Here is a 57671-nt window from a genome sequence, read left to right as displayed (position 1 = left end):
CGCAGTACGCCGAACAATAGCTCCATTTCCTGCTGCCCTTGTGGCGACATATCATTGGATAACAGCTGCTGTTCAATTTCCGAATATTTTTTCCAAACCGGCATATTCAATGAATTCATCAACGTTCCTTAATATCATTGCCATTCCATTTGAGTCTTTGCTAGCCGAATATTTTCCGTGATCCCAGAAAGTTTCCCGTTTTCTCATTTTTCATTAACAAGCCAAATATAGGCGTAATGGTTTTTTTGCATTACCAATACTATCCATATTATTCACATCTATTAAGTGAGTTTGAGAATATTATTATGACATAGATATCCATTGGAGAAACAATGCTTTGCATTCAATTTATTTAGTAATTATTTACGTAATTAATTGGTCTTTTTAGGGTGAAAATTATAATATGAAATATAGCCCTATACCAGAAATTACGTCATCGTAAAAAAATAACGCCGCAATAGCCGGTGTTAACAGAGCGATTTTTTCATATAAACCACAACGCCGCCGCTGAAAGGCTCTTCACGGTCCAATCGGTAGCCTAACCGCAAATAGAATCTCACATTTTCCCTGAAGAGCTGGTTTGTGTATAGCCTGATCTCCTTTACCCCGAGGGAGAGTGCTAATTTCTCTCCATGGCCCATAAGCTGGCGTCCATACCCTTTACCCTGCTGCTCCGGCGCGACGGCGATGTTTTCAATGAGCAGATGATCAGACGCCGGTATCGTTTCAATCAACGCGGCCAGGGTGGCGCCTGTATAGAACAAATCGATAAAATGTTCGCTGACGGCGGTGGCGTAGTCGGCCACCATGGGTTTGGGCTTGCGGCCAATCACCGGAATCCACTTGGCATAAGCGGCGCACGTCAATGCCAGGATGGCCGGTACATCCTGCGCCGTCGCCCGCCGCATTGTCATATGCCGCGACTCCTCTTGGTCAATGTCACCCGGTGGATGCGCGAAGCATCGGCACGTGCATTTGCAGGATCAAACAGCCCCGCCGGCTCTTTTGAGGCCGAGTCCATTATCTGCCTCCTGCTGTGTTGTTTTAGTCGGATCATAAACCTGGCACCAGGCTGCCGCTATGTTTTCTCCAGATTATACCATTCCAGCATAGGCTCTTAATGGGAAGCGCATTCGATATTGCAAATGTAAACATTAATGACTTTTGCTTGTAAACGCCGCGGGCCGTTTTACCGGGTCAGGCAGGTCATCCGATAGCGCCTCTGCCGGCGGATTGCCGGGTATTACAGCCTTGTGCAGCCTGGAAATTTGTTTTAAGTCCGTAAGGAGAGAAGCCGGCGTTCCCGGCGATAAATACGGGCAGCGGACGATCTGGCGGCAAAGAAAATAGTAAAGGCATGACATAAATAAGCATTTTAATAATTTGACCGCCTCAATGCATGCGGATAGTTTGAGAGCCGTTCCGGCGGTGGCCGAAGAGAGGAACAGCGCGGCGTTTTTTATCATTTCCCGGGAGAGGATATATGAGTACCAACGGCCCGACAGTAGGCAAACAGGGTCACAAAAGGCGCGGCGTGATAATAGCCGTGGTTGTCATTGTCGTGCTGGTCATCGTCATTTTGTACCATCACCTTAACGGCAAGAAACAAAGAACCGGTCTGCCGCCGCAGGTGGTGAGCGCCACCGCCGCGACATTGGGCAGCATGCCGGAAATGCTCAACGAACTGGGCACGGTGACGCCGGTTTCCACGGTAACCGTGCTGCCCCAGCTAAGCGGCTATCTTACCGAGGTGGGCTATAAGGAAGGCCAGGATGTCAAAAAAGGGCAATTTCTTGCTCAAATCGATCCGCGGCAATACCAGATTGACAAGCAGCAATCCCAGGCGCAGTTAGCCAAGGATCAGGCCAGTCTTGACCAGGCGCGTGCCGACATGGCGCTTTATACTCAGCTGCATGCCCAAAAGTCCATCGCCGAACAGACCTTTATCGATCAGAAATTCACCGTTGAACAGGACGCGGCGGCGGTAAAGGCCGATGAGGCCAGTATCGCCCAGTACGACCTTGATTTGGCCTATTGCCGTATTACCGCGCCCATTGACGGACGCGTCGGCCTACGGCTGGTGGACGTGGGCAATTATGTCACCGAATCCAGCTCCACGGGTATTGTGGTGATCACCAGCATGAAACCCACCACCGTGCAATTCACCGTACCGCAAAATGCCCTGGGTAAGGTGTTGGAACAGTTCGGCGCCGGCGCAAAACTGCCGGTAACGGTGTACAACAGCGATAACAGCAAACAGCTGGCCGTCGGCGCGCTGTATGCCATCGGCAACCAGATGGCTACCAGCACCGGCACGGTGACGCTGCGCGCCACGTTTCCCAACGACGACGAGCAACTGTATCCAAACGAGTTCGTGAATGTGCAGTTGCTGGTGGATACGCTGCAAAACGCGGTCCTGGTGCCGACGCCGGCGATACAGACCGGGGCGCCGGGCGATTTTGTCTATTTGGTGAATGCCGATAATACCGTCTCGGTGCATAAGGTCACGCCCGGGCCGAGCGACGGCCGGAATACCGTCATTCTTTCCGGCCTTCAGGCGGGTCAAACCGTGGTGATGGACGGCATGGACCGCCTGAGCGACGGCGCCAGGATCAAAGTAGCGCAGCCTGACGCGGCGGGAAGCGCGCAGGCTCCCGCCGCTGCAACGACGCAGCGCCATGGCGGGAAACGGGGCCATGGCTCTTCTCACGCGCAATCATAACGGACAGGTGCCTTTGCCATGAATATTTCCCGCCTGTTCATTATGAGGCCGGTGGCCACGTCGCTCATCATGATCGCTCTGGTGCTGTTAGGTCTGGTGGCGGTGCGCTTTTTGCCGGTCTCGTCCCTGCCCAGCGTGGATTATCCCACGATTCAGGTCAAAACCTTTTATCCCGGCGCCAGTCCGGATGTGATGAACACCACGGTGACCGCGCCGCTGGAAGTGCAGCTGGGTGAAATCCCGGGGCTGCAGCAGATGACCTCCAACAGCTCCGCCGGCGCCTCAATTATTACGCTGCAATTTGATCTCTCCTTGAATCTGGATGTGGCCGAGCAGGATGTGCAGGAAGCCATCAACGCCGCCAACAGCCTGTTGCCAAGCGGCCTGCCCTCGCCGCCGACCTACGCGAAAGTCAACCCGGCGGACCAGCCCATTATGACGCTGGCCATCACTTCCCGCTCCATGTCGCTGCCTCAATTACAAGACGTGGCCAACAACCGGTTGGGAACCAAAATTTCGGAAGTCCCCGGTGTCGGTCTGGTGACGCCGGCGGGGGGCAATGTTCCGGCGGTGAGGATCGAGGCCGATCCGCAGAAGCTGGCGGCCTATGGGCTCTCCATCGACAATCTCCGATCGCTTATCGCACAGGTGAATGTCAGCCAGCCCAAAGGCAATTTCGATGGGCCCAAGCTTGACTACACCATTAACGGCAACGACCAGATCCAGGATCCCAACGATTACCTTAATACGGTGGTTTCCTATAAAAACGGCGCGCCGGTCTATTTGCGCGACGTTGCCCGGGTGACCCTGGCCGCCCAGGATAACGAGCAGGGCGCCTGGTACAATCAAACCCCGGCCATTGTGCTGAATGTGCAGCGCCAGCCGGGGGCCAACGTCATCGCCACGGTGGCGCGCATCAAACAGGAACTGCCGCAGTTGGAATCCACCCTGCCGGCGGGGGTCAATGTCCGGATCGTGTCCGATTCCACCGGGGTGATCCGCGCTTCGGTCACCGATGCCGCCTTCGAGCTTATCCTGTCGGTGATACTGGTGGTGCTGGTGATATTTGTGTTTTTGCGCAATCTGCCGGCGACCATCATTCCCAGTATTTCGGTGCCGGTGTCCCTTATCGGCACGCTGGCCATCATGTATGAGCTGAACTACTCCATCGATAATCTCTCCTTGATGGCGTTAATCATTGCCACCGGCTTTGTGGTGGATGATTCCATTGTGATGATCGAGAATATCGTACGCTACCTGGAGGAGGGTGAGTCGCCCCTCAACGCCGCCCTGCACGGCGCCGGGCAGATTGGATTTACCATCCTGTCGCTGACGGTCTCCCTGATAGCGGTGCTGATCCCGTTGCTGTTCATGGGCGGCGTTATCGGCCGTTTGTTCAGCGAATTCGCCGTGACGCTGGCCATTACCATCGTGCTGTCGGGGGTGGTTTCGCTGACCCTGGTGCCGATGCTGTGCGCCCGCCTTCTGCGCGCCCGGGCCGATCGCCGCCCGAGCCGTTTCGAACGCGTCAGCGAGGGGATGTTCAACAAAATCCTCGCGGCCTACGAGCGCGGATTACGGGTAGTGATGGGCCACCAGACCCTCACCATGATTGTTTTCGCCGTTACCCTGGTCATTACCGTGGCCCTTTATATCACCATCCCCAAGGGACTGTTCCCGGTGCAGGATGTCGGGGTTATCCAGGCCATCAGCACCGCCGACAATTCCGTTTCCTACGGCACCATGGTTGACCGGCAGGCGGCGCTGGCCCAGGCGATTCTCAAGGACGCCGACGTGGATAATCTCACCTCATATGTCGGCATCGACGGCACCAATACCACGCTCAATAACGGCCGGTTCCTGATTAACCTCAAGCCCAACGCCCAGCGCTCCCTGAGCGCGGAAGCCATCGCCCGCCGGATTCAGACCGAGGCGGGCAACGTGCCGGGCATCAAGCTCTACCTGCAGCCGGAACAGGATCTGACCCTGGATACCACCGTGTCGCCGAACCAGTATCAGTTTGTGCTGCGCGGGCCCAGCCAGCAGGCGTTCCAGCAGTACGTACCGGCGCTTATCGATCGCATGAAGGCGATCGCGTCCATCCGCGACGTGACCAGCGACCTGAACAATGACGGCCTGAGCGTGAATGTCGAGGTGAACCGGCCGCTGGCGGCGCGCTTCGGTATCACCGCGGCCACTATCGATAATGCCCTTTACGACGCGCTGGGGCAGCGCATTGTCTCAACCATTTTCGATCAGTCCAGCCAGTACCGGGTGATCCTGGTGGCCAAACCGGAAAAGCTGCCGACCCTGCAATCCCTGGGTGAACTCTACCTGCCCAGTCAAACCAGCAGCACCGGCCAGGTGCCGCTGAGCGCCATTGCCAAAATCAACATCACCAGGTCGCCGCTGGTAATAAGCCACCTGTCGCAATTCCCTTCGGTGACCATCTCGTTCAATCTGGCGCAGGGAGCCTCCCTGAGCAAGGCGGTGGATCAAATCAACCAGGCCGAAAAGGCGGTGAATCTGCCCCCTTCCATCACGTCCTCATTCCAGGGGGCGGCACAGGCGTTCAAAGATTCCCTGTCCAGTGAAGTCTATCTGCTGATAGCGGCGCTGGTGGCGGTCTATATCGTGCTCGGCGTGCTTTACGAGAGCTTTATCCATCCGGTGACCATTCTGTCCACCCTGCCCTCCGCCGGCATCGGCGCGTTGCTGTCGCTGATGCTGGTGGGAGGGGATCTGGACGTTATCGGCATTATCGGCATCGTGCTGCTGATAGGCATCGTGAAGAAAAACGCCATCATGATCGTGGACTTCGCGCTGGAGGCGGAGCGGGAGCACGGCAAATCGCCGGCGGAGGCCATAGTGGAGGCTTCGCTGCTGCGCTTTCGGCCGATACTGATGACCACGCTGGCCGCCATGCTCGGCGCCCTGCCCATGCTGCTGGGGTCCGGCACCGGTTCGGAGCTGCGCCGTCCGCTGGGTCTGGCCATCATCGGCGGGCTGAGCTTAAGCCAGCTGTTGACCCTGTTTACCACGCCGGTAATTTATTTGTGCTTCGATCGCCTGGCAAAACGCTTTCGCCGCCAACCCGCGCAGTTAGCCGACGGCGGCCGGGGTGAGACCCGGTGAATATTTCCGCCCTGTTTATCCGCCGGCCGGTGGCCACCGCGCTGCTGGCCCTGGCCATCCTGCTGTCGGGAACGCTGGCGTTTTTTCACCTGCCGGTGTCGTCGCTGCCCAATGTCGCGTTTCCGGTTATCGTGGTGCAGGCGAACATGGCGGGGGCCAGTCCGGACATTATGGCCTCCACCGTGGCCGAGCCCCTTGAAAAGCGGCTGGGCACCATTGCCGACGTGACGGAAATGACCTCCACCAGCTATGTGGGTTCCGCCATGATCGTCATTCAGTTCGGGCTGAATCGCGATATCAACGGCGCCGCCCGTGATGTGCAGGCCGCCATCCAGGCGGCGCGCGCCGATTTGCCCACCACGCTGCGCAACAACCCGATTTATCGCGAGTACAATCCGGCCAGTACGCCGCTGATGGTCCTGGCGCTCACCTCCGACACCCTGACCCGCGCCCAGCTCTATGACTCGGCGGATTCGGTGATTTTACAGCAGTTGTCGCAGGTGAGCGGCGTGGGTGAAATTACCCTTGGCGGCAGCGCCCTGCCCGCGGTGCGCGTTGAGCTGCAGCCGGATCAATTGAACAGTTACGGCATCGGTCTGGAAGACGTGCGCGCCGCCATCAGCGCCGCCAACGCCGACAGCGCCAAAGGACATATCGACCAGAACGGCCAGCGTTACGAAGTCATGTCCAATGATCGGCTCAGCAAAGCGGAACCCTACCGCAATCTGGTGATTGCCTATCGCAATAACGCGCCGGTCATGCTGGGGGATGTGGCCAGCGTTCAGGATTCGGCGGAAAACCTTCGCAACGCCGGGCTGTACAACGGCAAGTCATCGGTGCTGGTCATCGTTTACCCGCTGCCCGGCGGCAATGTGGTGAATACCGTCGCGCAGATCCGCAAGGTACTGCCGTCGATCCAGGCGACCCTGCCGGGCAATATCCATCTCAATATCGCCATCGATCTGTCGCAATCGGTTAAAGCTGCGGTCGGCGATACGGGACGGACCCTGTTTATCGCCGTGCTGCTGGTTATCGGCGTGGTGTTCGTGTTCCTGCAGTCGCCCCGGGCGGTATTGGTGCCCACGGTGGCGCTGCCGCTCTCCATTATCGGCACCTTTGGGCCGATGTATCTGCTGGGCTATAACCTGGACAATCTTTCGCTGATGGCGCTGACCATCGGCACCGGATTTGTGGTGGACGACGCGGTGGTGGTGCTGGAGAATATCGTCCGCCATGTTGAATCGGGCATGAGCGTCCGCGAGGCCTCGCTGCGCGGCAGCGCCGAGGTGAGCTTCACCGTGATCTCCATGAGCCTGTCGCTTATCGCGGTATTCCTGCCGATCCTGCTGATGCCCGGCATCGTCGGACGGCTGTTTCACGAATTCGCCATGACGCTCTCCATCGCCATTCTGTTCTCGCTGCTCATCTCCCTCACCATTACCCCGACCCTGGCCGCCTGCGTGCTCAGGCGCAAACAGGCCGCGGGCGCCAAGGGCAAGGCGCGCTGGTCGCTGTGGTGCGAACGTCAGTTTGAGCGTTTCAAGCATGCCTACGCCCGTTCGCTGACGGTGGTGCTGGATCACGCGCTGCTGGTGGGACTGACGCTGGTGGGGCTTATCGTGCTTAATGTTTTTCTCATCAAGCTGGTGCCCTCGACCTTTTTCCCGGAGCAGGACAATGGCGTGATGATTGGCCAGATAGTCGCCGACCAGAGCATTTCGTTCCAGGCCATGAAGGAAAAGCTCACCCGGCTGGAGGCCATTGTGCAACGGGATCCGGCGGTGGCCTCGGTATCCGGGTTCACCGGCGGCCGCGCCCTTAACACCGCCAATGTGTTTATCGAGCTCAAACCGCTGGCGGAGCGTAAAATATCCGCCGCCGGGGTGGCGCAAAGGCTGCGGCCAAAACTCAACGGCGTATCCGGCGCGCGGCTGTTCCTGCAGGCGGCGCAGGATCTGCGCATCGGCGGACGCCAGTCCGCGGCGGAGTACCAGTATACCCTGACCAGCGACGACGCCCAGGCGCTCTATACCTGGGTACCGCGGCTGGTGACCGCGCTGGCTAAACACCGCGGCAGCTTGCTGGACGTGAACTCGAATTTGCAGCAAAACGGCCTGCAGGCCTATGTTCATTTCGACCGCGCTACCGCCGCCCGCTATAACTTCGCCCCCAATCAGCTGGACAGCGTGCTCTATGATGCGTTTGGCCAGCGTGCGGTTTCAACCATCTACAATGGCCTCAATCAGTATTATGTGGTGATGGAAGTGGCGCCGCAGTATTGGCAGTATCCGCAAATGCTCAATCGCATCCGTTTCAGCCCGGCGGCGGGAAATGCCAGCGGCACCGATCAAACCCAGATGTCGTCAAGCCTGGTGAGCGGCGCCACGCAAACCTCCGCGCAGGTTTCGTCTACCTCCACCAACGCCCTGAATGCCGATGCCGAAGCCAACCAGTTGACAAACGCCATTTCCAACTCCCGGGGCGGCAGCTCCAGCGGCAGCGCCGACAGCACCTCCGCCGAGAGCCTGGTGCCCTTCCCGGCGCTGGCCTCTTATACGCAAAACCATACCGCCACCCAGGTTAACCATCAGGACGGCCTGGTGGCCGCCACCATTTCCTTCAATTTGCCCCCCGACGGCTCGCTGAGCGCCGCCGGCGCCGCCATCGATCAGACCATGCGGGAACTCAAGGTGCCGGCCTCCATTCACGGTGGTTTCGCCGGCGCCGCGCAGGCATTCGGCCAATCCATGTCCACCATGCCGCTGCTGATCCTGGCGGCGCTGGCGGCGGTCTATATCGTGCTGGGCATACTGTATGAGAATACGATACATCCCGTCACTATACTTTCCACCCTGCCGTCCGCCGGCATCGGGGCTACGCTGGCGCTACTGCTGTTCGGTACGCCGTTCTCGGTTATCGCCCTTATCGGCATTATTTTGCTGATTGGCATCGTAAAAAAGAATGCCATTATGATGATTGACGTTGCCATTACATTGCAGCGGGATCAGGGCTATACCCCGAGGGAAGCCATTCACGGGGCGGCGGTGATGCGCTTGCGGCCCATCATGATGACCACCGCCGCCGCCGTGCTGGGGGCGGTGCCGCTGGCCATCGGCATCGGCCAGGGGGCATCCCTGCGGCAGCCCCTGGGCATTACCGTGATGGGCGGCCTGATTTTCAGCCAGGTCTTTACGCTGTATACAACACCGGTTATTTATCTCTATCTCGACCGTTTGCGCGCCAGACTCGCCAAGTGGTCGGCCGGCCTGCCGTGGAATAAAACGAACGCGAGCCTATGAATATGAAAATGTCCCACATCGCCCTGATGACCTCCCTTGCGCTGTTGCTCGGCGGCTGTATGGTGGGCCCCGACTACCATCGCACGCAGGTGCCGGTACCGGCCCGATTCAAACCGCTGCCCGGCTGGACCGTGGCGGCGCCCTCCGCCGAGGCCCCCAAGGGCGACTGGTGGACGGTGTTTAACGACCCGCTGATAAACCGGCTGGAACCGGCGGTGTCGGTCTCCAACCAGACCGTGCGCCAGGATTACGCCAACTACCGGGAAGCCCTGGCCGACGTGGAAACCGCCCGCAGCAGCCTGTTTCCCACGATAGGCGTCACCGGTTCCTCAACCCGGCAGCGCACCGCCGGCGCCAGCAGCCTGGGCGGCTCCGGCGCCGTGAGCAATTCGGGCGCGCTGGAAGGCAGCGCCAGCTGGTCAATCGATCTGTGGGGCAAGGTTCGCCGCACCATCGAAGAGAACAAGGCCACCGCCCAGGCCAGCGAAGCCACGCTGGCCAATGCCACCCTGTCCGAGCAGACCGCCCTGGCCAGCGCCATCATTGAACTGCGCACCAGCGATGCCAATATTGCCCTGCTGCAAAAAACGGTGGCGGCCTATCAAGAGTACCTGCGGGTGTTGACCAATCAGGGCGCCCTCGGCACCGCGAAGCCGTCCGATGTCATCACCGCGAAAACCCAGTTGGAGAACGCCCAGTCCAGTCTCATCGCCCTCGGCGTGGCGCGCGCCCAATACGCCCACGCCATTGCGGTATTGGTGGGCAAGAACCCGGAAGACCTGACCATCGAATCCGCCCCCATGCCTACGCTGCCCACCGTTCCGCTGGTGGTGCCCTCAACCTTGCTGCAGCGGCGGCCGGACATCGCCGTGGCCGAACGCGAGATGGCGGCGCAAAACGCCGCGGTGGGGGTTGCCGAGGCGGCTTATTATCCTACGCTCTCCCTGTCCGCCGCCGATGGGTTTTCCCAAACGCCGCTCAGCGGCCTGCTGCATGCCGCCAACCATATCTGGTCTCTGGGCGCCGAGGTGGATGATACGGTGTTCGATTTTGGCGCCCGTGAAGGCCAGGTCGCCGCCGCCAAGGCCGCTTATGACGGCGCGGTGGCCAATTACCGCGGCACCGTGCTGACGGCGTTCCAGAACGTGGAAGACGATCTGTCCGGTTTGCATATTCTCGCCCAGCAGGCGGCGGTGCTGGACAGCGCAGTTACCGATGCCACCCGCGGCGCCCAGATCGCCTTCAATGAGTATCAGGTGGGCACGGTGGATTACACCACCGCCGCCACCGCCCAGGTGACGCAGCTGAGCGCAGAGCAAAACGCGCTGAGCGTACAGGAACAGCGTCTGCTGGATTCGGTGTCGCTGATAGGGGATATGGGGGGCGGCTGGTCGGCCGATGCCCTTAACGATACGGCCCATGCCCTGGCGAAACGCTGAGTTGATCCGATGCCGCCTTTGCATCGGCGGCGTCCCCCATTCGCTGCAACAAGCGATGGCCGATGGTATTTGTCCAGTTAAAGCTGTTTTGCAGCACCACCACCGCGGTCTTATGCCGGGTATCAAGGCCGATATAGCTGGAGTAGCCGCCGATAAATCCCACCTGGTAAGTAATGCGCTGCCGGCCCACGTTATCGACAACCCAGGCAATGGCCGCCGCCTGTTGGCTGCGATGGAAACGCACATTCAGCGAATCCCGCAACGCCGCATCCAGCGCCGGATTGCCCGTGGCCCGCATATGCGCCTGGGCATAGGACAGCAGGTCGTTCGCATTGGTGTAAAGGCCCGCGGCGCCCACCATGGAGGAGGAAAAGCACCAATCGGGCACCGGCTGTCCGCGGCGGATAAATTTGGGCTGGTCGCCGGCATGGCCGATGGCGCGCCGGGAATACCCCGGCAGCAGCCGCGGGTCGTAGCCGGTATGGGTCAACCCCAGCGGCCCGGTAATATTCTCCGCCAGTAGCTGATTGACATTTTTACCGGTACGTTTTTGCAGGATATAATCCAACAAAGCATATCCCAGATTGGAATAGCGCGGCTCAGCTTTCCCCGGCTTGTGGAAATCCGCCAGATAATCCAGCATGCTGTCATTATCCAAGGAATGGTAGAAATTTTCACCGGTAAACAGATAGTCAATAAAGGCGGTTAATATTGCCATCGAGGGCATTTGCCTCGGCAGGCCGGAAGTATGGGTCGCCAGCTGCAGCAGGGTAATCTTGCTCGCATCGGCGCTGAGGCGCACGGTGGAAGGCAGCAGGGTCTGCAACGTCTCATCCCAGCGAAACACGCCTTTGCGCACCAGGATCTCCGTGATTTCGGCAATAAAACCCTTGCTGACCGAACCGACGGCAAACAGCGTGTCGCCGGTGATAGGATAACCGCGTTCCGCGTCAGTGACACCGTAACTAAAAGTCGTTTTTGTGCCGTCCCCCCGCAGCACCCCCACCACCAGCCCCGGCATCTGTTTTGCGGCCAGTAAAGGCCGGGCCAGGCTGTCCACCTGTGCCCGCAGGTTTCCGTTGGCGGCGAAATCCCGGCCGGCGGCGCTGGAGGTATCCACGGGCATGCGGGATAAGGTACCGCAGGCAGAGAGCAATAAAGCGCCGCAAAACATCGATGCAAATAATATTATTTTTATCATTATTTCCGAGCAATCAAATACGCCAACGTAAACGCCATCGGCCAAATGAGCCGGAACAGGAGAACGGGAATCGGCAGCATGATAATCCAATGCCGGTCCCTTATAAACAGCAATAGTTATCCGCAAACGACTCACGCCGCTCCACTGGCCTTTAACAAAGGGAAACAGCGATCATTGCTACACTTTTAGCAGCATAACGCCGGTAATGATCACCACCAACCCTACTCCCTGCAATCGGCTAAGGCGCTCCCCTCGTATAAAAAAACCTAATAGCGCAGTCACTCCACTGGCCAGGGAGCTTAAAACAGTCACTATTGCCACATGCCCTGATTTTGCGCCATAGGCCAATGAGAAGAACCCTACCAAGCTAAAAAAGCTGATTGAGAAAAGCAAAGACAACAGAGACACAGGCGGTGCGGCGAAGTCTCTTTTCACGGATAAATAAATGAATAACAGGATCACCGCAGTACAATAATAAATCCATAAGGCGTTTATCACGCCAAAAGCGTGCACCGCAAACTCGCCCTGTAGCCAAAATCCCGCGCCAAACAGTACTGCGGAAAGAAATGCAAAAATAATGGATGCCGGCGTTTCACGCTTGCCATCCCCAGATTTCGGGATGCTGGTCAGGCAGGCCCCCAGCACGCATAAAATCAGGCTGAACAGCGTCAAGGAAGAAAGGGAATTTCCGGAAAATAGGGAAAGCAGCGTGGTTATGGCGCCATAAAGCGACGCTATTGGAGCAACAACAGCGGCTTTACCAATAGATAGGGCCTTCAGGAGAAAGACCATGGCGGCAAGATTACAAAGGGATGCGGCGATACATATTGACAGACTTGCTACGCTGGCGCTAACCGGCTTATACGAACACAGCACAATGATGGAAAGCAGCAGCAGACCAAAAATCTGACTGAAAAAAAGCGATTTATAAACACCTATTTTTCGAGCGGCGGAGCCCGCCAAAAAATCCGTACCGCCCCAGCACAGTGCTGAAAGCAATCCCATTAATATTGCCATCATAAATCCTGATTGACCGTATCGGCAAAAAAAATTTCAACAACGGCATATAAGATAACGTTTTGTTACGGACGCAGCCATAGGAATACATCATCGAGACGTCTCACTGTAGTAATGGGTCTGATGGGGCTGATTTACCGCCCGAAGCATCGCTGGCCCACGTTCGCCATTCCATGGCGCATAGTCCGAAATGGTTATCACCCCACGCGTTTTACTTCGCCCACCAGGCAAATATAGGACAGCGCCCCCAGCAGGGCCACCACGGCGATATAGATCAGCGCCGGCGAAAAGCCATAATCCTGCGCCAGGTATCCCACCACCAGGGGTACGGTGATGCCCCCCAGCCCGCCGACAAAATTGAACACGCCGCCGGTAAGGCCGATTAGCCGCAGCGGCGCCAGCGACGACACCAGCGACCAGGTGATGGAGGCAAAGCCGTTGCCGAAGAAGGCCAGCGCCATCAGCACCATAATCCAGACGGGATCGTTGGTATAGTTGGCCCCCATAATACAGGTAGAGAGCAGCAGTCCGCAGATAATCGGCGTTTTACGGGCAAAACCGATGGATTTTCCGCTCTTTACCATGCGATCGGCGAAGATACCCGACAGCAGCACGCCGAAAAAAGCCGCCAGAAAGGGCACGGTGGTCATGAAACCGGCGGTAAGCGCCCCGATATGCTTTTCCTGCGTCAGATAGTTGGGAAACCAGGTTAAAAAGAACCACAGCGTGGAGGTCACGGCGAACTGTCCGAGATAGACCCCCACCAGCTTGCGGTTGAATACCAGCTTCCAGTCAGCGGCGGACAGGGCTACGCGCATTTTCTTTTCAACGGGCGCGTCGCCGTCAATCATGCCGCCGCCGGCGGCGATATAATCCAGCTCCGCGGCGTTGATGCCTTTGCTCTTTCTTGGCGACTGGTACACAAAGTGCCAGATAATCGACCAGATAAGACCGACGGCGCCGGTAATGATAAAGACCCAATGCCAACTGAGCATTTCCTGGATCCAAATCAGCAGCGGCGTCAGAAACGCCAGGCCGACGAACTGCCCCGAAGTGAAAAAGCCGACGGCGGAAGCCCGCTCCTGCTCCGGAAACCAGCTGGTGACCATACGGTTATTGGTGGGGAAAGCCGGGGCTTCAAACATACCGGTAATGGCGCGCAGCCCGAGCAGGGTGGTTAAACCATTGGCGAACCCCTGCCCCAGGGTGGCCAGCGACCAGCCGAAGATGGCGATAAAGTAGGTCATCTTTGAGCCGACCCGGTCGAGAAACCAGCCGCCGGGTATTTGGAAAATGGTATAGGTCCAGGCAAAGGCTGAAAATATATATCCCATGCGGGCTTTATCAATGCCGAATTCCTGTTGGATATGCACCGATGCCACCGCCAGATTTGCCCGGTCGACATAACAGATAACCACCGTGATAAAGATCATCAGCAGCGTCAGATAGCGTCTTTTTGTCGGCGCCGCGGAAACTGAAATATCCATCTTTTGCGTCCTGTTTATACAACTGAAAAAGGTAGGGTAACGGCGGTAAATACACCGCCAACTTTCTCAGGGCAAAAGCATCCTCTGCGTCTGTGACGCATCATTATTACATCAGGATCACCCTGTATATATTACGGTTATTCGAGATCGATATTATCGGTGCGAATAACCTTGCCGCCCATAAAGAGCGGAGAGTATGGCAGCAAGGATTGTAGCGCTATATTTACTTATTGTACTACAATGCCGATCACAGTTTAGCTATTCCGCTGCCGTATCAATAAGGCGCCACCGGCGAGAGCAGCGGCCGGTCGGCAAAATAGGCGGCAACATTGTCAAACACCAAATCCGACATCGCTTTGCGGGTGGCGTGGGTTGCGCTGGACATATGGGGCGTTATAACCACATTGGCGCGGTTGTACAGCGCCGCGGGCACATGGGGTTCGTCGGAAAAGACGTCCAGTCCGGCGCCGCCGATGGCGCCGCTGTCCAGAGCCTGGATCAGATCCGCTTCGTCCACCACCGTGCCCCGTGCGATATTAATCAGGATGCCTTCCCGCCCCAGCGCGGCCATGATGGGCGCGTTGATAAGCGAGCGGGTTTTCTCGCCGCCGTTCACGCACACCACCAAATAGTCGCTGGCGGCGGCCAGATCCGCGATATGGGCGTAATATTGCCACCGGCTATCCGGCTGGGGGCGGTAATCGTTATAGGCAATAATCATATCAAAAGCGGCGGCGCGTTTGGCGATGGCATGGCCGATACGCCCCATCCCGACAATGCCGAGCCGCCCGCCGGAGACCTTTTTGGTCCAAGGATAACCGCCTTCGTTCCAGCCGCCCCGTTCAATAAACCGCTGCGCGCCGACGATTTGCCGGGAGGTGGCCAGTATCAATCCCATCGCCATATCCGCCACATCGTCCGTTAATACATCAGGGGTGTTGGAAACGCGGATACCGCGGCGTTGCGCCGCCGCCACATCCACGCCGTCATAACCGACGCCGAATACCGCAATCAGCTCCAGGGCGGGGAATTCGGCGATAAAGTCCTCGGTCACCGTCGATTCGCCATTCACCACCAGCACGCGGGTCTGCGGCGACAAGACCTGCCGCTCCCGTTCCGAGAGCAGCGCATAGTCCGCCATCTGGAAACTCTCCGCCAGCCGGCGAGTCAGCGCGTCGGGCAGCATGGCGGCTTTCATTACGAAATATGTCATGATATTTACCTGATAATTAATGTCATTTATTTTACATGCCGGGTCTGTCGGCACAGTCCGCAGAGGCTTTACGCCTCTGCCATCCTGCGCCGCCTTATTAGCCCCGGGCGCGTTCGTCAACGCTTGGGAGAGGATTCCCTTCCACCGCGGGCGCACGGGTTCTGGCGACAAAAATACCGACGATGCCGCCGATAATCAGCGCGACGGCGATAATCAGCAGTCCGTAGTGGTAGCTGTTGGTGACGTCTTTGATTTTTCCCAGCAGCGGCGGCAACCCCAGTCCGGCGAAGTTGGCGATGGCATTGATAAAGGCAATGGAGGCCGCGGCCGCCACGCCGGTCAATTTTTCGGTGGTAACCGCCCAGAAAATCGGCGTCAGGGCAAAGTTAAAGCCGACGGTCAGGACCAGTAATATGTAGGCCAGCCACAAATTGGCGCAGTAAATCGAGATGGCCAGCAGCACACCGGAGATAATCAGCGGTACCCCCAGATGCAAAGAGCGCTCTTTGGTGGTATCGGAATGGCGGCCGTTGAGGTACATAAACAGGCAGGCAAACACAAAGGGCACCGCTGCGAGCAGGCTGATAACAAAGTTGCTCTTGTCCGCCGCCATGCTTTTGAGTATCAGCGGTAAAAACAGCGTGATCCCGATGGAACAAAACGCCTGCAGGAACCACACCAGACTCAGCAGCCACACCACTTTATTCTTGAAGGCGCTGCCCCATGAGTGGTTTTTATCCACCACCGCGCCGGCGTTATCCTGCTCCAGCTTGTTCTTTAGCCAGCCTTTTTGTTCAGCGCTCAGCCAATGGGCTTTCTCGGGAGTGTCAGACAGGTAGAACAGTACCAGAATGCCCATGATCACCGCCGGCGTGCCCTCGATAAAGAACAGCCAGCGCCAGCCCGCGATATCGGCCAGGCCGTGCATGCCGAGTATGCTGCCGGAAATGGGCAGGCCGATAATGGAAGCCAGTACCGAGCCCATATAAAAGAATGACATGGCCCGTGCCCGGTTGCTTTTCGGGAACCAGCAGGAAATATAATAGATAATGCCCGGCGCAAAGCCCGCTTCGGCCATGCCCAGCAGGAAACGCATGATATAGAGCTGGGTCGGGGTATGGACAAACCCCATGCCGGTGCTCACCAGGCCCCAGGTGATCATGATGCGGGCGATCCAGAGTTTGGCGCCGACCCGGGTCATAATAATATTGCTGGGCACTTCAAACAGGATATAGGAAATATAAAACATCCCTACCCCTAATCCATACATACTGGTGGTCAAGCCGAGATCGGCATTCATTTGTAATGCGGCCACCGAAATATTGGTCTTATCGAGATTGGAAATAAAATAACAGAGAATAATAAACGGGATTATTTTTAAATTAAGCTTACTGATGGTCGAGGTGCCCAAATCGATAGTCATATCATCACCTTTTAGCGACGGCCGAATGGCAGGCAAAGGAAGCCCTTGATCGGCCATGGCGAGTTATTGTAGGGCTTATAATGTCACGGCCAACCGCTGGTAAACTTTATAAGCAGTCTGTCCGTTTCCTAGAGGTAACGTATTTCCACCCCGGTTATACCCGCAATAATTCACGTTGAAGTATAACGGGTATCATTAGGGTTAGTACCGTCCGGCGCCGGTTACCATTCCGCCACCGCGCCGTCAGGATAGCGCCATACCGGGTTACGCCAGTCGCCGGCATTTTTGCTGCGCTCAATAACGAGTTCTTCATTGATTTCCACACCCAGTCCGGGTTTGGTTAACGGATAAAAATAACCGTCCGTCATTTTAAAATCGTCTTTGTTAATAACGTAATCCAGCAGTTCTGCCCCTTGGTTATAATGAATGCCCATGCTTTGTTCCTGCAATACCGCGTTATAGGAAACAAAGTCAACGTGCAGGCAGGACGCCAGCGCAATGGGACCCAGCGGGCAGTGTGGCGCCAAAGCTACGTCATAGGCTTCGGCCATGGAGGCGATTTTCAGGCATTCGGTAATGCCGCCGGCGTGGGAGAGATCCGGCTGGGCAATGGCCAGGCCGCCGTTGGCCAGAACGCGTTTGAATTCGTAACGGGAGAACATGCGTTCGCCGGCGGCGATGGGGATGGCGGTTTGCGCCGCCAGGCGCGGGTAGTATTCCGCCTGCTCCGCCAGTACCGGTTCTTCGATAAACAGCGGACGATAGGGTTCCAGCTCCTTAATCAGCAGCTTTGCCATGGGCGCATTTACCCGGCCGTGGAAATCCAGCCCGAACTCGATGGCGTTGCCCATGGCTTCACGCACCTGGGCCGCCACCGCTACCGCGGCGTCGATTTTGCGTGAATTATCGATGAGGCCCATCTCTTCGCAGCCGTTGAGCTTGAAGGTATCAAAGCCGATTTCGGTGAGTTTTTTCATGCCGGCGATAACATCGGCGGGTCGGTCTCCCCCTACCCAGCTGTATGCTTTGATCTTATCGCGCACCAGCCCGCCCAGCAGTTGGTACACCGGTACCCCGAGCGCTTTGCCTTTGATATCCCACAGCGCCTGATCGATACCGGCGATGGCGCTCATCAGGATTGGGCCGCCGCGATAAAAACCGCCGCGATAGAGGGTTGACCAGATATCATTGATGCGTGCGGGATCCTGGCCGATTACGTATTCGGAAAGTTCATGTACCGCGGCTTCCACCGTGCGCGCGCGGCCTTCAATCACCGGCTCGCCCCAGCCGGTGATACCTTCGTCGGTTTCCACTTTGAGAAACATCCAGCGCGGAGGTAAACGGTAGGTGGTCAGCTTTGTCACTTTCATTTTCACGTCCTTCTTGGTCAATAACGGCATGCGTTTGCTGTCGCACTATTATGCTTTGGATTGTAGCATCAAGATTTAATATTGTACTACAATCTGGATCACACTTTGAGGAATCCACCGGCGGGTGAGCGCTGCTATTCGAAATAATCCGTGTGTGGCTGAGGAGACTGGGATTGTTTGTTGCACGTCTGGTGATTGCGGGCCTGGCGTGCCATGAGGCGCTCGGTCGGGCGGGAAAACCACGCCCGATTCCACCTCATTGGCGCGCTCTCCCTTTAACACGTTTGTTGCCCGTTAGTGTTGCGCCAGCGCCTCTTTATAGGCGCGGACAAAGGCTTTTGCCTGCTGGGCGGTGCGGCTGACCGGCTGGCCGGCGCGGTACAAATCGCTGCCCAAACCGGCGCCGATGCAGCCGGCCTTGAGATAGAGAGGGAGATTTTCCGGTGATACGCCGCCTACGGCGAATACCGGAACATCCGGCGGCAATACCGCCTTGAGGGCCTTGATATAATCCGGCCCGAACGCTACCGAGGGGAATATTTTCAACGCCTGGGCGCCAGCGTCCAGCGCGGTGAACGCCTCCGTGGCGGTGGCGCAGCCGGGGCAGACTTCCATGCCGTAGCCTACGGCCCGGTGAATAATTTCAGCATTGATATTAGGCGTCACCAGCAGCTTGCAGCCCAATGCCGCCAGGATATCCACCTGCCCCGGTTTAAGCACCGTGCCGGCGCCGATTAATGCCCGCTGGCCGTAGGCTTTTACCGTCTTGCCTATGCTTTCTTGCCAGTCCGGGGAATTCAGCGGGATTTCCACCGCCTCAAAACCCGCATCCAGCAATACCTCAACGTGCTCCAGCACTTCCTCCGGAGTGATGCCGCGCAAAATGGCAATCAAGGGTAATCTATTGGTCCAGCTCATTTAATATGCTCCTTATTCCAGCTTGAAAGGTCTCGTCGCCGTCCAGCAACCTGTGATGAAGATCGGCATACTCCAATGCCTGTTGATAGCGGGCGGCAAGCTGCGGATTGCCGATAACCGTCACCGTTTCGCCTTTGGCGATACCCCAGTCCCGCCGCATTTGCGCCACTTCATTGCCGATGAGCAGTCCGGAGAGCCATTCGCTCACCGCGCTTTTATCCAGTTGGCCCAGCACGTGGGCGGCGCGGATTTCAAACAGGCAGCGCAGGATATTGCTTTGGTTAAAGCCCTGCTCCATCCCCTGCCGGAAAACCGCCGGATTCGGCTGCTGTTCAGATAACCCGACGCCGATGAGCGACTGCTTGATGAGAAGGTGGTGCAATTCGCCGGTCATCACGGTGCGAAAATCGTTGATAACGCCGTTTTCCAGGCGTACCCATTTGGAGTGGGTGCCGGGCATAAGGTACAGGGACGAAGGCTGGGTGCGGTAGGCCCCCAGCAGTTGGGTCTCTTCTCCGCGCATGACATTGCAGTTGCTATCGCTGACAATACTGATGCCGGGAATAATCCAGGCCGACTGCGGGGCCGCCTGTTCAACGCGGGTGAGGCGGCCCGCCAGTGAGGCGAGGTCCGTGGGACAGGGTAAATAAGGTACCGAAATCCAGCCGGCGTTGCTGCCTACCATACCGGCCATGATCACCGGCACCCCGTGCCGGCGCCACGGCGCCGTCACCTCTTGAAATACCTGCTGCGGCGTACGGCCGTTCAGCCTGGTCACGCCAGCTTCCGACTGCCGGGTATCCGCCAGTACGCCGTCAAGATAGAGCCAGGCGCGTAAATTCGTCGATCCCCAATCAATAGCGATATAACTTTTGCTCATGTCATTTCCTTCAACTGCTCATGTAATGTCCTTTAATCTCTGGGTCGAGCTGGCGATCATGGTGACCGCCGCTTGTTCCGCCGCCACGCTGTCCTGATGCCTGATGGCGTCGTAGAGATTCTGATGTTCTTTCAGCGTCCTGGGCATATTGCTTTCATCCGCCATATAGGTGCGTTCAAACACCGCGCGCTGCAGCGAGCTGATGGCTACTCCCAGTTGCTGCAATACCGGATTATGCACCGCGCTCAGTACCGCCTGGTGATAGCGGATGTCCGCTTCGTTGAACGCGTCGCGATCGTGGCTGTTGGCAATCATGTCGTTCAGCGCCGTCTCGATAACCGCCAGTTCGCTGGACGTTGCCCGCTCCGCCGCCCATCTTGCGATGGTGGGCTCCACCAGATGGCGTACTTCCGTCAGCGAGGCTATCAGCCTGGGATCGTAATCCATGGCCAGCACCCATTGCAGAACATCGGTATCCAGATAGTTCCACTTGTTGCGCACGCTGACAAAAGCGCCGCGGTAGCGAATGATTTCTATCAGATTCTTGGCCATCAGCGCGCGCAGCACTTCGCGAATAATGTTGCGCGAGGTCTGGAACTCCTCGCAAAGCTCCGCTTCAGACGGTAATCCGGTACCGGGTATATACTTGCCGCTGACGATCTGCTGGCCCATTTCATGAATAATGCGATCGGTTTTGCTTAATGTCTGACGGTCCATAAAAATTCCAAGAGGTGAAAAATAACGTCACTTTATCATTTTATGGCTTTATGACGCTGAACCGCCGCACAATTTTGAGCCGGTTAGCCGCAAACCGGTGATTATTGTAGCACCATATTTTTTCATTGTAGTACAATGTCGATCACGTTTTATGAAATCTTGCCGTCGTTTTTCTTTACCGTTCGCGTCAATGCCCACATCGGGGCCGAACTGGCGGTGAAATCCGGCATCGCTCCGTCGAAATCCCCCCCTTTCTCACAAGATGCCAAACCTTTAACCTTTACTTCATAAATAAGTCACATTGATTGCGAATAATTAACAGGCACGCCACGGGTCTATGACGATTTTTTTTCAAGGCATCTTATATGGCATCTATACCCTGAATACTTTGAGCTGCAGGAAAGCGCTAACGAACCGGCGGCTGGGAAGATGACGGGTATAACTGGATAAAGGTCTTCTATGAGCGAAAACAGCGCCATTCGGCAGGGTGCGCAAGCCGCGCCGGGGTTGCCGAAAATATATAAAAAGAACAGTCGGACATCTGTTCTTTTTTTTGTTTTGCTTCTGGTACTCGGCATCGCGTTCGCCGGAGTGAATCTTTTTAACGACGTGACCAACGCCGGCGAGGAATATACCAGCTATGTTCCCTTCCTGTTATTGGGTCTGGCCCTGCTGATTGCCCTTGGCTTCGAATTTGTCAACGGGTTCCACGATACCGCCAACGCGGTGGCTACCGTCATCTATACCCATTCACTGTCGCCGATGGTGGCGGTGGTATGGTCCGGCTTCTTTAATTTCCTCGGGGTCGTGCTCTCCAGCGGCATCGTGGCGTTCGGCATTATTTCCCTGCTGCCGGTAGAGCTTATTCTGCAGGCCGGCACCGGCAATGGCTTCGCCATGGTCTATGCTCTGCTGTTTTCCGCCATTATATGGAATCTCGGCACCTGGTGGCTCGGTCTGCCGGCGTCTTCGTCCCATACGCTTATCGGGTCCATTATCGGCGTCGGCGTCGCCAACGCGCTGATTCACGGCCGCACCGGCGCCAGCGGCGTCGACTGGGGCCAGGCAATCAGCATCGGCTATTCCCTGCTGTTGTCGCCGGTGGTGGGTTTTGTCTTCTCGGCGCTGCTGTTGCTGGTGATGAAGGTCTTTATCAAAAACCGCCAGCTCTACGCCGCCCCCAAGGGCGACAGTCCGCCGCCGCTGTGGATCCGCAGCCTGCTTATCCTGACCTGCACCGGGGTTTCTTTCGCCCACGGTTCCAACGACGGACAGAAAGGCATGGGGCTTATCATGCTGATCCTGGTGGGCACCATGCCCATCGCCTATGCCCTGAACCGCGCCCTGCCGCCGGAGCAAGCCCCGCAGGTGGCCGCCCTGGCGACTACCGTCAAAAACGATTTGCTGCAGCAGTTCCCCGCCACCGGCAATACGCCCGCCCGTACGGTACTGACGGGTTATGTCGACACCAGCAAGCTGACGCCGGAGGTGATACCCGCCCTGGCGCAGCTGATCGGCACCATCGGCAATGAGCTCAGCAGGTACGGTTCGATGGACAAAATCCCGGCGCGCTCGGTCTCCAATACCCGCAATGATATGTATCTGGCCTCCGAGACCATCAAGCGCGTGAAGGCGGAGAAGTCCCTTACGCTGCCGGCCGGCACGCTGCATAATCTGGATGCGCTGAAAAGCGGGCTTGACAGCGCGACCCGCTTTATCCCGCTCTGGGTCAAAGTGGTGGTGGCCATCGCTCTGGGCCTGGGTACCATGGTGGGCTGGCGACGCATCGTGGTCACCGTGGGCGAGAAAATCGGCAAAACACATCTTACCTATGCCCAAGGCGCCAGCGCCGAGGTCGTGGCGATGGTAACCATCGGCGCGGCGGATGTGTTCGGCCTGCCGGTCTCCACTACCCATGTGCTCTCTTCCGGCGTCGCCGGCACCATGGCGGCCAATAAATCCGGCCTGCAAATGTCCACGCTGCGCAACCTGCTGATGGCCTGGGTCCTGACGCTGCCGGCCTCAATCCTGCTTTCAGCAGGGCTATACTGGATTTTCAATCATTTCTGAAGTCACGTATAAGGTATGACGGCAATCACATAAATGGATTTTATCGCGCCTTTTATTTTCGTTTAATGTTCGTTTTTGCTCTTAATCAAACCTTTTTACGTTTATCTGTGCCTTACTGTCCTCCTAAGGTTCCGCCAGATACAGGGTTAGGTTATGGACGTCGTTACGGACAAGGTAATAAAAGGCCGTTCTCCTTATGCGGATACGGATGTCATCATCATCGGCGGCGGCGCCACCGGGGCGGGCATTGCGCGGGATTGCGCCCGCCGGGGGCTGCGCTGCCTGCTGCTTGAGCGGTACGACATCGCCAGCGGAGCCACCGGACATAACCATGGCCTGCTGCACAGCGGCGCGCGCTATGCGGTGACCGACGGCGAGTCCGCACGGGAATGCATCGCGGAAAATCGCATTCTCAAGCATATCGCCCGGCACTGCATCGAGCCCACCGACGGGCTTTTTATCACCTTGCCGCAGGATTCCCTGGCGTATCAGCAGCGTTTTATCCGCTCCTGCAACGATGCCGGCATTGACGCGCGAGCCATCGATCCCGCCGAGGCCCTGCGGCTGGAACCTTCGGTCAATCCCTCCCTTACCGGCGCCGTACGCGTGCCGGACGGCACCGTCGATCCGTTCCGGCTCACCGTCGCCAATATGCTCGACGCCCGCGAACAGGGCGCATGCTTTTTAACCTATCACGAAGTGACCGGTCTTATCCGCCAGGGCGACCGCGTCAGCGGTGTGCGCGTTTTCGACCACCAGACCGGTCTGCGTCATGAGATCCGTGGCCAGGTGGTGGTCAACGCCGCCGGGATTTGGGGCCAGAAGATCGCCGAATATGCCGACCTGCGCATCCGGATGTTCCCGGCCAAAGGCGCGCTGCTGATATTGGGCCACCGCATCAACAATATGGTGATTAACCGCTGCCGCGCTCCGGCGGATGCCGATATTCTGGTGCCGGGAGACACCATCTCCCTTATCGGCACCACCTCCACCCACGTGGATTATGCCGACATCGACCGGTTGCAGGTCACGGCGCAGGAAGTGGATCTGCTGATTCGCGAAGGGGCGCTGCTGGCCCCGGCCCTGGCCGCTACCCGCCTGCTGCGCGCCTACGCCGGAGTACGGCCCCTGGTGGCCAGCGACGACGATCCCTCCGGACGCAACGTCAGCCGCGGCATTGTTTTGCTCGACCACGCCAGCCGCGACGGTATGGAAGGATTCATCACCATCACCGGCGGCAAACTGATGACCTATCGCCTGATGGCGGAATGGGCCACCGACAAGGTGTGCGAAAAATTGGGCGTCAACGCATCCTGCACCACCGCACGGGAGGTTTTGCCCGGTTCTCACGCCCCGGCGAAGGAGAGCGCCGTCGGCATGCTGCCGCTGCCCGCCAGCATTGCCGGGTCGGCGCGCTATCGTCACGGCGACCGCGTCAGCCGGGTGCCCCGGGGCAATCGGCTGGATAATAGCCTGGTCTGCGAATGCGAGGCGGTCACCGCCGGCGAGGTGCGCTATGCGGTGGATTCCCTGACCGTCAACAATCTTACCGACCTCAGGCGGCGGACGCGGGTGGGCATGGGCACCTGCCAGGGCGAACTCTGCGCCTGCCGCGCCGCCGGGCTGTTGACGCGATTTAACGTCGCCACGCCGCGGCAGTCCATCCGGCAGCTCTCGCAGTTTCTTGACGAACGATGGAAAGGCATCCGGCCCATCGCCTGGGGAAACGCGCTGCGGGAAAGCGAATTTACCAGTTGGGTCTACCAGGGACTGTGCGGTCTTGACGGCCGTGAGGACAATGACAAACCGGAGGCGGAACATGGAATTTGATGTCGTGGTGATTGGCGGCGGCCTGGCCGGTTTAAGCTGCGCTATCCGCCTGGCGGAACAGGGCAAACGCTGTGGCGTGGTCAGCGCCGGCCAGGGGGCGTTGTTTTTTTCTTCCGGATCGCTGGATTTATTGTCCCGCCTGCCGGACGGCACCCCGGTAACCGCTCCCCTGGAGGCGCTGGGTGAATTGGCCCGGCAGGCGCCCCGCCATCCCTACAGTATCCTTGGGGCCGACACCGTGGCGGCCCTGGCCCGTGACTCCCAGGCGCTGCTGGCCCGATGCGGCATCCCCCTGTTCGGCCGCGGGGCGCAGAACCATTACCGCATAACTCCCCTGGGCACCCGGCGCGCAACCTGGCTCAGCCCGGAGGATATCCCGGTCACCGAACTCGGGCAGACATTGCCCTGGGAAAAGGTATTGGTGGCGGGCATCGAAGGATTCCTGGATTTCGAGCCGCATCTGGTGGCCGGTTCACTGGCGACGGAACAGGGCATAGAAGCCGGCGCGGCCTATGTCCATCTGCCGGCGCTGGATCCGCTGCGTAATAATCCCAGCGAGTTCCGCGCGGTGAATATTGCCCGGGTGCTGGATATCGCGAAAAATACCCAGGCCCTGGCGGAAGAGCTTAATCGCCTGGCGGGGGATGCCCAGTGCATCATTCTGCCGGCCTGTATCGGTTTGGACGGCCCCGCCCCCCTTGAGCAGCTGCGCGCCGCGGTAGGCCGGCCGGTGCGTTTATTGCCGACCCTGCCGCCCTCGCTGCTGGGGCTGCGTATATTTCAGGCGCTGCGCCAGCGCTTTTGCCGGCTCGGCGGCGTTTTTATGCCGGGAGACCGCGTACTGAAGGCTGAGTTTGACGGACGGCGCATCGCCGGGGTCTATACCCGCAGCCACTCGGATATTATGCTGCGGGCGCAGCAGGTGGTGCTGGCCGGCGGCAGCTTTTTCAGCAATGGACTGATGGCCGACCGCGACCGGATTTACGAACCGGTGTTCGGCGCTGATGTCTGGGGTCACGCCGATCGCGGCGAATGGGGCCGGGCGGGTTTTTTCGAGCCCCAACCCTATCTGCAGTTCGGCGTGAAAACCGACCACCGCCTGCGCGCGCTGCTCAATAATGAGCCGGTGGAAAATCTCTATGCCGTCGGGGCGGTGCTGGGGGGGTACGATCCGTTGCAGCAGGGCTGCGGCGCGGGCGTTTCCCTTATCAGCGCCCTGCACGCCGCACAGCGGATTGCCCTGTCGCTTAAGGAAACAGCATGAACCTGCCAAAAGACTTAAGCTTCGAAAGCTGTATCAAATGTACGGTCTGCACCACCTACTGCCCGGTGGCCAAGGTGAATCCATTATATCCGGGGCCTAAGCAGGCCGGGCCGGACGGAGAACGGCTGCGGTTGAAGGACCCGGCGTTGTTCGACGAGGCGCTGATTTACTGCACCAACTGCAAACGCTGTGAGGTGGCCTGTCCGTCAGAGGTGCGCATCGGCGATATTATCCAGCGGGCGAAGGCGAGCTATTCTCAGCACAAGCCCAGCCTGCGCGATGCTCTCCTCAGCCATACCGATATCATGGGCCGGCTGTCGACGCCGTTTGCTCCCGTGGTGAATATCGCCACCGGCCTGGCGCCGGTCCGCCGTCTGCTGGACAGCGCCTTGAAGATAGATCATCGCCGTACGCTGCCGAAATATTCATTCGGCACCTTTCGCCGCTGGTATCGCCAACAGGCCGCAAGCCAGCGGCGGTATCAGGATCAGGTGGCGTTTTTTCACGGCTGTTTCGTTAATTATAACCATCCGCAGCTGGGCAAGGACCTGATCCGGGTCTTCAACGCCGTGGGTACCGGCGTGCAGTTGCTAAAGCGCGAGAAATGCTGCGGTGTGCCGCTGATTGCCAACGGCTTTATCCAACAGGCGCAAATACAGGCCAGAGTTAATAATGAATCGCTGCGGGAGTCGGTGCTGACGCAGGGCATACCGGTGGTGGGCACCTCATCGAGCTGTATTTATGCCCTGCGCGATGAATATCCCCATCTGCTGGATGTGGATACCTCTGCGGTGCGTGAACGGGTGGAGCTGGCGACCCGTTATCTCTACCGCCTGCTGGACGGGGGCAAAACCCTGCCCCTGAAACATACACCTTTGCGGGTGGCGTACCACACCCCCTGCCATATGGAAAAAATGGGCTGGGGCGCCTATACGATTGAACTGTTGCGCCGCATTCCGGGTCTGGAGCTGACGGTGTTGGACTCACAATGCTGCGGCATTGCGGGGACATACGGGTTCAAGTCGGAGAATTACGCCAGTTCCCAGGCCATCGGCGCCCCGCTGTTTCGCCAGATTGAAGAGAGCGGCGTTGACCTGGTGGTGACGGACTGCGAGACCTGCAAATGGCAGATTGAGATGTCAACCGGCAAGCGCTGCGAACATCCCATCACCCTGCTGGCGCAGGCGCTGGAGTCATAGCCGTTTCAGTGACGAAAGGGCTGTCCCCGGAAAGACGGGCGATGGATTTGTGGTTTAATACTTTATCTCAAGGCGCAAGGCGCCGCCGTAGATAGGCCGGCGTTCCTTGCGCGGCCATTTCCTTATCCGCTCCCTGCCGGGCGCGGTTCGCAGCCTCATGTTTCGAAAATAAAATTTTCGCTCATGAGCGGAAATCCCTCAAAATTAATCGTTTTCGATCATTTCATGACGCATTGCACACATTTAGATTTCGATATTTCTCGTTTTTGCTCGTTAACGATAAACTCGCTCCATACCTACTTATGCCTTTAGGTTACAACTGTTTTGGTATGCAGAACCTACTCTGCCTTGATCCACCTATATGCCAGCAGGAAAAGTCTATGAGCCAATTAAAAACGCCCACGCTAACAGGCCAGTGCATAGCTGAATTTCTTGGAACAGCTCTGTTAATCTTCTTCGGCGTCGGCTGCGTCGCCGCGCTTAAGGTGGCGGGAGCCAGCTTCGGACAATGGGAAATCAGCATCATCTGGGGCATCGGCGTCGCCATGGCGGTATATCTCACCGCCGCGGTGTCCGGCGCCCACCTAAATCCGGCGGTCTCCATCGCCCTGTGTCTATTCGGCAATTTCGAAGGCCGTAAATTGCTGCCCTACATTATCTCGCAAATGCTCGGCGCCTTTATCGGCGCGGCGGTGGTCTATTTCCTTTATTACAACCTGTTTTTTGATTTCGAACAGGCCAACCATATGGTACGGGGAAGCGTGGAAAGCCTGCAGCTCGCCGGCATTTTTTCCACTTATCCCAATGCGCACATCACCGTGATACAGGCATTCTTTGTGGAAACGGTTATCGCCGCCATTTTGCTGTGCCTGATCCTGGCGCTGACCGATGACGGCAACGGCATCCCCCGCGGCCCGCTGGCGCCGCTGCTCATCGGCCTGCTCATTGCGCTGCTTGGCGCATCCATGGGACCGCTGACCGGCTTCGCCCTCAATCCGGCCCGTGATTTCGGACCCAAGGTATTTGCCTATCTGGCCGGCTGGGGCAAAGTGGCCTTTACCGGCGGACGCGATATTCCCTACTTCCTGGTTCCGCTGATTGCGCCGGTGGTGGGCGCCTGCCTGGGGGCGTTCGGCTACCGTGCGCTTATCGGCCCCTATCTGCCTTCCGCCGTAAACGAAGACGGCCTGGAAGAGACGCACCGCGCCGGCAGCGAGCATAAAGCGTAATATCCCTTATAAGAACGATAACTTTTGCAGGTAAACATCATGCCATCTGAAAAAAAATACATTGTAGCCCTCGACCAGGGCACCACCAGTTCCCGGGCGATTGTTCTCGACCACGAGGCTAATATCGTCAGCGTTTCGCAGCGCGAATTCGCTCAAATCTATCCCAAGCCCGGCTGGGTGGAGCATGACCCGATGGAAATCTGGGCGTCGCAAAGTTCAACCCTGGTGGAGGTCCTGGCCAAGGCCGATATCAGCTCCGACCAGATTGCCGGCATCGGCATCACCAACCAGCGTGAAACGGCGGTGGTGTGGGATAAGGAAACCGGGAAACCGGTGTACAACGCCATTGTCTGGCAATGCCGCCGCACCGCCGATATCTGCGAAAAACTGAAAAACGACGGGCTGGAAGAGTATGTCCGTGAAACCACCGGGCTGGTTATCGACCCCTATTTCTCCGGCACCAAGGTCAAATGGATCCTGGATAACGTCGAGGGCGCCAGGGAACGGGCCAGGCGCGGCGAGCTGCTGTTCGGCACCATTGATACCTGGCTGATTTGGCGCATGACCCAGGGCCGGGTGCATGTGACCGACTATACCAACGCTTCCCGCACCATGCTGTTCAATATCCATGCCCTGGACTGGGATGAAAAAATGCTGGATGTGCTGGATATCCCGCGCTCCATGCTGCCGACGGTGCGCTCCTCTTCGGAGGTCTACGGCCAGACCAATATCGGCGGTAAAGGGGGAATCCGTATTCCCATCGCCGGCATCGCCGGCGACCAGCAGGCCGCGCTGTACGGCCAGCTGTGCGTCGAGAAGGGCATGGCCAAGAATACCTACGGCACCGGCTGCTTCCTGCTGATGAATACCGGCACCGAAGCGGTACGGTCGAAACACGGCCTGCTGACCACCATCGCCTGCGGCCCGCGCGGCGAGGTGAACTATGCGCTGGAAGGGGCGGTGTTCGTCGCCGGCGCGGCCATCCAGTGGCTGCGCGATGAAATGAAGCTTATCAGCGACGCCGCCGACAGCGATTATTTCGCCTGCAAGGTAAAAGACACCAACGGCGTCTACGTGGTGCCGGCCTTTACCGGCCTGGGGGCCCCCTACTGGGACCCCTATGCGCGCGGGGCCATCTTCGGCATCACCCGCGGCGTCAACGCCAACCATATTATCCGCGCGACGCTTGAGTCCATCGCGTTCCAGACCCGTGATTTGCTGGATGCCATGCAGGGGGATTCCGGCGCCCGGCTGAAGTCGCTGCGGGTGGACGGCGGCGCGGTGGCCAATAACTTCCTGATGCAATTCCAGTCGGATATCCTGGGCACCCGGGTGGAGCGGCCTGCGGTGCGGGAAGTGACCGCGCTGGGGGCGGCCTACCTGGCCGGACTGGCGGTGGGCTTCTGGAACGATCTGGACGAGGTGAGGAGCAAATCGGTTATCGAGCGGGAATTCCATCCCGGCATTGAAACCGTGGAGCGCAATGTGCGCTACCGCGGCTGGCAAAAGGCCGTGGCGCGCGCCCGCTCGTGGGAAGAGCATGAGGAACAGAAGGACTGAGGCATATGACCCATTCAATGAATGGGCCATAACCGAGCATGTCAAAGTAAGTGCGTGTTAAAGGGAGAGCGCGCCAATGAGGTGGAATCGGCCGTGGTTTTCCCGCCCGACCGAGCGCCTCATGGCACGCCAGGCCCGCAATCACCGATCGTGCAACGAACGTGTTACAGGACACGATCGGAACGGGATGCCGGCAAGAAACCTCACTTCACTCCTCGATGCGAAAGGCCCCTTCTATCATTTCCCGGCGCTGCGCCGATGAATACTCAAGCAGTGAATTCTTGCTATTGGATTTTTCCAGGCTCACCGCCAGCTCCTCGGGGCTCAGGGGCAAATCCTCCCGCCAAAACGGGGCAACGGCGTTGCGGGTAATGAATGCCCGCAAATAGCGTTCCGGACCGCCCTGTTCATCGGGAAACAGACGCATGGCCAGTTCCGCCATCAGCGCCCGCTGTTGCGGCTGTTCGCTTGCCGCCAGCAGATCCAGAAACGGCAACAGCAGCCGGCCGCACACCTGTCCATGATGATAGCCGCGCAGCGCGCCGACCTCGCCGGCGATGCCGTGTATAACCCCCAGTCCCGCCATGCTCAGCGTCAGTCCCCCCAGATAGGATGCCTGCATAATGGCTTCACGGGCGGCATCACTGCGGTTTAATGCCGGCCACGCCTGCAGAAAGAGGCGGATACCAGTGAGGGACATCTCGCGAGACAGGCTGCCGGCGGTCTTGGACAGGTAGGATTCAAAAAGGTGAGTAAAGGCATCAATGGCGCAATAGGCCAGCACCCGGTCCGGCGTCCCCGCCAGCAGTTGCGGATCCAGGATCGCCGCCTGCGGCACAAAGTTGTTGTGGCGCAGCGACGCCTTCACCTTATGGACCAGAGTGTCGGTGATAACGGCATTCTGCGTCACTTCGCTGCCGGTACCGGCGGTGGTGGGAATGGCGATAAGCGGCAGGGTCGCGCCGCTCACCTTGCTGTCCCCGATCTTTTCCATATAGCGCAAGGCCGGCAGCGGATGCTCCGCCAGGGCGGCAAACGCCTTGGCGGCGTCCAGCACGCTGCCGCCGCCGATAGCCACCACCCGCAGTACCTTGCCGCGCCAGCGAGCCACCCAGCGGTCAATATCCTGCGGCGACGCCTCATGACTCACTATCTCGGTACCGGCCAGCAGCGGCACCAGCGTATCCGCCAAGCCCGCATAAACCGCGCCCCCGAGGAAGGATCGGCAGCTGAACAGCAGCGTGGGCCGCGCATCGGACTGCAATAGGGGAACCAGTTGGTTGATACTGCCGGTGCCGAACCAGGTTTGCCGGTTGGCGATCATCAGGCTGACGGTCATGTTATCTCCCGGGCGCGCTAAAACCTCAGCATAATCCAGCGCCGCGGGGCAAACCAGGGCTTTTCGCCGCCTTAAAAAGCGTTATTCAACGGCAAATGCGCCTTTATGCCGCGGGAGGATTTGAAAGCGGAGCCGAACGCCCTTGGCGCCCGAATGCACCGCCCCGGTTTTATCACCGGCGCGGGCACGGTAGCACGTTACTTTTTAACAACGCCCTCAAAGGAGAAGATGCACGGCGGCGCGTTATTTGTTGATTATCGCCGACCGGTACATATTTGCCCGGCGGCGCACTAGCCTTTGATAAACGCCAGCAGATCCGCGTTGAATTGTTCGGCATGCAGCTGCGCCAAACCGTGACAGCCGCCGGGGTAAACTTTCAGCTGGGCGCCTTTGACCAGTTTGGCGCTCTTCAGGCCCGCCGCGGCAATGGGTACGATTTGATCGTCATCACCGTGAATAATCAGCGTGGGTTTATCGATTTTCAGCAGGTCGGCGGTGTAATCCACCTCGGAAAACTCATGCACGCAATCGTACTCCCCTTTAATCCCCCCCTGCATGCCCATACGCCAGAACGACTCCTGCAAGCCTTGATTCAATTTAACGCCCTCGCGGTTGAAGCCATAAAAGGGCAGGGCCAGATCGAGAAAAAACTGCGAGCGATCCAGCGCCGTGCCCTTACGGATGCCGTCAAAGACCTCCAGCGGCGTGCCTTCCGGATTCTCCGGCGTCTTCAGCATCAGCGGCGGAACGGCGCCCACCAGCACGACGCGGGCGACGCGGGATGTGCCGTGACGGCCGATATAGTGGGCCACTTCTCCGCCGCCGGTGGAGTGCCCCACCAGGATCACATCCTGCAAATCAAGCTCATCAATCAGCTCAGCCAGATCGTCGGCATACTGATCCATATTATTGCCCTGCCAGGGTTGATCGGAGGCACCGTGCCCCCGGCGATCGTGGGCTATCACCCGAAAGCCTTTCTGGCCGAAAAAGAGCATCTGCGCCTCCCAGGCATCACCGGCCAGGGGCCAGCCGTGGGAGAATACAATGGGCTGGCCGCTGCCCCAATCTTTATAAGCAATGCTGGTGCCGTCATTGGTAGTGATAGTACTCATGATTTTCTCCACAGGTGAGTAATTGAAATGATGACATGTCACTATGTCTGGCATGGGTAACCAGTTTGGATAAAGACTTTCGCGTCAGGCCCGCCCCGGTTAACCGGGGGCCACCAGGTGGCGTACCACCGGCGGAACGCTCCCGCGGTGAAAGGCCTGCACCCGGCTTTGGATAAGCCGGTCGTTCACGGTATGGCGTTCATGCTGCCGCAGATGCTCAAGCCAGGAGCCCACCACGAACACTTCCACGAAGGTGCCCGGCAGTTGGACATCTTCGTAAACCGCCCAGGTCATAGCGCCCCCGCGCCGCCGCACCCGGCGCATTTCCTGGACGGCCAGCATAAACGCCCTTGCCTGGGCCGGGTCTATCTCATATTCGATGCTGACCATCACCGGCCCCCTTTCCTGCCGGATGTCCGGCGCCGGGGCCAGGGGATGTTCACTGGCGTCCAGGTTCAAATCGGGATCTTTATCCAAGCGCCAGCGCAGTGCGGCGGCGGAGGCGAGGATCATGCCGACCGCCGCCGCGCAGAGGGCGGTCCGGATACCGGTTTTAGACGCCAGCTGTCCCCAAATGGCGCTGCCCAGCGTCATGGAACCGAAGAACACGGTAAGATAAACCGCCAGGGCGCGAGCCTTGACCCAGCGGGCCGCGCTGCGCTGCGCGCCGACGTTGAGGGTTGATAGGATAGTAATCCAGGCGAAGCCGGTAAAAAACTCAATAGCGGTTAAAACCCAGAAATATCGGATAAAAGCCAGGGCCAGCATGGTCAGGGCAAACAGCAGGCTGGCCGTCACCGTCAGGCGGTCCGGGGAGAGTTTTTTCCGCAGCCCCGGCAGCAGTATGGCGCCGCACACCGCGCCGATGCCGATGGACGCCAGCAGAATGCCGTAGCCCCCCGGCCCCAGCCCCAGTTCGCGCCGCGCCACCAACGGCAGCAGGGCCCAGCCGGCGCTGCCGAACAGGAAAAACGCCAGGGCGCGCACCAGTACGTTCCTCAAAACCGGCGCGGAATGTACATAGCGCAGCCCCACCCGCACGGCGGAAAAAAAATGCTCGGGAGGCAGCCGCTGGATGGTGGGTTCGGCCTTCCAGCGATAGAGGACAAAACCCACCCCCAACACCGACAGCGCATTGAGCAAAAATACCACCCCCGGCCCGGCAAAGGACAATATCAGCCCCCCCAGGGCCGGTCCGATGGCGCGGCTGATATTGATCCCCAGGGAGTTGAGGGCAATGGCCGCCGGCAGCTCGGTTTTTATTACCAAATCCGGCACAATGGCCTGAAACGGCGGCGAACTCATGGCCGCCCCGGTGCTGAGCAAAAATGCCGCCGCCAGCAGGCCGATGGGCGTCACATGGCCGGTGAGCGCCAGCAGGCCCAGGCCGGCGGCGGCGATAAACACCCAAAGCTGCGAGAACAGCAGATAGCGGCGGCGGTCGACGATATCGGCCATGACCCCGGAAGGCAATGCGAACAGAAACATCGGCAGGCTGCCGGCGGCCTGCACCATCGCCACCCACAGCGGGTCGGAATTCAGCAGCAGCATCATCCAGCTGCTGCCCACATCGCTCATCCATGAACCGATATTGGACACCACAGTGGCAATCCACAGCATACGAAAGACCGGCTGCCGCAGCGGACTCCAGGGGGAAAAACCACCGGTGGCCGGCGTGGCGGGGGTGGCGCCGGACCCGCTATCCTGGGCGTCTGTCATGGATTTCCTCTCTGTAGCCCGGCCGGATGCGCCACCGTCCCGGGCCGCACAGCGCCAGCGTGATGAAAATGATCAGCAGCAGCCAGCCGAACTGCCCCTGTTCCACCGTCCATTCGGGATGGACCGCCAGCATGGCCACCAGCAGCACCGCGATAATGGGCAGGCAGGCCAGCCGCGCGGCCACCCCCGATATGATGAAAATCGGGCACACCACCTCGGCGAAAATGGCCGGCAGCAGGTTCATATAAGGCCCCAGGCCAAACGGATCTTCGATGTGCGCCAGCTGTTCATTAAAATGAAGCACCTTGGGTATGCCATGCACATACAGCAGCATGAAGCAGCCGGCGAGCCGCAGGAACAGCAAACCCAGATCGATGGGCGGAGCCGGAGCCGCCGTCGCTAAGATTTTCATGCTGTTAAAACGCAAAGCAGCTGCAGCCCAGCGCGCCCCAGAACCCGGAGTGATCCGATACCGGTACCGCCGAACGCCGGGCACTGTCATGGGCGTGGCCATGAACGCCGCAGGCGCCGATGCAGCTATGGGGCAACAGGCAGGCGCCGGCGGCGGGGAGCTGCCGATAATGCCCCGGCACCAGAGTAACGGGAGACCACTCCGGCAATACCGGGATCGCCGCCGGGCCATGGGAAGATAATTCACCGGCGGCATAGACCACCTTGCCGCCCACCACGGTCATCAGCGATTCAATGGCTTTGATATCCTCTTCCGGAATAGCGAAAAAATCCGCCGTCAGCACCGCCAGATCCGCCAGTTGGCCGGCCTCGATATGTCCTTTTTTGCCCTGTTCGGTGGAAAACCAGGCGCTGCCCGCGGTATATAACTCCAACGCGGTATCGCGGGACAGCCGGTTCAGGCTGTCGAACAGCTTCATGCCGCCCACCGTACGGCCGGAGACCAGCCAGTACAGCGCGGTCCAGGGATTATAGCTGGCCACCCGGGTGGCATCGGTACCGGCCCCCACCGGAATGCCCATCTCCAGCATGCGCGCCACCGGCGGCGTCTGGGCGGCGGCTTCCGCGCCGTAGCGCTCGGCAAAATATTCTCCCTGGAACGCCATTCGATGCTGGATGGCGATACCGCCTCCCAAGGCCCGTACCCGCTCGATATTTTTGGCGGTAATAGTCTCGGCATGATCGAAAAACCAGTGCAGGCCGTCAAACGGAATATCCTTGTTCACCTTTTCGAAGACGTCCAGCATCCGGCTGATGGATTCGTTATAGGTGGCATGCAGCCGGAACGGCCAGCGCTGGCTCACCAGATGCCTGACCACCGCCTCCAGCTCGTTCTCCATGGCGGGGGGCAGATCGGGCCGGGGTTCGAGGAAGTCCTCAAAATCGGCGGCGGAAAACACCAGCATCTCCCCGGCGCCGTTCTGCCGGTAAAAATCATCCCCCTGTCCGGGCGTCACCATATCGGTCCAGCGCGTGAAATCCTCCAGCTCGCCGCCCTTGCGCTGGGTAAACAGGTTATAGGCGATGCGCAGGGTCAGTTGTCCCTCCTTCGCCAATTGATCCACCACTTTGTAATCATCGGGATAGTTCTGAAAGCCGCCGCCGGCGTCGATAACGCTGGTGAGGCCCAGGCGGTTAAGCTCGCGCATGAACTGCCGGGTAGAATTCACCTGGTATTCCAACGGCAGGACCGGCCCTTTGGCCAGGGTAGCGTAAAGAATCATGGCATTGGGCCTGGCAATCAGCATACCGGTGGGATTGCCCGCCTGGTCGCGCTGGATTTCGCCGCCGGGGGGATTGGGAGTGTCCTTGGTATAGCCCACCACCCGCAGCGCCGCCCGGTTAAGCAAGGCGCGATCGTAAAGATGCAGCACAAACACCGGCGTATCCGGCGCCGCCGCGTTCAGTTCATCCAGGGTCGGCATGCGCCGTTCCGCAAACTGGAATTCGGTCCAGCCTCCCACCACCCTTACCCATTGCGGCTGTGGCGTGCGATCCGCCTGCTTTTTCAGCATGGCCAGGGCATCGGACAGCGACGGCACCCCTTCCCAGCGCAATTCGAGGTTATAGTTCAGTCCGCCGCGGATAAGATGCAGGTGGGAATCGTTTAAACCGGGGATAACCGTCCGTCCGCCCAGGTCAATCACCTTGGTTTGATCGCCGCCGTGGCGCATCACCTCGGCGCGGGTCCCCACCGCCAGAAATTTACCGTTGCTGACGGCGACCGCATCGGCCAGGGGCTTTTGCCTGTCGAGGGTATGAAATTTCCCGTTGGTAAGGATTAACTCAGCTTTATCAGGCGAAACCATAAAACCTCCGAAGCAGTGAGGGCCCGCGCGGCATGGGCAATGACCGGATTATGGTCGGCATGCCGGAGCAGCGTCTAGTTATACAAAGAGATAATGGCGCCGCCTGGGTTATACATAGAGATAATAGTCTCTCCCGCCCAGACGCCCTACCATGCCGCTTAATAGCGAAAAGCCGTCCTGGCCGCTATCGGCTTTATCGACGCGCCGCGGATACTCCGGCGATTCCATTACCCAAACCTCAATGGATATCATTATGATTGACTCTAAACTTGATGTACTGACCCCCACGAACTGTCAAATGATCTTCATCGACCAACAACCGCAAATGGCGTTCGGCGTGCAGTCCATGGATCGGCAGGCGTTAAAGAACAACGTGGTGGCATTGGCGAAAGCCGCCAAGACATTCGGCATTCCTACCACCATCACCACGGTGGAAACATTGAGTTTTTCCGGCCATACCTACCCCGAATTGCTGGACGTCTTTCCCACCCATGACATTCTCGAGCGTTCTTCCATGAATTCCTGGGACGATCAGAAAGTACGCGATGCCCTGGCGGCCAACGGAAAGAAAAAGGTGGTGGTTTCCGGTTTATGGACCGAAGTGTGCAATAACAGTTTCGCTTTATGCGCCATGGCCGAAGGAGCATATGAAATCTATATGGTGGCCGATGCCTCGGGGGGAACATCAAAGGAAGCACATGATTATGCCATGCAGCGGATGATCCAGGCCGGCGTGATTCCGGTGACCTGGCAGCAGGTCATGCTGGAGTGGCAGCGGGATTGGGCGCGCAAAGAGACCTACGACGCCGTAATGGCCATCGTCAAGGAGCATTCCGGCGCCTACGGCATGGGAGTGGACTATGCCTATACCATGGTCCATAACGCCCCGGAACGCATCCACGGCGAACACCGTACGCTGGCGCCGGTACCGGCCAGATAACTTTCCCTTAAGCCGCGCAGTAGTCTGCTGGTCAGGCGGCATATCCCTCCGGTGGCGGAGCGATATTGCGTCCGGGCGACAGGGTACTGGCCGGCCTCAGAGGTCTTACGTTCCGGCTTACGCGGACGACGCTAAGGGAAACGACCATGAAAGTCTATCTTATTTCCATGGGCGCAGGCGTACTCATAGGCCTGGTTTACGCCCTGCTCAAGGTGCGTTCCCCCGCGCCGCCCGCCATCGCCCTTATCGGTCTGCTGGGCATGCTGGCAGGGGAGCAGCTTATCAGCCAGGTGGCGCGGCACGCGGCGGCGGCCCCGCCCGGCAGCCATTCTGTCGGCGCGCAGCCGCCGCGGTAATATGAGGAAAGTGATGAAACCCTACCTGGTTTCCCTGGTAACCGGCATATTGGCCGGTATCATTTATTCTTTATTGCAGGTGCATTCACCCGCGCCGCCGGTGCCTGCGCTGCTGGGGCTGCTGGGCATGCTGGTGGGTGAGCAGCTTGTCCCGGTTTGCAAGCGGCTGATTAACCGGCAACCGCTGACCCTGGCCTGGTTTCGCCATGAGTGCGTGCCGAAGATCAGCGGCACGCCGCCGGCGGGAGGAGAAAAACCGCCGCCGGATGAGTTATACCCTAAATAATTCGATGACGGGTATATTGATAGTCAAATTCTGATTCGCCCGCCTGCCCTCCCGCCCCAAATGCGGGTAAACCGCCCTTCACGCCGGTTTTTGCAACCCGGTGCAGATTTGTCAGGAAATTTATAGTTTACTGTTAACAAAATGATGCCTAATGTTACGGTATGTATTTTCTTGGCCTGCCTGCAGGCAAGGATTGGAACTTCCATGATCTTATCCAACCGCATGTCGCTTCACGCCGGCTCCGTTCGCTTTTATGCCAGCCGGCACGCGGACACCCTGCCCCTTGAAAATGCGCCTGTTATTACCATCCCTTGCGGCGAGGCTTTTGCGGTGATTGTCCAACTTGCGGATTTCAGGCTGCATAAGCTGTGGCACGATGGCCGGCTTATCCATACCGGCGGCCATGTGAAACAGGCGGTTGCCATTACCGATCTTACCGAGGACTGGCGCTGCCAGCATCTGAGCCCTTTTGATAATGTCCGTTTGGTTATCCCCCGCCAGGCCCTGGACGAATTCACCTATGACAGCGGGCAAAAACGCGTTGCCCGCTTCGATTGTCCGCCCGGCACCACCGACCCGGTGATGTTCCATCTGGCGCAGGCGCTGATACCCTTGATGGATATGCCCGACGGCGCATCGGATTTTCTTATTGAGCATCTTTCCCTGGCGCTGCTGGCGCACCTCACGGCGGCTTACGGCAACGCGCCGCCGGAATGGAGCCGGCGAAAAGGCCGATTGGCGCCGTGGCAGGAGCAACGGGCGAAAGAGTATATGCTGCTGAATATGGCCAAAGGGGTATCTTTGGAGCAGATAGCCCAAGAGTGCCGGCTATCGCGGGCGCACTTTGCCCGCTATTTCAAAAACAGCACCGGCAACTCAGCCTATGCCTGGCTGCAAAAGATGCGCATTCAAAAGGCCCAGGAACTGCTTGGCCGCCATGAGCAAAGCCTGACGCAAATCGCCCTGGAGTGCGGCTTTACCGATCAAAGCCATTTTTCCCGGGTATTCAAATCCGTTATAGGTACGCCGCCAGGCAATTGGCAGCGCATGCGGGCCATGGGAAAGGATGCCAGCGGGGACGGCTGAATACCGGTTCAATGAGCCATTACCGGTTGTGCGCCATCAGACGAATCCCCTAGGCCTGGCGGCCGGATGCCGGATCCGACGGAGCGGCAAGCAAGGACAGCACCTGACGCAGTTCGCCGTGGGCGATTGCCGCCTCGGTTGATTCCTGCAGAGCCTCCACATATTTGCGATAAAAATCATCGTCGCTTTCCGGCGGCGACAACAGGCGCTCGACCACGGTTTTATAGGCAACGATAGCCGCCGTATCGATATCCTCCTTGTCATCCAGCCGTTCATCCAATTCCACTACGATCTCCGAAATCCGCCTCAGCCAGGCGAACTGCGGGTGGCCGGTGAGCAGTTGCAGATGCTCAAAGGGACTGCCCACCGGGCCAAAGCGCCCGGTTTCCAGATCAACCAGCGTCTTGTGCAATTTGCGCAGCGCGCCGGACAATTTTTTGAGGGCGGCGCGGGGATCGGACATCTCTTGGGTGTTCATAGGTCTTGTTCCTCGAAAATCATCTACAGGTTTGAGCAACGGCATGGCGGGTTCGCCCCGGCGGCAACGCCGGGGGGACGCCCGTCCAGGCGCCGCCGCTAGCGGCTCTGGGACTTGACGATATGCAGGCGCTCCGCGGCCCTGACCAAATCAGCCAGGCATCGGGTTTGCATTTTCTCCATCACCCGCCGTTTATGCACCTTGGCGGTGATTTCACTGACTCCCAGCGCCGTGGCTATCTGCTTATTAAGCAATCCGCCTATGGCCAAGCCAAGCACTTCCCGTTCCCGGGGCGTCAGGGTTTGATGGCGCTCGGCAAGGCTTGATAGCTCATGGTAAAAGGAGAGGTTTTTCTCGGCCGTCAGCAGCCCTCCCCGGACCGCGCTCAGCAATTGCCCGGGATCGATGGGCTTGGTTAAAAACTCATAGGCGCCGGCCTTCATCGCTTTTACCGACAACGGGATGGTGCCATAGCCGGTGATAAAAATCACCGGAAACGCCCGACCGGTTTTTCCCAGCGCCTCCATCACGTCAAACCCATCCGACACCGGCACGTTCATATCAACAATAACGCAACAGGGAATATGACTGAAATGCTGCTTAAGAAACGCCTGCACTGAAGCAAAATCAGCTACATGGAAGCCTTCCGACTGTAGCAACCTGACAATGGAATGTCTTACCGAATTATCGTCGTCAACAACATACACAATATGATCCATGAATATGCCCTATCGTTGATGGGAAAAGAACACCCTGGCCGCGATATCGCCGGCAAGGGTCGCTTTTATCAATTCGTTAGTACTGCGGCACTCCATAATCACCAGAAGCCAGAGGCTTATCTTGTAAAATAGTATGGTTTTGTGACGATTGATGTGATCATAACCTACAGTTTTCATCGGGTATTCACCGGATGATTTCGTCTTTCAGCACCCAGATGCGGTATTCGCCGTCGTCATACTGCGCCCCCTCCAGCTCTTTTTCGAAACCGGGGAATTTTTTACCCCAGTCGGCGATGCAGGTTATTGTCAGCACCATCGGCTCTTTAATGACAGTGAGGCGGTAGCAGAGGTAACCCGCGCCGACGACCAGAGCAATTAACCTTTGGGATGTCAACGCGGCGGGCAGCAAGGTTGCCTTTGTCCGGATATGATGCCTTCCGCCGCGCCACTGAACGAGTATAGTGCGCGACACAAAGTGACGTTGTCACGTTTTAGCCAAAGGCCTCCCATCCGGACATTATCCCGCACCGTCAGAAGGTATAGTTCAGCGTCACCGAGACGCTGCGAGGCGTGCCGTAGACGGCGTAAGAAGCGAGATAGTCATAATACTCCTTATCAAACAGGTTGTTGATATTGGCCTGTACCGAAAGCTGGCGGCTGACCTGGTAGCGCCCGAACAGGTTAACCAGCGCATAGCTGCCCTGCTCCACCCGCGTCATCCCCAGCGGGCCGTAGTCACTTTGCCAGGTATGATTCTGCCAGTTCACGCCGCCGCCCACGGTGAGATCCGGCAATACCGGCAGCTGATAGCGGGTAAAGAATTTCAGCGACGTGCGCGGCAGGAAAGAGTTGACGGCATTACCGTCACCGTCTTTGGCGACATAGCGGGAACCGCCGAATGTCATTTGCAGACGGTCGGTTACCGCGCCGTTCACCTCAAATTCAACCCCTTTGCTGACGGTATTGTTAACCGCGCGATAGGCCTCTTCGGTAGTACCCGGAATATAGGTATTCTCATCCACCGCCACATGGTTCTGTTCCGTGCGGAACACCGCGGCAGACGCCGTCAGGCGACCGTCATTCCAGTCGCCTTTCAGGCCGGTCTCATAGTTTTTCCCCACCGTAGGGTCCAGATAGTTTTTATTCAGGTCCCTGTAGGTCTGCGGCTGGAAGATGGAGGTGTAGCTGGCATAAGCGGACCAGGTGTCGTTAATATCATAAATCAGGCCGGCATAAGGCGTGACGTCGCTTTTATCGGCATCGGCGGTGGTGCCCTCGGCGCGCCAATCGGTGTAACGGGCGCCCACAATCAGGGCCAGGGGATCCGCCAGGGAGAAGCGAGCGGCGGTATAGAACGATTTTTGCCGTATCGTATCACTGGAATAATCCACCCAGGGGCTCCAGACCGGGTCCGCCACGTCGCCGTTCCAATTGTTGTAATCACCGATATCAGACTCGCTCAGGGTGGCCTGGGAGTTGTAGTAGCGGTTATTTTGCCTGCTGTAGCTGGCGCCGACGATCAGCTTGTGCCGGCGGCCCAACAGGTCAAAGGGTCCGCTGGCATAGGTATCGACGGAATCCACCTTGCGTACGCCGGTATTCCATCCGCCGTAGGCCGTCACCCCGGTACCGCTCTCCTTGTCGGGAAAACCGGCGGCATACATCAGCTTGGAATCAAAATCGGTTTCAGCATGGGTGCCGTTAACGCGCGCCTCCCAGCCATTGTCAAAATGATGGGCAAGATTGGCAAATACCTTTCTCGACAGCTGGTTGTTATAGCTCCAGTCCGGCGCCGGGTTAAAGCTGCGATGGAAGTGCGTACGGCTGCCGTCGCCATACCAGGTGGGCAAACCTCCCCAGGTGGGGTCCGATGCATGGTTTTCCTGAAAGTCGTAACCCAGGGATAAGGTGGTGGCATCGGTCAGACTGGCGTCCACCACGCCGTAAAGAAACTTTTTACGGTAATGGTAGCGGTCAAGGAAGCTGTCATTATCCTGATAGCCGGCGATAACCCGGCCGCGTACGTTGCCGGACGCCGAGAGCGGGCCGGAAAGGTCCAGCACCATTCGTTGTTTGTCCCAGCTGCCGTAGCTGCCGGTGACGGAACCCTGGAATTCGCGGCTGTCGGCATGTTTACGCACCATATTGACGGAGGCGGAGGGATCCCCCGACCCGGTGAGCAGGCCGGTGGCGCCCCGCACCACTTCTATACGGTCATAGATGGCGGTATCCGAACCCGCATCGCCGAAGTTCCACAGCTGATCAACGGTCGTGGGAATACCGTCAAACAAATATCGGGTGATGGGAAAACCGCGGGAATAATAGCTGACGCGATCGGAATCGATGATTTCCGGTGAGATACCGATGGTATTGCTCAGCACATCGTTAAGGGTTTGCAGATCCTGATCCTGCATGCGCTGCTGGGTGATGATGCTCACTGACTGGGGAATATCCCGCGGCGCCAGCAGCATTTTGGTGCCGGCGGTGGTCACCGGCACGCTGTAATCCTGCTGGCCGCCGCTGCTATTGCCGCTTGGCCTGCCGGTGACCACCAGGGTGTCATCGGCGTTTTTCGCCCCGCCCGGCTCGTCCGCGGCGGCCATGTGATACCAAGAAGAGATCAGGGCGGCGGCAACGGGCAATAAATATCTCGAACCTGAATGATTAAACCTACCCATCGCTTCTCGAGCCTTACTCTTCGAAACAAACAGCAACATCACTATTCTCCATGAAACCGGTTATATTTTTGCTCACATACTCATGGGTCTTATTGATTTATAGGTTGTTTAGCCTGAAATAACTTAATGTTACATTGTCACTTAAAAAGAACAAACGAGAAAGAAAAGAAAACGAGAATCATACGCATTAGCATTATTAATGTAAATAATAATTACTATTGCAATGAGCCACATGGGGCAAGGCGGGGTCGGAGCAAAGAAGAGTCGCGTTAGGTATACAGCATTATCGGGCGTGATACTTTATGGGGCGGCTCGTCTCGTGCGCGCTTGCCGCCCGGTATTTTCACTATATTGTCGCCACCGGCGTTACCGGGGACCCCACGGCACCGGGTAATCGGAGCGGCGGCGCGGTAAGCAGGAAAGCGTGCCGCCGCTCCGCCGCCAGCCCATCGGCCAACTCGCTCAGATGCCACAGTTCGCCCAGATAGGTGCCGAGCCGAAACAGGCAAAGCTCATGCAGGGGATGAGAGGGATAAACATGCTCGTTCATGGGATGGGCCGGCAGAATCTCCACCGCCGGGTTATCCGCAATCAGCGCCACGATACCGTTGTCCACAATCCAACGGCGCAACCGTCCGTCGCTGCCGTCCAGACCGGCGAAATGCCGGCCGAGGTAATCGCCGTCGGGCGTCCCCGCCATGGCGATGATGGCTTCATCCATGCCGGTTCTGAAACAGACCATATCCCCCGGACGAACGGTGATATTGTCCGCCCGTAAAATATGCAGCAGATGCTCATAGCCGAAGGCCAGCCGCTCGATACCGAAATGTTTTTTTATATCCACCATGACCGCCCGGCCCTGTATGCCGTGCTGCGCCATATGCTCAATGCCCAGCGCCGTTGCGCCGAGGTGGCTGCCGTGATGGCAGCCTGCGCCGGGGCGGTAATCCTGTTCCCCCACGATGTCCACCCCGGCGCGATAGCCGTTATAAAACACCATTTCCGGCACCCCGTTACCGGCCACATCGAACCATTGCCCCATATGCGCCAAACTGTCCCACTGGGTTGAATACTGCAAAGCCAGGGTAACCATGTCGTCGCAAATGACATCGGTCAGGCGGGCATTGTCCCGCGATAGGGGATAGGTCATATTGGGATAATCCCCCCGCCGGGTCGCCTGGATGCGCGGCGGCGGCCGTCTGGGATTCATCACGGTTCCGCCGGGCAGATCCAGCGGCAAACTCAGGCAGAAGGTGCGGCCGGACTTGACCTCCGCCACCCCTTCCAGCACTTTTTCCGGCGTCAGTAAATTAAGCCGGCCCAGCTGATCGTCAGGACCGAAATCACCCCATGTTGCATCGTCTGGACGCTGTTTCCAGCGGGTCTGCCGGTTCATGCTCTTCTCCTCCCGGAATTGATTTTCAGCGCCATTGGCTGCACTTTCGGCAACCAGATACCATAGACCACCGCGCCCGCCAAGCCCACAACGCCGGCAAGAACCAAAGGAATAACAAAGGAATGGGTAAATTGCATCACCACGCCGATAAAAATCGGCGAAATAATCCCCGCCAGATTCGCGGCCATATTCTGGATACCGCCGATGGTCGCCACGTTGGCGCGGTTGGGCGTTACGTCGGAGGGCAGCGCCCATAATGCGGCGGAAGCGAAAGTCGCGGCAAAATTGGCGAAACACAACGCGGCCAGGGCCAGGGTAACCGTGGGAGAATAAGCCGCTATGCCGATGACCGAACTGCCCAGCATCCCCCCCACCAGCGGGATTTTACGGGCGATGGTCAGAGAATAGCCCCGCCGCACCAGACTGTCGGACAACAGGCCGCCGCACCATCCGCCAACAATCGCCGCGATGCCCGGCAGCATGCCGAGCAGGCCGAATTTCATCAGGGACAGATGAAAGGTTTCCACCAGATAGGTGGGAAACCAGGTGAAGAAAAAATAGGAGACGAAATTCACGCAAAAAAAGCCCGCCATCATGGCCTGCACCGTGCGCTGCGCCAGCAGTTGGGCAATGCTCATGGCCTCGCCGGTTATATGCTCCTGATTGGCCTCGATAAATTCCACTTCTTCCTGCGACACGGTGGGATGCTGGCGGGGATCACGATACCAGACATACCATGCCGCGGCCCAAATCACCGCCGCCAGGCCGGAGATGACAAACGTCATGCGCCAACCCACCAGGGCAATCAGGAAAGAGACGATGGGAATGGCCAGGGTGCCGCCTATCTTGCTGCCGTTATTAAAGGTGGCCGCGGCAAAGCTGCGCTCCTGGCGCGGGAACCAGCGGGTGACCGTTGATGAGCTGGCGGGATAGCTGGGCGCTTCCACCGCGCCGAGCACAAACCGAAAGCCCAGTAACGCGGTGATACCGTTCGCCAGTCCGCAGGCCGCGGTGGCCAGCCCCCAACAGAGGCTACTGAAGGCAAAGGTGATACGTGGACCGAACCTGTCCACCAGCCAGCCCCCCGGCAGTTGGAACAAGACGTAGCTCCAAAAGAACGCCGATAATAAAAATCCGCTGTCGGTGCTGGATAAATGCAATTCCGTTGACATAAAGGGAATGGCAACGCTCATCGTGGCACGGTCGATATAATTAATGGCAATACCCACGGACAACACGGTCAATATAATAAACCGCATCTTGCCTTTAGCCGATTTTATATTCTCCACTGCATTGTGGCCTGTCATATACTTTTGTGGCTCCGGATTAAGCGACATTATCATCTCCTGCGGAAAATCATTATGTAGGACGCAGAGTAAATCGATAATCGCATTACCTTTGGATAATGCGATTATTAAAACTAACGACAACTAACTGAATAGTTAAATATGGTCCACGGACGCTTGCGGGGCGGGACCGGAAATTTCAGGCTCGATGGGTTCAACCCTACCGAGCAAAAACAGGTAATTCAGAATCCCCACCACCACCAGCGCGGCGGAAAACACCAAAGCATAGGTAAAGGAGCCGGTTGTCGCCACAATAAAGCCGGTAACAACCGGTCCGATGGCCCCGCCGAAATTCGAGACGGTGTTTTGCAAACCGGCCACCATAGAGACGCTGTTTTTCGGCGCCACGTCCCCCGGCAGGGCCCACACCTGCGACGCCGCAATGGTCGTGCCCGATTTTGCCACGCACAGCAGCAATACGGTCATGAACACGGATTGGGTAAACGGGGCGAAACCGATACACAGCGCCAGCAGCAGGCCGATGGTTAGGAACAGCTTGCGGGTGGCGGTGAGGGAGAGGATTTTTTTGTGGGCGACGACATCCGAGGCCCAGCCCGCCGCCACCTCCATGATCATGCCGCACAGCAGCGGCAGCGCGGCCACCATCCCCATATTGATAAAGTCCATTCCTTTGTCTTTTACCAAATAGGTCGGCAGCCAGGTAATGAAAAAATAGGAGGTATAGTTAATGGTGAAAAACCCGATGCACATCGCCCAGATATTGCGATAACGCAGCAGCTTATACCATTTTATCGGCAGGACCGATTTATCGCCGTGTTTTTGTAACTGCCCGTCGCGAATATAGCGGACTTCCTGCGAACTGATATGTTTATGGTCTTCCGGATTTTCGGCATAGATAATATACCAGGCAATCAGCCATACCAGGCCGACCGCACCGGTTATCACGAACGTCATGCGCCAGTCAAACATATAGATAAGCCAAACGATGAGCGGCATGGCCACGGCGCTGCCGAACTTCGAGGCGCTGTCGAACAGGCCGGACACCGTGGCGCGCTCCTTGTCCGGGAACCAGCGGGCGGTGATGCCGGCATTGCTCGGATAAGCGGCGGCCTCGCCCACTCCCAAGGCCAATCGCAGCGCCAGCAGGGATTTGAATCCTGTGGCCAGGCCCATGGCCGCGGTGGCGACGGACCACCAGCCCAGCGCCAATCCCAGCCCTTTTTTCTGGCCGAAACGATCGGCAAACCAACCGCCGGGAATTTGCAATAACGAATAAGACCAAAAAAATGCGGCCATCACCAGGCCCATGGTCTCAGGATTTAAACTGAGCTCTTTAATCAATTGCGGCGCGGAAGCGGAGAGCACCGTGCGGTCAACATAATTAATGGCAATGGCAAGCCACATTAAGCCGGCGACCCACCAGCGGATACGAGATTTCGTTGCGGCATCGTTCATGATGATTGGCCCAATATAGAGTGGCGCTTATTTGAATAAATGAGCACCATATCGAGTATTATACCCGGGGAGAAAATAGCCATTCTCCCCATTATTAAATACCATCAAAGTGAATTCATGATATTTACAGGTCTTTGCTGGTGTACCACGCACTGAATAATCTGTTCCACGCAACGGGCACCGATGGCGCTGATGGCGCCGTCGGTATAGCCCGCGATATGTGATGTTGGTATAAAATTATCTAAGCTAAATAATGGATGGGTCTTTAACGGTTCCTGTTCAAACACATCCGCCGCGGCACCGGCGATGACGTGATCAACCAACGCATCATACAGCGCGTTTTCGTCCACCACGCCGCCACGGGAAACATTAATCAGGAAGGCGCTTTTTTTCATACGTTTCAGCCGCGCTTCATCGAATAGGTTGCGGGTCTCGGTGGTCAACGGCGTATGAAGCGTAATGAAATCGCTCTGTTGCACCAGTGAATCCAACGTAACAAACTCAACGTTATGGTCGCGGGCAAAGGCTTCGTCCTGATAAAAATCATAGGCCAGCACGCGCATGTTAAATCCGGCGGCGCGCAAGGCCACCTGTTTGCCTATATTCCCCAGTCCCACAATGCCCAGCGTTTTGCCATAGACATCGGTGGCAAAGATCCGCGGCCAGCGGCCTTCCCGCGTCTGGATAACGGATTGCGTCAGCTGGCGGGCGCCGGCCAGGATCAAGGAAAAAGCAAAATCGGCGACCGCATGCTTATTGGCATCGGGAACATTGGTGACATAAATACCCCGTTCAGCGGTGGCCTTCAGGTCAATATTGTCCACGCCGACGCCATGCTTGCAGACAATCTTGAGCTGCGGCGCCATCTCCAGCAGTGCCGGAGTCACCTCGGTAAACGCCACAATCATCGCCACGGTATCGGCTAGATGCGCACGCAGTTCGGACAGACTGATATCCGCCGGCAACATGACTATTTCCAGGCCATGCTGTTTAAGCGCCATGACCGGGCTATCATCATATTTAGCAAAAGAGGGCGAAGTACAGAGTATTTTCATATTGAGATTCCGTTATTATCCCACCGGCCCACGGTCGTGATTCCGCGGCGTGTATAAACGCCCGCAGCAAAAATCACTTGGTATATTTATTGATGATCTGGAGGATTTTTTCCTCGTCCGCCGCGCTGAACCTGATGGGATAACGGCTTTCCCCTACGTCATAACCCATCAGCGACACCGCTTTTTTCACCGCCGCCGGAGAAAACGCCACGTTATACAGATCGGTTCGCAGTCCGGTCACCTGTTCCTGCGCCGCACGGGAGCCTTCCACATCGCCGGCATGGAAACGGGACCAGATAGCGTTAATCTCTTTTGGCGCGACGTTGGCCAAACCGGAGATGCATGCGGAGCAGCCATCCACAAAGCCCTGATGAATGAGCGAGTCGGGACCGTTAAGCACGCTGAAACCCTCGAGATCCTTCACGGCGTTAAGAAAGCCGCTCAGGCTTTCATAGCTGCCGGCACTGTCTTTGATACCGATAATATTCGGATGGGACGCCAATTGCCGGACGGTTTCCGGTTGCAGCGTATTGCCGGTGCGCGCCGGAATATTGTAGAGAAAGATCGGCACCGGCAGGGCATCGGCGATGGCCCGGTAATGCCACGCCAGTTCCTCCTGTTTTAGCGGCACAAAATAGGGCGTGATCACGGAAACCGCATCGACGCCCAAACCCGCCGCCTGCTTACCGAGCCGGATGGTTTCGCGGGTGGATATCTCGCCGATATGCCCCACCACCGCCGCCTTGCCCGCCACCTCATCGGTGCAGGTCTCGATTAATGCCAGCTTTTCCTTCTCGTTCAGCACAAAAAACTCGCCGTTGGTGCCACCGCAGAATATGCCGTTGCCGTAACCCAACTGGCGCTGAACCTGCAAACGCATGGCGCTCGGGCTGAAATCGCCGTTTTTGTCGAAGGTGGTGACGATAGCCGTCAGTACGCCGCTGATTTTTTTGCTCATAATACCCTCGTAATTAATCAACAATCCTGTGTTTGGAACAGCGTCAAATAGAGGCGGCGGACATCGTCGGCGCCCACTTGCGTCGGAACATTTTTCATGAGCCGCTGCACGTCCAGCGCCGCCTCCACCAGATAAGGCAAATGCTCCCCGCCGATTCCCAGCGCCTCGAGACTCGCCGGCAGCTTTAGGCGCTGCACCAAGGCGGAAAAATACTCCACCAGCGCGTGGGATTTTTCTTCGTCGCTTAGAGAGGTGATGGCATCAGGCACTAAATCATAGGCCTGCGCAAATTTGGCCACCGCCGCCGGACGGATAAAGCGCATACAGGGGGCCAGCAAAATGGCGTTCGCCACCCCGTGGGGGATATGGTATTTGCCTCCCAGGGGATAAGACATGGCATGAACCAGATGCGTCCCGGCATGGGTAATGGCGGCGCCGCCGTAATAAGACGCCCACAGCATTTCCAATCGGGCGGCCAGGTTATCCGGCCGGGCCACGGCGATTTCCAGATTCGCGAACAGTTTTTTCAGCCCCATCAGGGCATAGTTGTCGCTGACCGGGTTGGCCGCCACGGACGTAAAACATTCAATCAGATGACAGAGCGCGTCGATACCAGTTGACGAGGCGATAGACGCCGGCATGCTGACGGTCAACTCCGGCACCAATGCCACATAGTCCGGCAGCATCACCGGCGAAATGATCCCGACTTTGGTTTCCCGTTCGGGGATGGCTAAAATGGCATTGGGCGTAGCTTCCGAGCCGGTTCCGGCCGTGGTGGGGATAAGCAGCGAGGTGATGCGCTTTTGCGGCTTTTCTCCCGCCAGCAGGGCGGTTAAATCCGGCGCGCCCCCGATACACAGCACTGAAAGCAGTTTCGCCACGTCCAGCACGCTGCCGCCGCCGATACCTATCACCAGATCAAACGACTTTCCCCCCAGCGCGGCGACGATAGCCTCCACATCCTGCGCCCTGGGCTCCGGGGGGACATTATCAATCATCTTAAGGCTGGCGACCTTGCCGCACACCTGCTCAATCACGCTTTGAACGGCGGGAATAACGGCGATGTTTTTATCCGTTACCAGTAATGCCGCTCGCTTATCCTGCAACAGGTAACCCAGGTCGTTAAGCGCCTGATAACCACTGATAAGGGTGCTGTTTATATTCATTGACCTTGCCTTGTCTCTTCATTCCCCGCTCAGGGAACGTCGGTGATTATATTTCATCATTTAACATCACAGCTCATGGCCGCCGCCCCTATTTTATAGAATATTTAACGTTGGTTTTTTTTGATCGTGCTCACATATAATCAACTATGATTCAATATAATCATATTGTGTTTCAATCAGGAGAAGCGGAGTGATTAAAATCATTGCAGTCACCATGGGCGACCCGGCGGGCATCGGTCCGGAAATCATCATCAAATCACTCATCGACGGCCCCCTATCCGGTGCGCCGACGGTGGTGGTGGGCTGCGCCGGTACGCTCCGGCGGGTTTTATCTCTGAATATCACGCCGGCGGCGGAGCTGCGGATTATCAAAAACGTCGCCGATGCGCATTTCGCTCCCGGCATATTGAACGTTATCGATGAACCGCTGGCCGACCCTCTGGCGTTGCAGCCGGGCAAGGTGCAATCGGCCGCGGGGGATCTGGCCTACCGCTGCGTAAAGCGGGCGACCGAACTGGCCATGGCGGGAGAGGTTCATGCCATTGCCACGGCGCCGTTAAATAAGGAAGCATTGCACAGCGCCGGCCATATTTATCCAGGGCATACTGAATTGCTGGCGACATTAACCCACAGCCGGGATTACGCCATGGTGCTCTATACCGAAAAGCTGAAGGTGATTCATGTCAGCACGCATATCGCCCTGCGCAAATTCCTGGATACCCTGAGCCGGGCGCGGGTAGAAACCGTTATCGCCATGGCGGATACCTTTCTCAAACGCGTCGGTTTCGACGCCCCCCGCATCGCGGTGGCCGGCGTCAATCCCCATGCGGGAGAACACGGTCTGTTCGGTGATGAGGAGATAACCATTGTCGGCCCGGCCATTGCGGCGATGACGGCAAAAGGCATCAATGTTTACGGCCCCTGTCCGCCGGATACGGTTTTCCTGCAAGCCTATGAGGGACAATATGATATGGTCGTCGCGATGTATCACGACCAAGGGCATATCCCCTTAAAGCTTCTGGGCTTCTACGATGGGGTGAATATCACCGCCGGCCTGCCGTTTATCCGGACTTCCGCGGATCATGGCACCGCGTTTGATATCGCCTGGCGCGGACAAGCCAAAGCCAAGAGCATGGCTGTTGCCATCGCGCTGGCAATGCAATTGGCATAAGCGGACGGACGCGATGACGGGACAACCTCGCCTTGACCAGATTTTGGGTTACCTGAAAAACCATAATCTGGTGACAGTGGATCAATTGGTGACGGTGCTGAGCGCATCGCCCGCCACCGTGCGCCGGGATCTCATCAAACTGGATCGGGAAGGCGTCATTTGCCGCATGCACGGCGGCGTAACCCTTAACCGGTTCATTCCCTCCCAGCCCACCACCTACGAAAAAAATCAGCGCAATCTGGCGGAGAAGCAGGCCATTGCCTTTGAGGCCGCCGGCTTCGTCACCGCCGGTGATACCGTGGTGCTGGATGCCGGCACCACCATGTACGAGCTGGCCCGCCAATTAAGCCATTTGCCGTTACGGGTGATTACCACCGATTTGCATATCGCGCTGTTTCTCAGCGGCTTTAAGCAAATCGAGGTTACCATCATCGGCGGACGCATCGACGACAGCAGTCAATCCTGCATCGGTGAACATGGCCGCAAGCTATTGCGCAGCATTAATCCGCAACTTGCCTTTGTCAGTTGTAACTCCTGGAGCCTGGAGAAAGGCATTACCACGCCGACCGAAGAGAAAGCCGGCCTCAAGCAGGATCTGCTGGCCAATGCCCAACGCCGGGTGCTGTTGGCCGACAGCAGCAAATACGGCTCATGGTCGCTGTTTCGCGTTTGCCCTTTGCCCTCGCTGACGGATATCGTCACTGACTGTCGCCATCGGCCGGAAATGATGCCGGCGCTAGACCACCAGCCGTTCCAGGTGATCTATGCGTCATTAGGCTGAAAGGCGCCCCGTCACCGGGCACCGGCATCCGGCTAATCAGAGATCTTGTTTCGTGGGGCGGAACAGGATTTCATTGATATCCACCTCCTCCGGCTGGCTGATGGCAAAGGCCACCACGGCGGCGAACGAGTCGGCGGAGATGGCGGTTTCAGCATAGAACTGCTTGATATTCGCCGCCACGTCGGCTTCGGTAATACTGTCCGCCAGTTCGCTGGTTACCGCCCCGGGGGAAATAATCGTCGTACGGATATTGTAGGGTTTCACTTCCTGCCGGAGCCCTTCGGAGATCACCCGCACCGCGGTTTTGGTGGCGGCATACACGGCGCTGCCCGGCCGTACCTTATGGCCCGCCACGGAAGAGGTGTTAATGATATGCCCGCCCTTCTGTTCTTTCATATACGGCAGCGCCGCGGCAATGCCGTACAGTACCCCTTTGAGATTAACGTCAATCATCTGGTTCCAGTCGTCGATTTTACGGCGTTCCAGCAGCGAATGCGGCATCAGTCCGGCGTTGTTGACCATCACATCAACGCGGCCATACAGCGCCACGGCTTTGTCCACCAGGGCCTGCACCTGTTCCGGCCGGGTCACATCGGTTCTGAGCACCGCCTCTTTATCCAGGGATAGCTCCCCGGCCAGCGTTTCCAGCCGGTCCAGGCGGCGGGCGCCCAGCATGAGTTTTGCCCCGTCCTTGGCCAAACGGCGCGCCAGCGCCTCACCCAGGCCGCTGCTGGCCCCGGCGATAACCACCACTTTATTTTCAATACCTTGTGCCATAATTCCTCCGAAATTATTTCCGATACTGTTCGTCGCTGACTTTTTCCAGCCATTCAACCGGACTGCCGTTCAGCGATTCCGCTATGGCGAGATGCGTCATGGCGGTGTCAGGCGTCGCGCCGTGCCAATGTTTCACCCCGTCAGGGATCCAGGCAATATCCCCTTGATTCATCTCTTTGATTTCGCCGCCCCATTCCTGCAGCCAGCCACGGCCCTGGATGATGATAAGCGTCTGGCCCAGGGGATGGGTATGCCAGGCGGTACGGGCGCCGGGTTCGAACGTCACGGTGGCGCCACCCACACGGGCCGGCGCCGTTGCCTGGAAAGGCGCATCGATGCGGACCCCGCCGGTAAAATAACTTTCAGGGCCGGCTTTGGACGGCTGGGAACCGCTGGGTGTTATCTTCATATTATATTTGCTCCGATTTACGGTCCGGTGAGTTTTTCCAGCGCGTCGGGATACCGATCGCCGGATATGACGCCTGATGTGAAAGGTAGCAAAGAACGGTCATAAATATTAGAGTGGATAATGTGCATAAGTCTATGAGGTCAATTCATAAATAGTGCCGTATTACCGCTGATTAGTGCTAATCTATGCCCGGTCAATGCTAAAAACATCCCTAATGAAATGCTAAAAGAAAATTTTAACGATTTGATTTCCTTTCTTGCCGTGGCGCGGGAGCGCAGCTTTACCAAAGCGGCGGCCAAGCTCGGCGTGTCGCAATCCGCCTTAAGCCATGCCATCCGCGGGCTGGAAGAGCGGCTGGCGCTCCGGCTGCTCACCCGCACCACCCGCAGCGTCGCCCCCACGGAAGCCGGCGAAAAGCTGATTGCCAGCCTGGAGCCGCGCTTTGCCGAAATAGAAGGCGAGCTGGAAGCACTAAGCGAAATGCGTGAACGACCCGCGGGTAATATTCGCCTGACCGCCGGAGAACACGCGGTGGATTACGTTCTCTGGCCGGTGCTGAAATCGTTCCTCGCCCGATATCCGGATATCCATGTGGAAATCACGGTGGATAATGCCTTGACCGATATCGTCAGCGGCCGTTTTGACGCCGGGATTCGCCTGGGTGAACAGGTGGCGAAGGATATGATTGCGGTGCGCATCGCGCCGGATATGAGCATGGCCGTGGTGGGGGCGCCGGCCTATTTTGCCCGCTGCGGCGTCCCCGGCACGCCGCAGGATCTGCAGCATCACGCCTGCATCAATATGCGGCTGCCCACCATGGGCGGATTGTATGCCTGGGAGTTTGAAAAAAACGGCCAGCAGATAAAAGTCCGCGTGGAGGGGCAACTCACCTTCAATACCCTCAAACAGCGGATAGACGCCGCGGTAAATGGTTTCGGCCTGGCTTTCATACCTGATGATTCGGTGGCGGATGACATCAGCCAAGGCCGCCTGGTGCGTGTGCTGCAGGAGTGGTGCGAACCCTTCCCCGGCTATTATCTCTATTATCCGAGCCGCAAACAGCATACCACCGCCTTTGCCCTGTTTGTCGACGCGCTGCGTTATCGGCCCGGCGGCTAGCGCTCGGTCAGGATATTGAGGAACTGCCGGGTTCGCGGATTGAGGGGGTTTACCAGCACCTGTTCCGGCGTGCCGTCATCGATGATTTTCCCTTTTTCCATAAACAGTACCCGATCGGCCACGTCCCGGGCAAAGGACATCTCATGGGTCACCAGCAGCATGGTCATGTTTTGCCCATGGGCGACATCCCGGATCACCTTGAGTACCTCCCCCACCGATTCCGGATCCAGCGCCGAGGTCACTTCATCAAACAGCATTACGCGGGGCTGCATCGCCAGCGCCCGGGCAATGGCCACGCGCTGCTGCTGGCCGCCTGACAGGGTGGAGGGCCAGGCCGGCGCTTTATGCGCCAATCCTACTATCCGCAGATAATAATGCGCCCGCTCCCGTGCTTGCGCCACGTCAAGCTTAAGCACCCTTAACGGCGCTTCCATGATATTTTGCTCTACGGTCAAATGGGGGAATAAATTAAAATGCTGGAATACCATACCCACCTGATGGCGAACCGGTCCCCGCGAGAACCAGCGATGCTGACGGCGGCCGCTCCCCACCGCCGCGCCATCCATGGTCACCGTACCGTTCGACACCGTTTCCAACCCTTTGATCAACCGAAGAACGGTGGATTTGCCGGATCCGCTGGGGCCGATGAGCGCCACTTTCTGTCCTTCGGGTATGGCAAGGTTGAGGTGATCCAGCACCCTGGTATCACCATAATCCTTGACCACCTGCGCCAGGGAAATCAGCGGCGTCGTCAGGGACGACGGCAGGGATTCAACCTGGTACGTGCTTTTTTTCCAATCAGCCATGGCGGTTCTTTTTTTCGAGATAGTTGAATATAAATGAAGTGGGTAAACTGATAGCCAGGAACAGCAACGCCATCAGGGTATAAGGCTCGTTGTAGCGATAGGTCACGCCGGCTATCTGTTTTGCCGCCTGGAAAAGCTCGGGAATGGTTATCACCGCCAGCAGCGGCGTTTCTTTGAACATGCCGATCAGGTAGTTGCCCAGCACCGGCACCATCGGCTTCATGGCCTGGGGCAAAATAATGCGCCGCCAGAGCGCCAGCGGCCCGAAGTCCAGCGCCCGCGCCGCCTCCCATTGGCCGGCGGGCACGTCGTTAATGGCCCCGCGAAACGCCTCGGCGATATAGGCGCCGTAGTACAACCCCAGCCCCAGCACCCCCGTAGCGACGGCCGGCAGGGTGAGGCCGCTTAGCGGCAGGGCGAAAAACAGGAAGTAGAGCTGGACCAGTAACGGCGTCTGGCGAAAAAACGCAATATAGGCTTTACTCAGGACACGCAGGGCACCGACGGAGCATTGCCGCAGCAGCGCCATGGCGCCCCCAATAGCTACCGCGCCGCAAAATCCCGCTACCACGACTTCCAGCGTCACCCCCAGACCGGCCAGCAAATCAGGCAAAATCGACCAGGCGAAGGCCAAATCAAAAGTCATCGAGCCCCCCGTGACCCGCGATGGCGGGTATGGCGGCGCTCATATCGACGCACCAGCCAGACAAGCGGCCATGACAAAAAGAAATAACACACCAGCACAAAGCTCCATATCAGCGTTTGGTGGCCCAGGCTGGTAATCAGCGTTGAACCGGAGAAGGTCAAATCGCTCAGGGTTATCATCGACACCAGAGAAGTGGATTTCAGCAATTCCACCAGCAGGCTACCCAGCGGCGGCAGCATAAAGGGCAGCGCCTGCGGCAAAATAATACGCCGCAGCCCGGCGGCGGCCGGAAAATCAAGGGCCCGCAGCGCGTCGCGCTGGCCCTGGCCGACGTTAACCAGCGCCGAGCGAACGATCTCGGCGCCGAAAGAGGAAAAGTTAAGTCCCAATCCGATAACGGCGGTTGTCATGGGGCTTAAGGTAATCCCCAACAGCGGCAAAATAAAAAACAGATAAAACAGCTGCACCAGCGCCGAGGTCCCGCGGAAAAACTCGATATAGACCCGGGCGCCGACGCTGAGCGGGCGAAACGGCGACAGCCGCAGCAAGGCGACGATAAACGCCAGCGCCAGCGCCAGCAGCGCGGCCAACAAGGTGATTTGCAGCGTAACGCCGATGCCTTTCAGCAGCTGCCGCGCGATAAACTCCAGCTGTTCGGTATCCATAAGCCTCATCGGCCCGCCTTTATGACCCGCAAGCTCATTCCCCGGCCGGGGCCAGGCTGATAAGCCACTCCCCTTCCGAGGTGATATTATGGTTCACAATCATCAGGATAAGCCCGGAAAACGGGGCGATAATATCCGCCAGCCAATCACCGAAAAGATCGCGAACGATGCCGAGGCGCTGCCCGCGGCTGACGGTTTGGCCTACCGCCACGTCCAGGTAGAGACGGCCGCTGCGGGGGGCCTCCACTTTGTAAAAATTGCTCACCACCCGATTACGGCGGACACGCGGCGCAAAGGCGTCGGCGGTAAGGCCGAGGTAGCGGGCGATATTGGCCACGCCGTTAAAATGAAACAGCGTATTTTCCTCGTCCAGAATGCCGTTGGCGCCGCCTTCGGCCATTACGGCGTGGCGCCCCAGCCATGGCAGCTCATTGGTGGCCCGGCCGCGATTATTGCGCTGATCCACGTCGAATTCGACGATGGCGTCCGCGTCGAACTGATGCGCCAGTGCCCGGGTGCGGGCGTCAAAATCCCCGTCGCCGATGAGCTGGCACATCACGAACTTGGCGACCTCCTCGCGCAGATCGCCGCCGTGCAGGTCAATAAACACCGCGGCATCTTTTGCCCAGACGTTCAGCACCGCATCGATAAGCGCTTCGCTAAAACTGCCCTGGGGATTGCCGGGGGAAAGGAAATTGATATTTTTATCATCTACCGGACAAACAAATTCCGCATGGCTATACAGCCCGGGCATATTCAATATCGGCAGTATAGCCACCGAACCCCGCTGCAGATTGGCGGCAAAATACTCTTTTAACCGCAGGGCGGCCTCCATCGCCGCAACTTCGTTCGGATGCATGCCGGCGATAATGGCAAGCTTTGGTCCGGGTTCGGCAGCGGTAATATCAAACCAGGGCAGTTGCAGCTCGGTAAGCAGCGGATGGCTGAACGACAAAAATCCCCATTGCAAATTGCCCCGCTGCCCGTTGGTGTGT

At 58.0% G+C, this 57671-nt stretch carries 50 protein-coding genes (2 of these 50 only partly in view); 18 read left to right on the top strand and 32 right to left on the bottom strand.

What is annotated here, in order from left to right:
- Both ACL2XJ_RS20760 and ACL2XJ_RS20755 read right to left on the bottom strand, forming a co-directional pair.
- Positions 1–119, bottom strand: the beginning of a protein-coding gene (locus ACL2XJ_RS20760) for a hypothetical protein (protein WP_413724352.1). Its footprint begins 3610 nt before the window's first position; 119 of the gene's 3729 nt are visible here — the first part of the coding sequence; the start codon lies at positions 117–119; the stop codon falls past the left edge of the window.
- 348 nt (positions 120–467) lie between these two features.
- Positions 468–914 (bottom strand): GNAT family N-acetyltransferase, encoded by a 447-nt coding sequence (locus ACL2XJ_RS20755; RefSeq protein ID WP_413724351.1) that lies wholly within the window; start codon positions 912–914, stop codon positions 468–470.
- 569 nt (positions 915–1483) lie between these two features.
- Here ACL2XJ_RS20755 and ACL2XJ_RS20750 point away from each other — a divergent pair.
- From ACL2XJ_RS20750 to ACL2XJ_RS20735, 4 genes are read left to right on the top strand one after another with little or no spacing between them, the layout of a single operon-like run.
- Positions 1484–2722, top strand: coding sequence for an efflux RND transporter periplasmic adaptor subunit (locus ACL2XJ_RS20750; protein WP_413724350.1), 1239 nt, complete (start codon positions 1484–1486; stop codon positions 2720–2722).
- A gap of 18 nt (positions 2723–2740) precedes the next feature.
- A complete protein-coding gene (locus ACL2XJ_RS20745; protein ID WP_413724349.1) occupies positions 2741–5857 on the top strand; it encodes an efflux RND transporter permease subunit in 3117 nt (1038 codons plus the stop codon).
- Complete coding sequence (locus ACL2XJ_RS20740) at positions 5854–9156, top strand: efflux RND transporter permease subunit (RefSeq protein WP_413724348.1); 3303 nt, start codon at positions 5854–5856, stop codon at positions 9154–9156. The genes ACL2XJ_RS20745 and ACL2XJ_RS20740 overlap by 4 nt, the downstream gene beginning before the upstream one ends.
- Entirely contained in the window at positions 9153–10595 is a 1443-nt protein-coding gene (locus tag ACL2XJ_RS20735; RefSeq protein WP_413724347.1) for an efflux transporter outer membrane subunit, read from the top strand. Before ACL2XJ_RS20740 ends, ACL2XJ_RS20735 begins: the two co-directional genes overlap by 4 nt.
- On the opposite strand, the gene ACL2XJ_RS20730 is transcribed toward ACL2XJ_RS20735, so the two are convergent.
- The 9 genes from ACL2XJ_RS20730 to ACL2XJ_RS20690 form a co-directional block, all read right to left on the bottom strand.
- A complete protein-coding gene (locus tag ACL2XJ_RS20730) occupies positions 10561–11796 on the bottom strand; it encodes a serine hydrolase domain-containing protein (protein WP_413724346.1) in 1236 nt (411 codons plus the stop codon). The genes ACL2XJ_RS20735 and ACL2XJ_RS20730 overlap by 35 nt on opposite strands.
- Positions 11797–11973: 177 nt before the next feature.
- Positions 11974–12816: a DMT family transporter gene (locus ACL2XJ_RS20725; RefSeq protein WP_243701410.1), complete on the bottom strand. Its 843-nt coding sequence runs from the start codon at positions 12814–12816 to the stop codon at positions 11974–11976.
- 194 nt (positions 12817–13010) lie between these two features.
- Complete coding sequence (locus tag ACL2XJ_RS20720; RefSeq protein WP_132921756.1) at positions 13011–14300, bottom strand: MFS transporter; 1290 nt, start codon at positions 14298–14300, stop codon at positions 13011–13013.
- Between the two features lie 274 nt (positions 14301–14574).
- Positions 14575–15513, bottom strand: a complete 939-nt coding sequence (locus ACL2XJ_RS20715) for a 2-hydroxyacid dehydrogenase (protein ID WP_413724345.1) — start codon at positions 15511–15513, stop codon at positions 14575–14577.
- 97 nt (positions 15514–15610) lie between these two features.
- Positions 15611–16936 (bottom strand): MFS transporter, encoded by a 1326-nt coding sequence (locus ACL2XJ_RS20710; protein WP_413724344.1) that lies wholly within the window; start codon positions 16934–16936, stop codon positions 15611–15613.
- Positions 16937–17157: 221 nt separating this feature from the next.
- Complete coding sequence (dgoD, locus tag ACL2XJ_RS20705) at positions 17158–18306, bottom strand: galactonate dehydratase (RefSeq protein WP_132921759.1); 1149 nt, start codon at positions 18304–18306, stop codon at positions 17158–17160.
- Between the two features lie 294 nt (positions 18307–18600).
- Complete coding sequence (locus tag ACL2XJ_RS20700) at positions 18601–19224, bottom strand: 2-dehydro-3-deoxy-6-phosphogalactonate aldolase (RefSeq protein WP_413724343.1); 624 nt, start codon at positions 19222–19224, stop codon at positions 18601–18603.
- Positions 19208–20104 carry a 2-dehydro-3-deoxygalactonokinase gene (locus ACL2XJ_RS20695; RefSeq protein WP_132921761.1) on the bottom strand — a complete coding sequence of 299 codons (897 nt, stop codon included), beginning with the start codon at positions 20102–20104 and terminating at the stop codon, positions 19208–19210. The genes ACL2XJ_RS20700 and ACL2XJ_RS20695 overlap by 17 nt, the downstream gene beginning before the upstream one ends.
- 18 nt (positions 20105–20122) lie before the next feature.
- Positions 20123–20821 (bottom strand): FadR/GntR family transcriptional regulator, encoded by a 699-nt coding sequence (locus ACL2XJ_RS20690; RefSeq protein ID WP_132921762.1) that lies wholly within the window; start codon positions 20819–20821, stop codon positions 20123–20125.
- Between the two features lie 135 nt (positions 20822–20956).
- Between ACL2XJ_RS20690 and ACL2XJ_RS20685 the strand changes: the two genes are divergently transcribed.
- The 7 genes from ACL2XJ_RS20685 (at position 20957) to glpK (ending at position 29973) form a co-directional block, all read left to right on the top strand.
- Complete coding sequence (locus tag ACL2XJ_RS20685) at positions 20957–21112, top strand: hypothetical protein (protein ID WP_413724342.1); 156 nt, start codon at positions 20957–20959, stop codon at positions 21110–21112.
- A 168-nt stretch (positions 21113–21280) separates the two neighbouring features.
- Entirely contained in the window at positions 21281–22891 is a 1611-nt protein-coding gene (locus ACL2XJ_RS20680) for an inorganic phosphate transporter (RefSeq protein WP_203521576.1), read from the top strand.
- 153 nt (positions 22892–23044) lie between these two features.
- Positions 23045–24721, top strand: coding sequence for an anaerobic glycerol-3-phosphate dehydrogenase subunit A (gene glpA, locus ACL2XJ_RS20675; protein WP_413724341.1), 1677 nt, complete (start codon positions 23045–23047; stop codon positions 24719–24721).
- A complete protein-coding gene (gene glpB, locus ACL2XJ_RS20670; protein WP_413724340.1) occupies positions 24711–25985 on the top strand; it encodes a glycerol-3-phosphate dehydrogenase subunit GlpB in 1275 nt (424 codons plus the stop codon). Before glpA ends, glpB begins: the two co-directional genes overlap by 11 nt.
- A complete protein-coding gene (glpC, locus tag ACL2XJ_RS20665) occupies positions 25982–27184 on the top strand; it encodes an anaerobic glycerol-3-phosphate dehydrogenase subunit GlpC (protein WP_413724339.1) in 1203 nt (400 codons plus the stop codon). Before glpB ends, glpC begins: the two co-directional genes overlap by 4 nt.
- Before the next feature lie 380 nt (positions 27185–27564).
- A complete protein-coding gene (locus ACL2XJ_RS20660; protein WP_132921766.1) occupies positions 27565–28413 on the top strand; it encodes an MIP/aquaporin family protein in 849 nt (282 codons plus the stop codon).
- Positions 28414–28452: 39 nt separating this feature from the next.
- Entirely contained in the window at positions 28453–29973 is a 1521-nt protein-coding gene (glpK, locus tag ACL2XJ_RS20655) for a glycerol kinase GlpK (protein ID WP_132921767.1), read from the top strand.
- 208 nt (positions 29974–30181) lie between these two features.
- Here glpK and ACL2XJ_RS20650 read toward each other — a convergent pair whose 3' ends face one another.
- The 5 genes from ACL2XJ_RS20650 to ACL2XJ_RS20630 form a co-directional block, all read right to left on the bottom strand.
- Positions 30182–31312 carry an iron-containing alcohol dehydrogenase gene (locus ACL2XJ_RS20650; RefSeq protein ID WP_413724338.1) on the bottom strand — a complete coding sequence of 377 codons (1131 nt, stop codon included), beginning with the start codon at positions 31310–31312 and terminating at the stop codon, positions 30182–30184.
- A gap of 290 nt (positions 31313–31602) precedes the next feature.
- Positions 31603–32424, bottom strand: coding sequence for an alpha/beta fold hydrolase (locus tag ACL2XJ_RS20645; RefSeq protein WP_203521582.1), 822 nt, complete (start codon positions 32422–32424; stop codon positions 31603–31605).
- Positions 32425–32523: 99 nt separating this feature from the next.
- Entirely contained in the window at positions 32524–34143 is a 1620-nt protein-coding gene (locus tag ACL2XJ_RS20640) for an MFS transporter (protein WP_413724337.1), read from the bottom strand.
- A complete protein-coding gene (locus tag ACL2XJ_RS20635; protein ID WP_413724336.1) occupies positions 34124–34555 on the bottom strand; it encodes a DoxX family protein in 432 nt (143 codons plus the stop codon). The genes ACL2XJ_RS20640 and ACL2XJ_RS20635 overlap by 20 nt, the downstream gene beginning before the upstream one ends.
- 4 nt (positions 34556–34559) lie before the next feature.
- Positions 34560–36422 carry an amidohydrolase gene (locus ACL2XJ_RS20630; RefSeq protein WP_203521585.1) on the bottom strand — a complete coding sequence of 621 codons (1863 nt, stop codon included), beginning with the start codon at positions 36420–36422 and terminating at the stop codon, positions 34560–34562.
- A gap of 253 nt (positions 36423–36675) precedes the next feature.
- Here ACL2XJ_RS20630 and ACL2XJ_RS20625 point away from each other — a divergent pair, with 253 nt between their 5' ends.
- The 4 genes from ACL2XJ_RS20625 to ACL2XJ_RS20610 all read left to right on the top strand — a co-directional run bounded on the left by ACL2XJ_RS20625 (position 36676) and on the right by ACL2XJ_RS20610 (position 39090).
- Positions 36676–37362 carry a hydrolase gene (locus ACL2XJ_RS20625; protein ID WP_132921772.1) on the top strand — a complete coding sequence of 229 codons (687 nt, stop codon included), beginning with the start codon at positions 36676–36678 and terminating at the stop codon, positions 37360–37362.
- 146 nt (positions 37363–37508) lie between these two features.
- A complete protein-coding gene (locus tag ACL2XJ_RS20620; protein ID WP_132921773.1) occupies positions 37509–37718 on the top strand; it encodes a DUF1427 family protein in 210 nt (69 codons plus the stop codon).
- A 13-nt stretch (positions 37719–37731) separates the two neighbouring features.
- Complete coding sequence (locus tag ACL2XJ_RS20615; RefSeq protein WP_132921774.1) at positions 37732–38004, top strand: DUF1427 family protein; 273 nt, start codon at positions 37732–37734, stop codon at positions 38002–38004.
- Positions 38005–38208: 204 nt separating this feature from the next.
- Entirely contained in the window at positions 38209–39090 is an 882-nt protein-coding gene (locus ACL2XJ_RS20610; RefSeq protein WP_165934108.1) for a helix-turn-helix domain-containing protein, read from the top strand.
- 49 nt (positions 39091–39139) lie between these two features.
- Here the strand turns inward: ACL2XJ_RS20610 and ACL2XJ_RS20605 are convergent, their stop codons facing one another.
- The 10 genes from ACL2XJ_RS20605 to ACL2XJ_RS20560 form a co-directional block, all read right to left on the bottom strand.
- Complete coding sequence (locus tag ACL2XJ_RS20605) at positions 39140–39568, bottom strand: hypothetical protein (RefSeq protein ID WP_132921776.1); 429 nt, start codon at positions 39566–39568, stop codon at positions 39140–39142.
- Between the two features lie 98 nt (positions 39569–39666).
- Positions 39667–40287 (bottom strand): response regulator, encoded by a 621-nt coding sequence (locus tag ACL2XJ_RS20600; protein ID WP_203521589.1) that lies wholly within the window; start codon positions 40285–40287, stop codon positions 39667–39669.
- A gap of 184 nt (positions 40288–40471) precedes the next feature.
- Positions 40472–40603 carry a hypothetical protein gene (locus ACL2XJ_RS20595; protein ID WP_413724335.1) on the bottom strand — a complete coding sequence of 44 codons (132 nt, stop codon included), beginning with the start codon at positions 40601–40603 and terminating at the stop codon, positions 40472–40474.
- A 214-nt stretch (positions 40604–40817) separates the two neighbouring features.
- Positions 40818–42965: a ferric-rhodotorulic acid/ferric-coprogen receptor FhuE gene (gene fhuE / locus ACL2XJ_RS20590; protein WP_413724334.1), complete on the bottom strand. Its 2148-nt coding sequence runs from the start codon at positions 42963–42965 to the stop codon at positions 40818–40820.
- Between the two features lie 346 nt (positions 42966–43311).
- Positions 43312–44361, bottom strand: a complete 1050-nt coding sequence (locus ACL2XJ_RS20585; protein WP_413724333.1) for a cyclase family protein — start codon at positions 44359–44361, stop codon at positions 43312–43314.
- The gene (locus tag ACL2XJ_RS20580; RefSeq protein ID WP_132927756.1) at positions 44358–45668 is read right to left on the bottom strand and encodes an MFS transporter; all 1311 of its coding nucleotides are present in this window, start codon (positions 45666–45668) and stop codon (positions 44358–44360) included. Before ACL2XJ_RS20580 ends, ACL2XJ_RS20585 begins: the two co-directional genes overlap by 4 nt.
- Before the next feature lie 135 nt (positions 45669–45803).
- Positions 45804–47123, bottom strand: a complete 1320-nt coding sequence (locus ACL2XJ_RS20575) for an MFS transporter (protein WP_203521593.1) — start codon at positions 47121–47123, stop codon at positions 45804–45806.
- Positions 47124–47227: 104 nt separating this feature from the next.
- Positions 47228–48178: a phosphoglycerate dehydrogenase gene (locus ACL2XJ_RS20570; RefSeq protein WP_132921782.1), complete on the bottom strand. Its 951-nt coding sequence runs from the start codon at positions 48176–48178 to the stop codon at positions 47228–47230.
- Between the two features lie 73 nt (positions 48179–48251).
- Positions 48252–49136: a dihydrodipicolinate synthase family protein gene (locus tag ACL2XJ_RS20565; protein ID WP_413724332.1), complete on the bottom strand. Its 885-nt coding sequence runs from the start codon at positions 49134–49136 to the stop codon at positions 48252–48254.
- Between the two features lie 17 nt (positions 49137–49153).
- Entirely contained in the window at positions 49154–50302 is a 1149-nt protein-coding gene (locus ACL2XJ_RS20560; protein ID WP_203521595.1) for an iron-containing alcohol dehydrogenase, read from the bottom strand.
- Positions 50303–50492: 190 nt separating this feature from the next.
- Here ACL2XJ_RS20560 and ACL2XJ_RS20555 point away from each other — a divergent pair, with 190 nt between their 5' ends.
- Together ACL2XJ_RS20555 and ACL2XJ_RS20550 are read left to right on the top strand one after the other, a co-directional pair.
- Complete coding sequence (locus ACL2XJ_RS20555) at positions 50493–51473, top strand: D-threonate 4-phosphate dehydrogenase (protein WP_413724331.1); 981 nt, start codon at positions 50493–50495, stop codon at positions 51471–51473.
- 13 nt (positions 51474–51486) lie between these two features.
- Positions 51487–52254, top strand: coding sequence for a DeoR/GlpR family DNA-binding transcription regulator (locus ACL2XJ_RS20550; protein ID WP_132921786.1), 768 nt, complete (start codon positions 51487–51489; stop codon positions 52252–52254).
- 36 nt (positions 52255–52290) lie between these two features.
- Here the strand turns inward: ACL2XJ_RS20550 and ACL2XJ_RS20545 are convergent, their stop codons facing one another.
- Together ACL2XJ_RS20545 and ACL2XJ_RS20540 are read right to left on the bottom strand one after the other, a co-directional pair.
- Positions 52291–53031, bottom strand: coding sequence for an SDR family oxidoreductase (locus ACL2XJ_RS20545; protein WP_132921787.1), 741 nt, complete (start codon positions 53029–53031; stop codon positions 52291–52293).
- Between the two features lie 13 nt (positions 53032–53044).
- Positions 53045–53440, bottom strand: a complete 396-nt coding sequence (locus ACL2XJ_RS20540) for a cupin domain-containing protein (RefSeq protein ID WP_413724330.1) — start codon at positions 53438–53440, stop codon at positions 53045–53047.
- A gap of 219 nt (positions 53441–53659) precedes the next feature.
- Between ACL2XJ_RS20540 and ACL2XJ_RS20535 the strand changes: the two genes are divergently transcribed.
- Positions 53660–54559: a LysR family transcriptional regulator gene (locus ACL2XJ_RS20535; RefSeq protein WP_413724329.1), complete on the top strand. Its 900-nt coding sequence runs from the start codon at positions 53660–53662 to the stop codon at positions 54557–54559.
- Here ACL2XJ_RS20535 and ACL2XJ_RS20530 read toward each other — a convergent pair.
- The 4 genes in view from ACL2XJ_RS20530 to ACL2XJ_RS20515 are tightly spaced (at most 55 nt apart) and all read right to left on the bottom strand, a layout consistent with a single transcriptional unit that may run on beyond the window.
- Complete coding sequence (locus tag ACL2XJ_RS20530; protein ID WP_413726930.1) at positions 54556–55302, bottom strand: amino acid ABC transporter ATP-binding protein; 747 nt, start codon at positions 55300–55302, stop codon at positions 54556–54558. The genes ACL2XJ_RS20535 and ACL2XJ_RS20530 overlap by 4 nt on opposite strands.
- Before the next feature lie 55 nt (positions 55303–55357).
- Entirely contained in the window at positions 55358–56011 is a 654-nt protein-coding gene (gene ehuD / locus ACL2XJ_RS20525; protein WP_132921791.1) for an ectoine/hydroxyectoine ABC transporter permease subunit EhuD, read from the bottom strand.
- Positions 56008–56685: an ectoine/hydroxyectoine ABC transporter permease subunit EhuC gene (gene ehuC / locus ACL2XJ_RS20520; RefSeq protein ID WP_413724328.1), complete on the bottom strand. Its 678-nt coding sequence runs from the start codon at positions 56683–56685 to the stop codon at positions 56008–56010. The genes ehuD and ehuC overlap by 4 nt, the downstream gene beginning before the upstream one ends.
- Positions 56686–56710: 25 nt before the next feature.
- Positions 56711–57671: the 3' portion of a succinylglutamate desuccinylase/aspartoacylase family protein gene (locus ACL2XJ_RS20515; RefSeq protein ID WP_413724327.1), read on the bottom strand. 8 nt of this gene lie beyond the right edge of the window; 961 of the gene's 969 nt are visible here — the last part of the coding sequence; its start codon lies off the right edge, out of view — the gene reads right to left on this strand; its stop codon occupies positions 56711–56713.

Origin of the sequence: Sodalis sp. RH16, from assembly GCF_047324245.1 — a bacterium.
Classification (GTDB): domain Bacteria; phylum Pseudomonadota; class Gammaproteobacteria; order Enterobacterales; family Enterobacteriaceae; genus Acerihabitans; species Acerihabitans ligni.
Note: the sequence above shows the minus strand (reverse complement) of the source record. Positions and strands in the feature narration are given on the sequence as shown.

What these genes read in the sequence shown, in the direction of transcription:
- ehuD (WP_132921791.1), bottom strand. Translation starts at nt 56,011, where the DNA reads ATGACTTTTGATTTGGCCTTCGCCTGGTCGATTTTGCCTGATTTGCTG.
- ACL2XJ_RS20695 (WP_132921761.1), bottom strand. Translation starts at nt 20,104, where the DNA reads ATGAGCAAAAGTTATATCGCTATTGATTGGGGATCGACGAATTTACGC.
- ACL2XJ_RS20700 (WP_413724343.1), bottom strand. Translation starts at nt 19,224, where the DNA reads ATGAGCTGGACCAATAGATTACCCTTGATTGCCATTTTGCGCGGCATC.
- ACL2XJ_RS20660 (WP_132921766.1), top strand. Translation starts at nt 27,565, where the DNA reads ATGAGCCAATTAAAAACGCCCACGCTAACAGGCCAGTGCATAGCTGAA.
- ACL2XJ_RS20585 (WP_413724333.1), bottom strand. Translation starts at nt 44,361, where the DNA reads ATGAACCGGCAGACCCGCTGGAAACAGCGTCCAGACGATGCAACATGG.
- ACL2XJ_RS20725 (WP_243701410.1), bottom strand. Translation starts at nt 12,816, where the DNA reads ATGATGGCAATATTAATGGGATTGCTTTCAGCACTGTGCTGGGGCGGT.
- ACL2XJ_RS20640 (WP_413724337.1), bottom strand. Translation starts at nt 34,143, where the DNA reads ATGACAGACGCCCAGGATAGCGGGTCCGGCGCCACCCCCGCCACGCCG.
- ACL2XJ_RS20730 (WP_413724346.1), bottom strand. Translation starts at nt 11,796, where the DNA reads ATGATAAAAATAATATTATTTGCATCGATGTTTTGCGGCGCTTTATTG.
- ACL2XJ_RS20540 (WP_413724330.1), bottom strand. Translation starts at nt 53,440, where the DNA reads ATGAAGATAACACCCAGCGGTTCCCAGCCGTCCAAAGCCGGCCCTGAA.
- ACL2XJ_RS20595 (WP_413724335.1), bottom strand. Translation starts at nt 40,603, where the DNA reads ATGGTGCTGACAATAACCTGCATCGCCGACTGGGGTAAAAAATTCCCC.
- ACL2XJ_RS20615 (WP_132921774.1), top strand. Translation starts at nt 37,732, where the DNA reads ATGAAACCCTACCTGGTTTCCCTGGTAACCGGCATATTGGCCGGTATC.
- ACL2XJ_RS20645 (WP_203521582.1), bottom strand. Translation starts at nt 32,424, where the DNA reads ATGAGTACTATCACTACCAATGACGGCACCAGCATTGCTTATAAAGAT.
- glpC (WP_413724339.1), top strand. Translation starts at nt 25,982, where the DNA reads ATGAACCTGCCAAAAGACTTAAGCTTCGAAAGCTGTATCAAATGTACG.
- ACL2XJ_RS20545 (WP_132921787.1), bottom strand. Translation starts at nt 53,031, where the DNA reads ATGGCACAAGGTATTGAAAATAAAGTGGTGGTTATCGCCGGGGCCAGC.
- ACL2XJ_RS20745 (WP_413724349.1), top strand. Translation starts at nt 2,741, where the DNA reads ATGAATATTTCCCGCCTGTTCATTATGAGGCCGGTGGCCACGTCGCTC.
- ACL2XJ_RS20685 (WP_413724342.1), top strand. Translation starts at nt 20,957, where the DNA reads ATGTCGATCACGTTTTATGAAATCTTGCCGTCGTTTTTCTTTACCGTT.
- ACL2XJ_RS20710 (WP_413724344.1), bottom strand. Translation starts at nt 16,936, where the DNA reads ATGACTATCGATTTGGGCACCTCGACCATCAGTAAGCTTAATTTAAAA.
- ACL2XJ_RS20565 (WP_413724332.1), bottom strand. Translation starts at nt 49,136, where the DNA reads ATGAGCAAAAAAATCAGCGGCGTACTGACGGCTATCGTCACCACCTTC.
- ACL2XJ_RS20635 (WP_413724336.1), bottom strand. Translation starts at nt 34,555, where the DNA reads ATGAAAATCTTAGCGACGGCGGCTCCGGCTCCGCCCATCGATCTGGGT.
- ACL2XJ_RS20720 (WP_132921756.1), bottom strand. Translation starts at nt 14,300, where the DNA reads ATGGATATTTCAGTTTCCGCGGCGCCGACAAAAAGACGCTATCTGACG.
- ACL2XJ_RS20580 (WP_132927756.1), bottom strand. Translation starts at nt 45,668, where the DNA reads ATGACAGGCCACAATGCAGTGGAGAATATAAAATCGGCTAAAGGCAAG.
- dgoD (WP_132921759.1), bottom strand. Translation starts at nt 18,306, where the DNA reads ATGAAAGTGACAAAGCTGACCACCTACCGTTTACCTCCGCGCTGGATG.
- ACL2XJ_RS20750 (WP_413724350.1), top strand. Translation starts at nt 1,484, where the DNA reads ATGAGTACCAACGGCCCGACAGTAGGCAAACAGGGTCACAAAAGGCGC.
- ACL2XJ_RS20690 (WP_132921762.1), bottom strand. Translation starts at nt 20,821, where the DNA reads ATGGACCGTCAGACATTAAGCAAAACCGATCGCATTATTCATGAAATG.
- ACL2XJ_RS20570 (WP_132921782.1), bottom strand. Translation starts at nt 48,178, where the DNA reads ATGAAAATACTCTGTACTTCGCCCTCTTTTGCTAAATATGATGATAGC.
- ACL2XJ_RS20620 (WP_132921773.1), top strand. Translation starts at nt 37,509, where the DNA reads ATGAAAGTCTATCTTATTTCCATGGGCGCAGGCGTACTCATAGGCCTG.
- ACL2XJ_RS20550 (WP_132921786.1), top strand. Translation starts at nt 51,487, where the DNA reads ATGACGGGACAACCTCGCCTTGACCAGATTTTGGGTTACCTGAAAAAC.
- ACL2XJ_RS20755 (WP_413724351.1), bottom strand. Translation starts at nt 914, where the DNA reads ATGACAATGCGGCGGGCGACGGCGCAGGATGTACCGGCCATCCTGGCA.
- ACL2XJ_RS20715 (WP_413724345.1), bottom strand. Translation starts at nt 15,513, where the DNA reads ATGACATATTTCGTAATGAAAGCCGCCATGCTGCCCGACGCGCTGACT.
- ACL2XJ_RS20600 (WP_203521589.1), bottom strand. Translation starts at nt 40,287, where the DNA reads ATGGATCATATTGTGTATGTTGTTGACGACGATAATTCGGTAAGACAT.
- ACL2XJ_RS20650 (WP_413724338.1), bottom strand. Translation starts at nt 31,312, where the DNA reads ATGACCGTCAGCCTGATGATCGCCAACCGGCAAACCTGGTTCGGCACC.
- ACL2XJ_RS20680 (WP_203521576.1), top strand. Translation starts at nt 21,281, where the DNA reads ATGAGCGAAAACAGCGCCATTCGGCAGGGTGCGCAAGCCGCGCCGGGG.
- ACL2XJ_RS20625 (WP_132921772.1), top strand. Translation starts at nt 36,676, where the DNA reads ATGATTGACTCTAAACTTGATGTACTGACCCCCACGAACTGTCAAATG.
- ACL2XJ_RS20610 (WP_165934108.1), top strand. Translation starts at nt 38,209, where the DNA reads ATGATCTTATCCAACCGCATGTCGCTTCACGCCGGCTCCGTTCGCTTT.
- glpB (WP_413724340.1), top strand. Translation starts at nt 24,711, where the DNA reads ATGGAATTTGATGTCGTGGTGATTGGCGGCGGCCTGGCCGGTTTAAGC.
- ACL2XJ_RS20630 (WP_203521585.1), bottom strand. Translation starts at nt 36,422, where the DNA reads ATGGTTTCGCCTGATAAAGCTGAGTTAATCCTTACCAACGGGAAATTT.
- fhuE (WP_413724334.1), bottom strand. Translation starts at nt 42,965, where the DNA reads ATGGGTAGGTTTAATCATTCAGGTTCGAGATATTTATTGCCCGTTGCC.
- ehuC (WP_413724328.1), bottom strand. Translation starts at nt 56,685, where the DNA reads ATGAGGCTTATGGATACCGAACAGCTGGAGTTTATCGCGCGGCAGCTG.
- glpA (WP_413724341.1), top strand. Translation starts at nt 23,045, where the DNA reads ATGGACGTCGTTACGGACAAGGTAATAAAAGGCCGTTCTCCTTATGCG.
- ACL2XJ_RS20560 (WP_203521595.1), bottom strand. Translation starts at nt 50,302, where the DNA reads ATGAATATAAACAGCACCCTTATCAGTGGTTATCAGGCGCTTAACGAC.
- ACL2XJ_RS20535 (WP_413724329.1), top strand. Translation starts at nt 53,660, where the DNA reads ATGCTAAAAGAAAATTTTAACGATTTGATTTCCTTTCTTGCCGTGGCG.
- ACL2XJ_RS20605 (WP_132921776.1), bottom strand. Translation starts at nt 39,568, where the DNA reads ATGAACACCCAAGAGATGTCCGATCCCCGCGCCGCCCTCAAAAAATTG.
- glpK (WP_132921767.1), top strand. Translation starts at nt 28,453, where the DNA reads ATGCCATCTGAAAAAAAATACATTGTAGCCCTCGACCAGGGCACCACC.
- ACL2XJ_RS20575 (WP_203521593.1), bottom strand. Translation starts at nt 47,123, where the DNA reads ATGAACGATGCCGCAACGAAATCTCGTATCCGCTGGTGGGTCGCCGGC.
- ACL2XJ_RS20735 (WP_413724347.1), top strand. Translation starts at nt 9,153, where the DNA reads ATGAATATGAAAATGTCCCACATCGCCCTGATGACCTCCCTTGCGCTG.